This is a genomic window from Cupriavidus sp. 01L415 (genome assembly GCF_056400065.1).
Genome location: NZ_JBFTSP010000017.1, coordinates 55,883 through 110,020, shown reverse-complemented (window position 1 = coordinate 110,020; position 54,138 = coordinate 55,883). Strand labels below are relative to the sequence as shown.

51 protein-coding genes and 1 pseudogene (1 of these 52 running past the window's edge) are annotated in these 54,138 nt (G+C 65.7%); 14 read left to right on the top strand and 38 right to left on the bottom strand.

Annotation, left to right across the window (positions count from 1 at the left end):
• The first annotated feature begins 601 nt into the window (after window positions 1-601).
• On the top strand, window positions 602-1,762 hold the full coding sequence (locus AC1DOX_RS21590) for an IS30 family transposase (RefSeq protein ID WP_477114052.1): 1,161 nt from the start codon (window positions 602-604) through the stop codon (window positions 1,760-1,762).
• 62 nt (window positions 1,763-1,824) lie between these two features.
• On the opposite strand, the gene AC1DOX_RS21585 is transcribed toward AC1DOX_RS21590, so the two are convergent.
• The 12 genes from AC1DOX_RS21585 to flgB form a co-directional block, all read right to left on the bottom strand.
• Window positions 1,825-2,283 carry a RidA family protein gene (locus tag AC1DOX_RS21585; RefSeq protein ID WP_477114051.1) on the bottom strand — a complete coding sequence of 153 codons (459 nt, stop codon included), beginning with the start codon at window positions 2,281-2,283 and terminating at the stop codon, window positions 1,825-1,827.
• 662 nt (window positions 2,284-2,945) lie between these two features.
• Window positions 2,946-4,181 carry a flagellar hook-associated protein FlgL gene (flgL, locus tag AC1DOX_RS21580; protein WP_092140904.1) on the bottom strand — a complete coding sequence of 412 codons (1,236 nt, stop codon included), beginning with the start codon at window positions 4,179-4,181 and terminating at the stop codon, window positions 2,946-2,948.
• A gap of 47 nt (window positions 4,182-4,228) precedes the next feature.
• The gene (flgK, locus tag AC1DOX_RS21575; RefSeq protein ID WP_477101501.1) at window positions 4,229-6,154 is read right to left on the bottom strand and encodes a flagellar hook-associated protein FlgK; all 1,926 of its coding nucleotides are present in this window, start codon (window positions 6,152-6,154) and stop codon (window positions 4,229-4,231) included.
• A gap of 255 nt (window positions 6,155-6,409) precedes the next feature.
• The gene (gene flgJ / locus AC1DOX_RS21570; RefSeq protein ID WP_441623165.1) at window positions 6,410-7,438 is read right to left on the bottom strand and encodes a flagellar assembly peptidoglycan hydrolase FlgJ; all 1,029 of its coding nucleotides are present in this window, start codon (window positions 7,436-7,438) and stop codon (window positions 6,410-6,412) included.
• Window positions 7,438-8,622: a flagellar basal body P-ring protein FlgI gene (locus AC1DOX_RS21565; protein WP_441623163.1), complete on the bottom strand. Its 1,185-nt coding sequence runs from the start codon at window positions 8,620-8,622 to the stop codon at window positions 7,438-7,440. Before AC1DOX_RS21565 ends, flgJ begins: the two co-directional genes overlap by 1 nt.
• A 7-nt stretch (window positions 8,623-8,629) precedes the next feature.
• Window positions 8,630-9,334: a flagellar basal body L-ring protein FlgH gene (gene flgH / locus AC1DOX_RS21560; protein WP_092140984.1), complete on the bottom strand. Its 705-nt coding sequence runs from the start codon at window positions 9,332-9,334 to the stop codon at window positions 8,630-8,632.
• A gap of 5 nt (window positions 9,335-9,339) precedes the next feature.
• Window positions 9,340-10,125 (bottom strand): flagellar basal-body rod protein FlgG, encoded by a 786-nt coding sequence (gene flgG / locus AC1DOX_RS21555; protein ID WP_092140896.1) that lies wholly within the window; start codon window positions 10,123-10,125, stop codon window positions 9,340-9,342.
• A gap of 42 nt (window positions 10,126-10,167) precedes the next feature.
• The gene (gene flgF, locus AC1DOX_RS21550) at window positions 10,168-10,911 is read right to left on the bottom strand and encodes a flagellar basal-body rod protein FlgF (RefSeq protein ID WP_092140894.1); all 744 of its coding nucleotides are present in this window, start codon (window positions 10,909-10,911) and stop codon (window positions 10,168-10,170) included.
• Between the two features lie 26 nt (window positions 10,912-10,937).
• Window positions 10,938-12,161, bottom strand: coding sequence for a flagellar hook protein FlgE (gene flgE, locus AC1DOX_RS21545; RefSeq protein WP_441623160.1), 1,224 nt, complete (start codon window positions 12,159-12,161; stop codon window positions 10,938-10,940).
• Between the two features lie 76 nt (window positions 12,162-12,237).
• Window positions 12,238-12,900: a flagellar hook assembly protein FlgD gene (locus AC1DOX_RS21540; protein ID WP_441623158.1), complete on the bottom strand. Its 663-nt coding sequence runs from the start codon at window positions 12,898-12,900 to the stop codon at window positions 12,238-12,240.
• Window positions 12,901-12,943: 43 nt separating this feature from the next.
• Window positions 12,944-13,351, bottom strand: a complete 408-nt coding sequence (flgC, locus tag AC1DOX_RS21535; RefSeq protein WP_092140888.1) for a flagellar basal body rod protein FlgC — start codon at window positions 13,349-13,351, stop codon at window positions 12,944-12,946.
• Between the two features lie 12 nt (window positions 13,352-13,363).
• Complete coding sequence (gene flgB, locus AC1DOX_RS21530; protein WP_441623156.1) at window positions 13,364-13,768, bottom strand: flagellar basal body rod protein FlgB; 405 nt, start codon at window positions 13,766-13,768, stop codon at window positions 13,364-13,366.
• Between the two features lie 364 nt (window positions 13,769-14,132).
• On the opposite strand from flgB, the gene flgA reads away from it, so the two are divergent.
• The 3 genes from flgA to AC1DOX_RS21515 all read left to right on the top strand — a co-directional run bounded on the left by flgA (window position 14,133) and on the right by AC1DOX_RS21515 (window position 15,846).
• Window positions 14,133-14,870 (top strand): flagellar basal body P-ring formation chaperone FlgA, encoded by a 738-nt coding sequence (gene flgA, locus AC1DOX_RS21525; protein WP_441623154.1) that lies wholly within the window; start codon window positions 14,133-14,135, stop codon window positions 14,868-14,870.
• Window positions 14,871-15,053: 183 nt separating this feature from the next.
• Window positions 15,054-15,371, top strand: a complete 318-nt coding sequence (flgM, locus tag AC1DOX_RS21520; RefSeq protein WP_441623152.1) for a flagellar biosynthesis anti-sigma factor FlgM — start codon at window positions 15,054-15,056, stop codon at window positions 15,369-15,371.
• Window positions 15,372-15,381: 10 nt separating this feature from the next.
• Window positions 15,382-15,846, top strand: a complete 465-nt coding sequence (locus AC1DOX_RS21515; protein ID WP_441623150.1) for a flagella synthesis protein FlgN — start codon at window positions 15,382-15,384, stop codon at window positions 15,844-15,846.
• A 236-nt stretch (window positions 15,847-16,082) separates the two neighbouring features.
• Here the strand turns inward: AC1DOX_RS21515 and AC1DOX_RS21510 are convergent, their stop codons facing one another.
• The gene (locus AC1DOX_RS21510; RefSeq protein WP_441623148.1) at window positions 16,083-17,297 is read right to left on the bottom strand and encodes an RtcB family protein; all 1,215 of its coding nucleotides are present in this window, start codon (window positions 17,295-17,297) and stop codon (window positions 16,083-16,085) included.
• Between the two features lie 212 nt (window positions 17,298-17,509).
• On the opposite strand from AC1DOX_RS21510, the gene AC1DOX_RS21505 reads away from it, so the two are divergent.
• Entirely contained in the window at window positions 17,510-17,680 is a 171-nt protein-coding gene (locus tag AC1DOX_RS21505; protein ID WP_441623146.1) for a hypothetical protein, read from the top strand.
• An 80-nt stretch (window positions 17,681-17,760) separates the two neighbouring features.
• Here AC1DOX_RS21505 and AC1DOX_RS21500 read toward each other — a convergent pair whose 3' ends face one another.
• A complete protein-coding gene (locus AC1DOX_RS21500) occupies window positions 17,761-18,477 on the bottom strand; it encodes an SDR family oxidoreductase (protein ID WP_092140876.1) in 717 nt (238 codons plus the stop codon).
• A 143-nt stretch (window positions 18,478-18,620) separates the two neighbouring features.
• On the opposite strand from AC1DOX_RS21500, the gene AC1DOX_RS21495 reads away from it, so the two are divergent.
• Window positions 18,621-19,649 (top strand): FUSC family protein, encoded by a 1,029-nt coding sequence (locus tag AC1DOX_RS21495; RefSeq protein WP_441623172.1) that lies wholly within the window; start codon window positions 18,621-18,623, stop codon window positions 19,647-19,649.
• Between the two features lie 35 nt (window positions 19,650-19,684).
• Here AC1DOX_RS21495 and AC1DOX_RS21490 read toward each other — a convergent pair whose 3' ends face one another.
• The gene (locus AC1DOX_RS21490) at window positions 19,685-20,317 is read right to left on the bottom strand and encodes a LysE family translocator (protein ID WP_441623143.1); all 633 of its coding nucleotides are present in this window, start codon (window positions 20,315-20,317) and stop codon (window positions 19,685-19,687) included.
• Between the two features lie 180 nt (window positions 20,318-20,497).
• On the opposite strand from AC1DOX_RS21490, the gene AC1DOX_RS21485 reads away from it, so the two are divergent.
• The 4 genes from AC1DOX_RS21485 (at window position 20,498) to AC1DOX_RS21470 (ending at window position 25,283) form a co-directional block, all read left to right on the top strand.
• Window positions 20,498-21,061, top strand: coding sequence for an isochorismatase family protein (locus AC1DOX_RS21485; RefSeq protein WP_441623141.1), 564 nt, complete (start codon window positions 20,498-20,500; stop codon window positions 21,059-21,061).
• A 125-nt stretch (window positions 21,062-21,186) separates the two neighbouring features.
• Window positions 21,187-22,086: a YihY/virulence factor BrkB family protein gene (locus AC1DOX_RS21480; protein WP_441623139.1), complete on the top strand. Its 900-nt coding sequence runs from the start codon at window positions 21,187-21,189 to the stop codon at window positions 22,084-22,086.
• A 319-nt stretch (window positions 22,087-22,405) separates the two neighbouring features.
• Window positions 22,406-24,649, top strand: a complete 2,244-nt coding sequence (locus AC1DOX_RS21475; RefSeq protein WP_441623138.1) for an NADP-dependent isocitrate dehydrogenase — start codon at window positions 22,406-22,408, stop codon at window positions 24,647-24,649.
• 280 nt (window positions 24,650-24,929) lie between these two features.
• Window positions 24,930-25,283 (top strand): DUF1428 domain-containing protein, encoded by a 354-nt coding sequence (locus AC1DOX_RS21470; protein WP_441623136.1) that lies wholly within the window; start codon window positions 24,930-24,932, stop codon window positions 25,281-25,283.
• A 186-nt stretch (window positions 25,284-25,469) separates the two neighbouring features.
• Here the strand turns inward: AC1DOX_RS21470 and AC1DOX_RS21465 are convergent, their stop codons facing one another.
• From AC1DOX_RS21465 to AC1DOX_RS21425, 9 genes are all read right to left on the bottom strand, one after another.
• Entirely contained in the window at window positions 25,470-25,922 is a 453-nt protein-coding gene (locus AC1DOX_RS21465; RefSeq protein ID WP_441623134.1) for a flagellar protein FlhE, read from the bottom strand.
• On the bottom strand, window positions 25,922-26,638 hold the full coding sequence (locus tag AC1DOX_RS21460) for an RNA polymerase sigma factor FliA (protein WP_092140862.1): 717 nt from the start codon (window positions 26,636-26,638) through the stop codon (window positions 25,922-25,924). Before AC1DOX_RS21460 ends, AC1DOX_RS21465 begins: the two co-directional genes overlap by 1 nt.
• 106 nt (window positions 26,639-26,744) lie before the next feature.
• On the bottom strand, window positions 26,745-27,548 hold the full coding sequence (locus tag AC1DOX_RS21455; RefSeq protein WP_441623170.1) for a MinD/ParA family ATP-binding protein: 804 nt from the start codon (window positions 27,546-27,548) through the stop codon (window positions 26,745-26,747).
• A gap of 12 nt (window positions 27,549-27,560) precedes the next feature.
• Entirely contained in the window at window positions 27,561-30,137 is a 2,577-nt protein-coding gene (flhF, locus tag AC1DOX_RS21450) for a flagellar biosynthesis GTPase FlhF (protein WP_441623132.1), read from the bottom strand.
• A 10-nt stretch (window positions 30,138-30,147) separates the two neighbouring features.
• Window positions 30,148-32,235 carry a flagellar biosynthesis protein FlhA gene (flhA, locus tag AC1DOX_RS21445; protein ID WP_092140858.1) on the bottom strand — a complete coding sequence of 696 codons (2,088 nt, stop codon included), beginning with the start codon at window positions 32,233-32,235 and terminating at the stop codon, window positions 30,148-30,150.
• Complete coding sequence (flhB, locus tag AC1DOX_RS21440) at window positions 32,232-33,374, bottom strand: flagellar biosynthesis protein FlhB (RefSeq protein WP_477114050.1); 1,143 nt, start codon at window positions 33,372-33,374, stop codon at window positions 32,232-32,234. The genes flhA and flhB overlap by 4 nt, the downstream gene beginning before the upstream one ends.
• Before the next feature lie 523 nt (window positions 33,375-33,897).
• On the bottom strand, window positions 33,898-34,761 hold the full coding sequence (locus AC1DOX_RS21435) for an oxidoreductase (RefSeq protein WP_092140854.1): 864 nt from the start codon (window positions 34,759-34,761) through the stop codon (window positions 33,898-33,900).
• Window positions 34,762-34,957: 196 nt separating this feature from the next.
• Entirely contained in the window at window positions 34,958-36,739 is a 1,782-nt protein-coding gene (locus AC1DOX_RS21430; protein ID WP_477101500.1) for a sensor histidine kinase, read from the bottom strand.
• A 169-nt stretch (window positions 36,740-36,908) separates the two neighbouring features.
• On the bottom strand, window positions 36,909-37,646 hold the full coding sequence (locus AC1DOX_RS21425; protein WP_441623125.1) for a YceH family protein: 738 nt from the start codon (window positions 37,644-37,646) through the stop codon (window positions 36,909-36,911).
• 204 nt (window positions 37,647-37,850) lie between these two features.
• Here AC1DOX_RS21425 and AC1DOX_RS21420 point away from each other — a divergent pair, with 204 nt between their 5' ends.
• Complete coding sequence (locus tag AC1DOX_RS21420) at window positions 37,851-38,900, top strand: alpha/beta fold hydrolase (protein WP_441623123.1); 1,050 nt, start codon at window positions 37,851-37,853, stop codon at window positions 38,898-38,900.
• 66 nt (window positions 38,901-38,966) lie between these two features.
• Here AC1DOX_RS21420 and AC1DOX_RS21415 read toward each other — a convergent pair whose 3' ends face one another.
• Entirely contained in the window at window positions 38,967-40,292 is a 1,326-nt protein-coding gene (locus AC1DOX_RS21415) for a sensor histidine kinase (RefSeq protein ID WP_441623121.1), read from the bottom strand.
• The gene (locus tag AC1DOX_RS21410) at window positions 40,289-41,032 is read right to left on the bottom strand and encodes a response regulator (RefSeq protein WP_092140846.1); all 744 of its coding nucleotides are present in this window, start codon (window positions 41,030-41,032) and stop codon (window positions 40,289-40,291) included. The genes AC1DOX_RS21415 and AC1DOX_RS21410 overlap by 4 nt, the downstream gene beginning before the upstream one ends.
• Window positions 41,033-41,338: 306 nt before the next feature.
• On the opposite strand from AC1DOX_RS21410, the pseudogene AC1DOX_RS21405 reads away from it, so the two are divergent.
• Window positions 41,339-41,797, top strand: a pseudogene (locus AC1DOX_RS21405) (thioredoxin family protein); the annotation flags it as partial.
• A 61-nt stretch (window positions 41,798-41,858) separates the two neighbouring features.
• Window positions 41,859-42,494, top strand: coding sequence for a maleylacetoacetate isomerase (gene maiA, locus AC1DOX_RS21400; RefSeq protein ID WP_441623119.1), 636 nt, complete (start codon window positions 41,859-41,861; stop codon window positions 42,492-42,494).
• A 142-nt stretch (window positions 42,495-42,636) separates the two neighbouring features.
• Here maiA and AC1DOX_RS21395 read toward each other — a convergent pair whose 3' ends face one another.
• Together AC1DOX_RS21395 and AC1DOX_RS21390 are read right to left on the bottom strand one after the other, a co-directional pair.
• Complete coding sequence (locus AC1DOX_RS21395; protein ID WP_441623117.1) at window positions 42,637-43,128, bottom strand: DUF6691 family protein; 492 nt, start codon at window positions 43,126-43,128, stop codon at window positions 42,637-42,639.
• A 3-nt stretch (window positions 43,129-43,131) separates the two neighbouring features.
• The gene (locus tag AC1DOX_RS21390) at window positions 43,132-43,578 is read right to left on the bottom strand and encodes a YeeE/YedE family protein (RefSeq protein WP_441623115.1); all 447 of its coding nucleotides are present in this window, start codon (window positions 43,576-43,578) and stop codon (window positions 43,132-43,134) included.
• Window positions 43,579-43,761: 183 nt separating this feature from the next.
• On the opposite strand from AC1DOX_RS21390, the gene AC1DOX_RS21385 reads away from it, so the two are divergent.
• Entirely contained in the window at window positions 43,762-44,715 is a 954-nt protein-coding gene (locus tag AC1DOX_RS21385; protein WP_441623113.1) for an ABC transporter substrate-binding protein, read from the top strand.
• Between the two features lie 97 nt (window positions 44,716-44,812).
• Here the strand turns inward: AC1DOX_RS21385 and AC1DOX_RS21380 are convergent, their stop codons facing one another.
• The 10 genes from AC1DOX_RS21380 to motA form a co-directional block, all read right to left on the bottom strand.
• The gene (locus AC1DOX_RS21380) at window positions 44,813-46,159 is read right to left on the bottom strand and encodes a M20/M25/M40 family metallo-hydrolase (protein WP_441623111.1); all 1,347 of its coding nucleotides are present in this window, start codon (window positions 46,157-46,159) and stop codon (window positions 44,813-44,815) included.
• A gap of 342 nt (window positions 46,160-46,501) precedes the next feature.
• Window positions 46,502-47,137 (bottom strand): protein phosphatase CheZ, encoded by a 636-nt coding sequence (cheZ, locus tag AC1DOX_RS21375; RefSeq protein ID WP_092140834.1) that lies wholly within the window; start codon window positions 47,135-47,137, stop codon window positions 46,502-46,504.
• 12 nt (window positions 47,138-47,149) lie between these two features.
• Window positions 47,150-47,536, bottom strand: coding sequence for a chemotaxis response regulator CheY (gene cheY, locus AC1DOX_RS21370; RefSeq protein WP_092140832.1), 387 nt, complete (start codon window positions 47,534-47,536; stop codon window positions 47,150-47,152).
• Between the two features lie 107 nt (window positions 47,537-47,643).
• Window positions 47,644-48,717: a protein-glutamate methylesterase/protein-glutamine glutaminase gene (locus AC1DOX_RS21365; RefSeq protein WP_092140830.1), complete on the bottom strand. Its 1,074-nt coding sequence runs from the start codon at window positions 48,715-48,717 to the stop codon at window positions 47,644-47,646.
• A 22-nt stretch (window positions 48,718-48,739) separates the two neighbouring features.
• A complete protein-coding gene (gene cheD / locus AC1DOX_RS21360) occupies window positions 48,740-49,396 on the bottom strand; it encodes a chemoreceptor glutamine deamidase CheD (protein WP_092140974.1) in 657 nt (218 codons plus the stop codon).
• Complete coding sequence (locus AC1DOX_RS21355) at window positions 49,396-50,313, bottom strand: CheR family methyltransferase (protein WP_441623108.1); 918 nt, start codon at window positions 50,311-50,313, stop codon at window positions 49,396-49,398. Before AC1DOX_RS21355 ends, cheD begins: the two co-directional genes overlap by 1 nt.
• A gap of 72 nt (window positions 50,314-50,385) precedes the next feature.
• Window positions 50,386-50,880 carry a chemotaxis protein CheW gene (locus AC1DOX_RS21350; RefSeq protein WP_092140826.1) on the bottom strand — a complete coding sequence of 165 codons (495 nt, stop codon included), beginning with the start codon at window positions 50,878-50,880 and terminating at the stop codon, window positions 50,386-50,388.
• Between the two features lie 21 nt (window positions 50,881-50,901).
• Window positions 50,902-52,920, bottom strand: coding sequence for a chemotaxis protein CheA (gene cheA / locus AC1DOX_RS21345; protein WP_477101499.1), 2,019 nt, complete (start codon window positions 52,918-52,920; stop codon window positions 50,902-50,904).
• 61 nt (window positions 52,921-52,981) lie between these two features.
• A complete protein-coding gene (gene motB / locus AC1DOX_RS21340; RefSeq protein WP_441622779.1) occupies window positions 52,982-53,959 on the bottom strand; it encodes a flagellar motor protein MotB in 978 nt (325 codons plus the stop codon).
• A 12-nt stretch (window positions 53,960-53,971) separates the two neighbouring features.
• A protein-coding gene (gene motA / locus AC1DOX_RS21335; RefSeq protein WP_441622777.1) for a flagellar motor stator protein MotA crosses the window boundary here: on the bottom strand, window positions 53,972-54,138 show its end. 697 nt of this gene lie beyond the right edge of the window; only the last 167 of its 864 coding nucleotides appear in the window; its start codon lies beyond the right edge, outside the window; the stop codon is at window positions 53,972-53,974.

Below are 54,138 nucleotides of genomic sequence, written 5' to 3'. Positions count from 1 at the left end.
TGGTTCAATCACCACCGGCTGATGGAACCCCTTGGCTATATCCCGCCCGCCGAAGCTGAGGCAAACTACTATCAGCAGCTTCAAATGCCTGCCGCTGAAACGCTATTAACTTAAACCAACCAGCCTCCACGGTACCCGGGGCGGTTCACGGAACCGTTGAGTCGTCCGCCGACGCGGAACTTGAGGAAAGCGCTCCACTGCTCGGCCTGACGCCAGCGGCAATTCTCTACGACATCACAGTACATGGCTATTGCGCACTGGATGTGCCACACAAGAGTGCCGTAGCGCCACCAGCGCGGTCGAGGCTGACGTGGTAGCTCACCGACTCCCGCCGGCGCCAAGGGCTACCGCCACCACCGCTGCGACGGATTTGCTACAGGACCAAGTCGCAGAAGACCTCGGCAAACTGTGAAGCCAAAACTTGGGCTAGCGCACTTGGATACCGAGAACAATCTGATCTAAGGTGCCACGGCAATAAATCAAGAATCAAGGATGTGTCTTTGCGAGTAGGCCCAAACCTGAGCCGTCTGGTGTTACCCTGAGGATTCAACCGGTCGATGCAACACACTGAAGGCTGCGTGAGCAGAGAGGGGTGTTGCAAATGAAGCAAAGGCGGCGTATCTACTACACGGAAAGCCAGAAGGCGCTGATGTGGGAGCGTTGGCAGAAGGGCGAATCTCTTCAGCATATCGCCCAACTGTTCGATCGTAACCATTCATCTGTACAACGGATTCTGGCGGAAACCGGCGGTATTCAACCAGCGCAACGACACCGCTCCAGGTTGGCGTTGACGCTCCCCGAGCGAGAGGAGATATCGCGCTCAATGGTTGCTGGGCTCTCAATCCGTTCAATAGCGGCCCGGCTCGGACGAGCGCCTTCTACCATCAGTCGGGAGCTCGCGCGCAACGGTGGAGGCCAGGGCTATCGGGCGAATCGGGCTGACCAGCTTGCCTGGGAGCGGGCCCGTCGCCCAAAAGTATGTAAGCTGGTCAGGAACCGAGTGCTGGCGCGCGTGGTGTCGGACAAGCTGCGGATGCTGTGGTCTCCTGAGCAGATTGCCGGTTGGCTCAAGCATGCATGCGCGGTCAACAAGGACTACAAGGTGTCACACGAGACTATCTATCGTAGCCTTTACATACAGGCCCGCGGCGCGCTAAAAAAGGAGTTGCTGGAGCACCTGCGGCGCTCACGAGCCATGCGTCGTTCGCGCCATCACACACAAAAGACGGACGACCACGGCAGGATTTGTGACACGGTGTCGATCAGTGAACGGCCTTCCACGGCCGAGGACCGCGCAATTCCCGGTCATTGGGAAGGCGACCTGCTGTGTGGTAGCGGGAGCAGCCAGATCGTGACGCTTGTCGAACGCCAGACGCGCTATCTTATGCTGGTGAAGATTGCCAGCAAGGACAGCGAGACGGTCGTCAATGCACTCATCAAGCATGCGTGTAAATTGCCGCAGGAACTCTACAAATCGCTGACTTGGGATCGGGGATCCGAGATGGCAGAACACAAGCGTTTCACCGTGGCCACGGACATCAAGGTCTACTTCTGCGACCCTCAGCATCCGTGGCAACGCGGCTCAAACGAAAACACAAACGGCCTTCTGAGACAGTACTTCCCCAAAGGGACCGATCTCGCTGTCTATTCGCAAGCCAAGCTCAATGCCGTAGCGAGGCGGCTCAATGAGCGCCCCCGAAAAACACTAGACTTCGATACACCGGCTGAACGATTCCATCAATCCGTTGCGTTGACCGGTTGAACCCTCAAATCACGAGCTGACGCAGACTAGATCGGACGCGCGACTGATATCTGCAAGAACGCCTATACCGTAGGCAGTACCGCCTTGAAGGTGATTTCAATGAGTTGCTCAGGAAAGGCGAGCCTCGATACGCCGATCAGGTTGCTGGCGCACTGAGGTCGCGCAGTTGCGTAGGATTCCTTGCGCACCTTGCCTGCTACCGAAAACGCTTCATCGACATCGAGCACATAGAGAGTCTCTTCCACGACGTGATCAAGGGTTGCTCCAAACTGCGCGAGGAGTTTTTCCGCGTTTGCATAAGTCACCCGCATCTGCGCCTCCATCGTCGAGAAGTCGACTGGCCGGCCTGTTTCATCGAGCGCGGCAGGAGCGATCATGCGCCCTTTGTCGTCGTGGCTGAGCTGGCCGGACACATAGATCGTGTTTCCGATCTTGATCGCCTGTACATAGCCGTAGTCATCTTCTGCCGGCACACCGTGATAGGCGACTTCTTTCCCGTTCGCCGCAGTCGTGATGGTCATATCTGAGCTCCTGATGGTGCGATTGGTCATTTTTGCTTCCGTTCAAGTTGCATGTGTCTTTGCGTGACGCTTTCGTCAGCTGGTCATGAGTTCAACTTTAGACCTACGTGATACCAATTTCGAGGCGACATATGCTCAATAAAATGCCCGAAAGGATCAACACAACGACGCGATCCAACTCAAGTGGAGCGGGCACTGAAGAACGTTGTTAGCCAGAGCGCGCCCAAACCTGCTGCAAGCCATATCAGGCAGTATCCAACCCTCAATTGCTCGTCCAGGCGGTATGGATTGCATACGCGGAATGGCTCAAAGTTTGTCAAAAACATGTCGAGATGACACGCAGATTCACTAGTTCTCACGGCGGGTCGAACGTCGGCTTTTGAGAGTTGCAACGGACCGCTTAGGGTCGGTAGCAGCGTGTTGGGGGAGGTGTGTACCTTCAGTCCTGCATGTCAAAACGGTGGACCTTGTGGTGTGCGCATCCATGGGCCTGCCGCTGAGCAATTAAGTGGGTCAATCTCCCACAATAAAGCGAGGCAGGCTCACATCGAGCAGACGGCGAGTCCTTGCCTAGCGAGGATTTGCCTCAGTTTATTGTGGGAGATTGACCCACTTAATTGCTCAGCGGCACACAGGCGCTAGCCGCCCCTCCACCAATTCCCTTACAGATACTGGAACAGGTTCATGCCCTGGATCTGCATGAACGACTGCTGCGCGCCTTGCAGCGCGGTCTGGCGCTGGTAGTACTCGGTGATCGCGGCGGCGTAGTCCAGGTCCTGCAGGTCGGACAGCGTCTTGGCATTCGACACGTCGCGGTTCTGGCCGATGGTGTCCAGCGCGTCCAGCTCCTGCATGCGCGAGCCTACCGACGAGCGCACGGTCAGCACGTTGTCCAGCGAATTGTCGAACTGGCGCAGGCCAGTGGCGATCACGTTCTGCAGGTTGGCGTCGGCCGCCGGCTGGTTGGTGCCCACGTTGATCGGCGTGCGCAGCGCGTTGATCACGTTCTGCAGGTTCGCAAACATGTCGGCGCCGGCTTGCTGGGCCGGCTGGGCGCTCATCGTGTCGCCGTCGGCCGGAGTGCCCTTGACCGCGAACGTCACGCCCGCCACGTTGATTGCCACGCCATCGGAGTAGTCGGTGGGCGTGCCGACTGCCGTACCGGTGGTGTTGTCCATGATGCTGTATTGCATCTTGCCCGTGCCGACGTTGGTCTGGAACGTCAGCGTCAGCGAATGGCCGTACAGCGGGTCCGCCGGGTCGCTGACGGTGACGGCGCTGTACGTGCCCGTGCCGGTATTGGCCGAGTTGCCCTTCAGCACGTAGCCCGCATTCGCGGTCACGCTCAGGAAGACTTCCGAGCCGTTGTTGCCGGTTTCCATCTGCCGCGACACATCCACTTGCAACAGCTGGTGGCCCGTGTCGCCCTGGTACACGGCGCCGCCGGCGGCGTTCTTGGCGAACGGCACGGTGCCGGATTGCAGGCCGGAGAACAGGTAGTTGCCGTTGCCGTCGTCGGCATTCGCCAGGCCCAGCAACTGGTCGTACTGGCCTTGCAGCGTGGTGGCCAGCGACGCGCGGTCGTTGTCGCTCATCGTGCCGTTACCCGCATTCACCAGCAACGTCTTGATGTTCTGGAGCGTGGTCGTCACGGTCTGGAGCGTGTTTTCCTCCTGACCCAGCGACGAGTTGGCCTGCTTGCGCGAGGTGGTGTACTGGCCGTTGACCGCGCCGGCCTGCGACACGCTCAGCGCGCGCGTGGCGGCCACGGGGTCGTCGGACGGGGTCAGGATGCGGCGGCCGGTGCCCAGCTGCTGCTGCACGTGCAACAGGCTGGACTGCTGGTTGTTCATCGAGGCCAGGCCCTGGTGATACAGGGTAGAGGTAGCAACGCGCATGGCTTGATTCCTTCTTATCCGGTTGATCTGTCTGTGTTGGCCGCTTGTTACCTGCCGATGCCGATCAGCGTGTCGAAGATCGTGCTGGCCGTCTGGATGACCCGGGCGTTTGCCTGGTACAGCTGCTGGAACTTGAGCATGTTGACGGTTTCCTCGTCCATGTTCACGCCCGAGACCGACTGCTGTGCCGTGTAGATCTGGTTGGTGATGCTGTCTTGCGACGTCGACGCGATGCTGGCGGACTTGGCATCGCTGCCGACGTCGTTGACCAGCTGGGCGTAGGCATCGTTGAAGCTCGACGTGCCATTGATGATCTTGGTGGTCTGCAGCTTCGCCAGCGCCAGCGCGTTGCCGTTGTCCGCCACGGCGCCGGTGTTGTTCGCCAGCGTGAACTTGTCGCCGTTCTTCGGCGTGCCGTCGAAGCTGAACGTCAGGCCGTTGAAGGTGAACTCGGTGGCGGTGCCGTTGACCACGGTGCTGGTCGGAGTCACGACCGTGCCGGCGGCATTGGTAAAGACGTACGCGCTGGTGGCGCTGTTGTACGTGGCAGTGATCGGGCCGCCTGCCAGCAGCGCGAAGCCTTGCGCCACGCTCTTGAGCTTGGCGGTGCCCGTGCCCGTGTTCTGCGTGCTCGCGTCGGCGCGGGCCGGCGAGGCGGCAGCGACCTTCGCCGGGTCTGTGATCAGCGTGCCGAAGCCGGCGGCCGCGTTGCGGGTCGGCTGGATCTGGAACGAGTCGTTGGCGTTCATCGCCACGTTGATGCTGACGGAGAAGCCATCGACATTCATGTTCAGCGGGAACGTCGGCGTCGTGGCCACCACGGTGTTGTCCGACATGCGCGTCAGCGTGTAGTTGGTGCCGTCGTACTTCAGCGTGTAGTCGCTGGTGGTCAGGTTGCTGGCGTTGTTGGCGGCGGTGTTGCCGATGGTGACCGTGGCGATGGCGGCCGACGTATTGTTGTTGTTGGCGTAGACCACGGGCGTGCCCAGCGCGAACATGTCCGTGCCGATGGCGCCATTCAGGTCGATACCCAGCTTGTGCTGGTTATTGAAGGTCTGGCCGATCGCCAGCGACAGGCGGCCGATGGCGTTCTGCGCCGCGTCCAGCGACTGGCTGCGGAACTTCAGCATGCCGCCGATGGAACCGCCCGTCACCGTGCCGTCCTGGGCTTCGATCACGTTGCCGTTGGGCAGCGTGAAACCGAGGACCGTGCGGCTCGGATCGGCGGACGAGGCAATTGCCTTCATGTCATACGAATCCGAACCCATCACCAGCGGCTGGCCGTTGCCGACGAAGACGTTGTAGGTACCACCGTCCTGCACCACCACCTTGGCGCCCACCAATTCGGTCAGCTTGGCGACGGCCTGGTCGCGCTGGTCGAGCAGGTCGTTGGGCGGCTGTCCGCCGGACGCGGCGGTCATGCGGGTGATTTCCTTGTTCAGGTTGGCGATCTGCTTGGTGTAGTCGTTGACTTGCGTCACCGACGACTTGATCTGCGTGTTCAGGCCATCCTGAAGCTGCTTGAAGTAGTCGCTCGACGACTTCATCTGGCCGGCCAGCGCCTGCGCGGCGGACAGCATGCCCTGGCGCGCGGCCGGATCGGCCGGCGTGTCCGACACGGCCTGCACGGACGCGAAGAACTTCTGCATCAGCGGAGCCAGGCCGCCCTTCTGGTCGGCCAGCAGGTTGTCGATCTGCGAAATCTGGTCCGAGTAGGTCGCCAGTTGCGCGCTGGCGGACGTGGCGCCGCGCAGCTGGCCGGTCAGGAAGCTGTCGTAGACGCGCTGGACGGTGATCGTGTTGGAGCCCTGGCCGTAGAAGCCCGAGCTGGTGTACTGGCCGCCCGCCGACGCGATGATCGTGTTCTGGCGCGTGTAACCCGCGGTGGCCGCGTTGCTGAAGTTGTGGCCGACCGTCGTGAGCGCGTTCTGCGCAGTGTTCAGGCCCGAAAGACCGATATTAAAGAGAGACATGTGTCTGACCCCGGATCGATTGGCTAGCCTTCGGCATGCGGCCGACGGCGATGGATGTGCAAGATAACGGCAGAACGGCGACGGGACTTTAGCGGCGCATGCGGGTGTTTTCCGATCCGACCCGCGCCTACATAGTGAGCGTTTGCTCGCGTGCCAACACAGGCGGTAAGCGCCAACAGCGCGGCCGGGACCGGGCCGCGCGAGGCAATGGGCATGACATCTGGCGGCGGGTGCGAAGGCATGCCGCCGTCCCCGTCAGGTGGAGACCTTCTTCATGATCTGGACGAGCTTCTCGCCGTAGGCCGGATCGGTGGCGTAGCCCGCGCGCTGCAGGCCGTGCGCGGCCTCGTCGGCGCTGTTCGCCGCGACCACGCCCGCATAGCGCGGATTGGTGGTCAGCAGGCGCGCATAGTCCGTGCATGCCTCGTCGTAGGACCCGTAGGCACGGAAGCGAGCGCGAACTTTCTGCGGCTGGCCGTCGACATACTCGGTCGTCGTGATCTCGGCCACCGGCCCCTTCCAGTTGGCACCGGCCTTGATGCCGAAGACGTTGAACGTGGTCGAACCGTCCGGATTCAGGATCTCGCGGCGTCCCCAGCCGGATTCCAGCGCGGCCTGGCCGACGATCAGCTTCGCCGGCACGCCCGAGGCACGGGATGCCGCCATGGCGGGGGCCGCCATGCGATTGACGAAGTCGCTGATGTGCTGCGGCGAATCGTCCGGCAGTTGCCCCAGATTGTTCTGGCCATTGCCCTGCCAGTCGGCCTGGCCCTGGTACTGGCGCAGGCCGGCGGTGGGGTTCCACGATCCGCCCTGCACGATCGTGCCGATCGGCGGCGGGCCGTCGGCGTCGGTGGCGCCACGGCTGTCGAGCAGCGCGGCCATTTGCGCATCCTGCTGGCGCGCGGCGCCGCTCGCCCCGCCGGCACCAGCCACGCCGGCGTTGTCCGGCAACTGCGTGCCGGTGGCACGCGCCAGCTGGCGAATCATCACATCGGCCAGGCCGATGCCGCGCGACGACAACTGCTGCGACAGCTGCTGGTCCATCATGGACATGTAGAGCTTGGTCTGCTCGTTGTCGAACAAGCCATCCGACGGCGTGGCGTCGCGCATGCTCTTGAGCACCATCTGCGTGAAGACGGCCTCGAACTGCTTGGCCGCCGCCTGGAGCGTGTTCCGGTTGTTGCCGGCGCGCGCCTGGCCCTTCAGCGCCTCGAAGCCCTGCGTGTCGAGCGCAAAGCGCTGCGAGACATCGGCCTGCGAGGAAAGCGTCGAGCCCGCCATCAGATGATCTCCAGTTCGGCGCGCAGCGCGCCGGCGGCACGCATGGCCTCCAAGATGGTCTGCAGGTCGGCCGGCGTGGCGCCCAGCGCGTTCAGGCCCTTGACCACCGCGGCTAGCGACGCCCCGGCCTTCACGATCTGCAACGACCCGCCCTGCTGCTTCAGGTCGATCTGCGATACCGGCGCCACCACGGTCTGGCCCTGGCTGAACGGCGCCGGCTGGCTGATGACCGGCTGCGTATTGATGACGACGGAGAGGTTGCCATGCGCGATGGCGCAATCTTCCACCGTGACCGCCTGGTTCATGACGATGGAACCGGTGCGGGCGTTCAGGATGACCTTGGCGGCGGCCTTGGCCGGCGTCACGTCGATATTCTCGATGCGTGCGAGGAAGCCCACGCGCGCGGTAGGCGTTTGCGGCGCGCGCACCTGCACCACGCGGCCGTCCATCGCCGCGGCCGTACCCGGGCCCAGGTTGCGGTTGATGGCCTCGACCACGCGCTCCGCGGTGCCAAAGTCCGTGTCCTTGAGTTCCAGGTTCATGTAGCCGCCTTCCGGCTGGAAGGCCGGGACGGCGCGTTCCACCACCGCGCCGTTGGCAATGCGGCCGACGGCGAGCTGGTTGATCTGGACCTTGCTGCCGTTGGCCGACGCCCCGGCGCCGCCCACCAGCATGTTGCCCTGCGCGATGGCGTACACCTGGCCATCGGCGCCCTTGAGGGGCGTCATCAGCAGCGTGCCGCCTCGCAGGCTCTTGGCATTGCCCATCGACGACACCACTACGTCAAGCTGGCTGCCCGGCTGCGCGAACGCCGGCAGCGACGTCGTGACCATCACCGCGGCCACGTTCTTCAGCTGCATGTTCTTGCCCGCCGGCAGCGTCACGCCCAGCTGCGAGAGCATGTTCGTCAAGCTCTGCGTGGTAAACGGCGTCTGCATCGTCTGGTCGCCGGTGTTGTCCAGCCCGACCACCAGGCCATAACCCACCAGCGGGTTGTCGCGCACACCCTGGAACGTCGCCAGGTTCTTCAGGCGCTCCGCTTGCGCGGCGCCCGCGCCCGCGCCGAGAAACAGCGCAAGCAGCAGGCAGACAAAAGAGACCGCGCGACCCGAGCGGGAACGAAGGCCGGGCGGGGTGCCCAACAGCGAGCCTGGCTTTTGGAAAGGCTTCGGAGGCAGAAACATGGCGGGATCAGTACGGTAAGACATTGAGGAAGAAGCGCTGCAGCCAGCCCATGTTCTGCACTTCATCGATATACCCCTTGGCGGTGTACTCGATCCGTGCATCCGCCACCTGGGTGGACGGCACTGCGTTGTCGCCGGTGATCGTGCGCGGATTGACCACGCCGGAGAAGCGGATGAACTCCGCCCCCTGGTTGATGGCCATCTGCTTTTCTCCCGACACCACCAGGTTGCCGTTGGGCAGCACTTCCAGCACCGTGACGGTGATGGTGCCGTTGAAGGTATTGGCGGCGGACGCGCCGCCGCTGGCCTTCAGGGCGTTGCTGCCGTTCACGTCGGCATTCTGGCTGGTACTGAACAAGCCACCGAGCGCACGTGGCACCGCATTGAATGCCAATGCGGTGCTGCCCGTGCGGCTGGCGTTGGTGCCGGAGTTCTTGCTGGCGTTGACGTTCTCGCTGATCACGATGGTCAGGATGTCGCCAACATTGCGTGGCCGCCGGTCCTCGAACAGCGGATTGCCCGCGTAGGAGGACGCGAAGATCGAGCCCGTCGGCGCGCCCATCGCGCGCGGCTCGGCGCGCGCCGTGGTCGGCGTCTGCACGAGGGGCTCTTTCGGCATCAGTGCGCAACCGCCGCTGGCCAGCACGGCCAGGCCGGCCATGGCGTACAGGGCAAACGCACCGATGCGGGACAACTTGGCGGCCATGGTCACTCCCATCATCCCATCTGGGTCAGACGCTGCAGCATCTGGTCGGACGTCTGCACTGCCTTGCTGTTGATTTCGTAAGCGCGCTGGGTCTGGATCATGCTGACCAGTTCTTCCACCACGTTCACGTTCGACGCTTCGACGTAGTTGTTCTGCAGCGTGCCGGCGCCGTTCAGGCCGGGCACTGTGGTGTTGGGCGCGCCCGAGGCATCGGTCTGCACGTACAGGTTCTCGCCCAGGCTTTCCAGGCCGGCCGGGTTCGGGAACGTGGCGAGCTGGAGCTGGCCGACGGTGGCGGCATTGGTGGAGCCCGGCTGCATCACCGTGACGGTACCGTCGCGGGCGATGTTCAGCGAGGTGTAGTTGGCCGGCAGCGTGATGGCTGGGTTGATCACGAAGCCGCTGGAGGTCACCAACTGGCCGTTCGGGTCCACCTGGAACGAGCCGTCGCGCGTGTACGAGGTGGTGCCGTCCGGCATCGTCACCTGGAAGAAGCCCTGGCCGATGATGGCCACGTCCTTGGCGTTGCCCGTTTGCTGCGGGTTACCTTGCGTGTGAATGCGTTCCGTGGCCACGGGGCGCACGCCGGTACCCAGCTGCATGCCCGAGGGCAGCACGGTCTGGTCCGACGACAGCGCGCCGGGCTGGCGGATCGTCTGGTACATCAGTTCCTCGAACACGGCGCGGCTGCGCTTGAAGCCCGTGGTGGACACGTTGGCCAGGTTGTTCGAGATCACGTCCATCTGCGTCTGCTGCGCATCGAGGCCGGTCTTGGCAATCCAGAGAGAGCGGATCATGGTTTTCCTTCTTGATTCTGCGTGAGTTCAGCGCCGCGCGCTTCAGTTGTTCGAGAGCAGCGCGTTGGCCCGCTGGTCGTTGCTGTCGGCGCCGGTGATCATCTTCATCTGCATCTCGAAGCGGCGCGCGTTGGCGATCATGTCCACCATGGCTTCCACCGGGTTGACGTTGCTGCCTTCCAGCGCGCCGGAGATCACGCGCACGTTGGGGTCCTGCTGCAGCGGGTCCGCGCCGGGACGCAGGCGGAAGTAGCCGTCGTCACCGCGTGCCAGCGATTCCGGCGGCGGCGTGACGACGCGCAGCTTGCCCACCTGCGCCAGTCCGTTGGCGGCTTCGCCCGGACCGCGCGCCACGACGCTGCCGTCGCCGCCGATCGTGACCGTGGAACCCGGCGGCACCGCGATCGGACCGCCGTCGCCCATCACCGGGCGGCCGGCGGACGTCTGCAGCTGGCCGTCGGCCGACACCTGCAGCGAACCCGCGCGGGTGAAGGCCTCGGAACCGTCCGGCATCTGCACCGCCAGCCAGCCGTTGCCCTGCAGGGCCACGTCGAGGTCGCGGCCCGTGTAGGTCAGCGGACCCGCCTTCATGTCGGCGCCGGGCGTGGAGGCCAGCGTGAAGGCGCGGGTCTGCGTCTCCTGCCCCACCACCGGCACCGCGCGATACATATTGATCTGTGCGCGGAAGGCCGGCGTGGAAGCGTTGGCCAGGTTGTTCGATACCGCGGCCTGCTGGTCGAGTATCTGCTTGGCGCCCGAGAGGGCGGTGTAGATCATGCGGTCCATGGCGGCGCTTTAGCTCGGGCCGTGCGTCAGATGTTCACCAGGGTCTGCAGGACGGTGTCCTGCGCCTTGATGGTCTGCGCGTTGGCCTGATAGTTGCGCTGGGCGACGATCAGATTCACCAGCTGGCCGGAGAGGTCCACGTTGGACTCTTCCACGGCGTTGGACTTCAGCGTGCCCATGCTGCCGCCGGCGACGCCCAGCAGTTCCTGGCCCGATGCGCCCGTGGACGACCACACGTTGTCGCCTTCCGGCTTCAGGCCTTCCACGTTGCCGAACGTGGCCATGGCGATCTGGCCCAGTGCCAGGGTCTGCTCGTTGGAGTACGAACCCAGGATGGTGCCGTCTTCCTGCACCGAGAAGCCCAGCAGGGCGCCCGAGGCGTAGCCGTTCTGGACGATCGACTTCGGATCGTTGTCCGAGCCGAACTGCGTCGTGCCGGCGAGGTTGAGGTTCATGTTCAGCACCGCGGCGCCGTTGGCGGCCGGCAGCGTGACAACCGGGGCCGCCGGGGCGGTCGACTGCATGACGCCGTTGTTGTCGAACGCCAGGCGGACCGGCATGCCGGCCAGCACGTTGCCCGCGGAATCGGTCACGTACATGTTCCAGTCGGTACCGCCGGCCACGGTCGGGGCCGCGGCCGACTTGGCGAAGTACGCGGTGACCTGCTGCTTGTTGCCCAGCGAGTCATAGACGTTCATCGCCGTGCTGTAGTTGAACATGTTCGATGTCGGCAGCGCGCCCGGTGCGCTGGCAAAGGCGGTGGTCGGCACGGTGCTGCGCGAGTCCAGCTGGAACTGCGCCGTGATGGTCGTGGTGGCCTTCGGCGGCATCTGCGCGTTGCTGATGGTGATCGGCTGCGGCTGCACGCCGCCGGCGGTGGTGCCTGCCGGGTAGCCGGTCACTTGCAGGCCGGTGGCATTGACCAGGCGGCCATCGTCCAGGCGCTGCATCTGGCCGTTACGCGAGTAGAACACCGAACCATCGGTATTGGTCAGGCGGAAGAAGCCGTTGCCGTTGCTGATGGCCACGTCCAGGTTGCGGCCCGACGACGCGATGTTGCCGTTGGTGAACGATTGCACGACGGCATTCACGCGCGTGCCCAGGCCGATCTTCGATCCGGCGTAGACGTCCGCGAACTGTGCCGTGGACTGCTTGAAGCCAACCGTGTTGGCGTTGGCGATGTTGTTGCCAATCACGTCCAGGTTGGACGCCGCGGCGTTCAGACCGCTTACCCCTTGACCAAAACCCATGATTTTCCCCTATGTAGGCTGTCGTTCGTAGAATGCCCGCGCGTGTGCCGGACCGGGTGATGCGTGAATAGTTGGATCAGGAAATGCGGCGCACGTCGTCGACGTTGGCCTTCTTGCCGTCGCTCAGTTCGACCAGCACGCCGGTGCTGTCGCCGCTGATGGCCTGCACCTTGCCGTAGACCAGTGCAATCGGACCCACGTCCTTGCCTTCGGCCGTGGCGGTGACCTTGAAGCTGTAGTCGCCGTCCGCCACTGCGTTGCCCTGGTCGTTCTTGCCGTCCCAGGCGATGTCGTGCACGCCGGCCGTCTGGCCCTTCATGTTGATGTTGCGGACCACGTTGCCGTCCTTGTCCAGCACCTGCACGGTCACCGCGTCGGCCGTCGACGGGATGTCCACACCGATCTTGCCGGCCGTACCGCCGGCCACGCTCACGGTGGAACCCGGCACCATCACGGTCTTGCCGATCAGCGCGGCGGAATCCATCGCGCGGCTGGCCGCGGTCTGCTGCAGCAGCGCGGTCATCGTCTCGTTCATGGTCTGCAGGCCGCTCACCGTGCTGATCTGCGCAAGCTGGGAAGTCAGCTGCGAGTTATCCATCGGGTTGGTCGGATCCTGGTTGGTCATCTGCGTGACCAGCATTTTCAGGAAGTTGTTCTGCAGATCTTGGGCGCTGGAGCTGCCGCTCTTGAGCGCGTCATTCACGGAGGAATTGCTGCCGACAGAAGAGGTGGTCGTCATGTTGTGTTCCGGCTAGTCCTGGAGAGATTCAAAAAACGTGGCGTCACTGACCGATCGTCAGCGTCTTCAGCATCATGTTCTTGGCGGTGTTGAGCACCTCCACGTTGGCCTGGTACGAACGCGACGCCGAGATCATGTTGACCATCTCTTCCACCGGGTTCACGTTGGGCATCGTCACGTAGCCGTTGGCATCCGCCAGCGGGTGCGTGGGGTTGTGGATCATGCGCGGCGGCGCCCCGTCTTCCATGACGCCGGCCACCTGCACGCCGCCGACATCGCTCTGGCCCGGCGTGGGCGCCATCTCGAAGATGACCTGCTTGGCGCGGTAAGGCTGGCCGTTGGGCGCCACGGCGCTGTCGGCGTTGGCGAGGTTGGACGCCGTCACGTTCATGCGCTGCGACTGCGCGGCCATGGCGGAGCCGGCCACGTCGAAGATATTCATGGAGGGCATGGCGGGTCCTCGTTAGTTCTGGATCGCGGACAACATCGTCTTGATCTTGGAGCTCATGACCGTGAGGCCAGCCTCGAAGTGCACGGTGTTGTCGGCAAACGCCACGCGCTCGGTATCCATTTCCACGGTGTTGCCGTCCACGCTGGACTGCAGCGGGATGCGGTAATCGAGATCGGCGCTGCCGGAAGTGGGCGCCTGGCCCGGCAGGTGGCGGGTGGACGTGGTCGACAGGGACACGCCTTCGTTGCGCTTGCCGCGCTCCACGGACTGCGCCAGCGTGCTGGCGAAATCGAAATCGCGCGCCTTGTAGCCCGGGGTATCCGCGTGGGCGATGTTCGAGGCAATCACCGATTGCCGCTGGGTGCGAAGGCTCATGGCTTCCTGCTGGAAGCGCAACGCCGCATCGAGTCTGTCCATCGTGTCTGCCTTTCCTACTATGGCTTCATTTCCGGGAGGGAACTGCCGTAGACCGGGTATACGCCCCAGCCGGGCTTCTTCAGGGTTGCCATCTTAGGGGCCGGGTTGTCACGCCAATCGCGCGAATAAGACGGAGAAATCCGCGCAATTCGCCCCGAGCCTTCGCGCGAGGCTGCCTACAATGGCTTCCACTGACCGGCATCGCCGCGCCCGCCATCCGCGCCGCGTGGGGCTTGCCGGACAGCCAGGGGGCGCAGCCATTCACGGTCCGCCGCGCGCCCTGTGCGATCAACTGTTGTGCGGCGGCATCGCCCGGGGTCAACGCCACCGGGGCCGCCTCATCCTCCTTGCAGGGATGACCCCTATGAATATCTATCGCCAGGCCGCCAGGCTGTTGGCACTGGCCGGCATCGCGCTGGCGCAGTCCGTATTGGCCGCACCTGCTCAGGTCACTCCGGTGGCGGCGCCCACGGCCGCCACGCCGTTTGCCGACGATCCCGCGCGCGTGGCCGTCGAACAATTCCTGCAGCGCCAGGCCAACGGCCTGCCGGGCAAGGTCAGCGTGCAGGTCGTGCCGCCGTCGGGCGGCCGCGCCCCCGAGTGCGTCAATCCGGAGCCGTTCCTGCCCCCGGGCGCCGCGCCCTGGGGCCGCGTGGCCGTGGGCGTGCGCTGCGGCGGCGACCGGCCGTGGACTCGCTATATGCAGGCGCGCGTCTCGGTGCTGACTGATTACTATGTGGCCGCGCGCGCCATGGCGCCCGGCGAGACGATCAGCGCCGCCGATCTCGAGGTCCGCCAGGGCGACCTGGCCGCGCTGCCGCGCTCGGTGGTGACGGATCCGGCACAGGTCAACGGCGCGGTGGCAGCCAACCGGATCGCCGCCGGATCGCCGATGCGCACGGATCTGCTCAAGAAGGCCATCGCCGTGAAATCGGGCCAGACCGTGAACGTCACCGTGGAAGGCGACGCCTTCCAGCTCACCAGCGAAGGCAAGGTGCTGGCCGATGCCGCCACCGGCAATACGGTCCAGGTACGGCTGCGCAACGGGCAGGTTGTCAGCGGCCTGGTGCGCAGCGGCGACACGGTGGTGCTTCAGCAGTAAGCATCACTTTGACGTTATAGGAAGTAAGCAGAAGTAAGCGCTGGGAAGCCAGCCGAAACGGGAACAAGCCGAGTATGCGGATGGCCGTGCGAGAATGCCGGCAGCCCGCCGGATCGGCGCAGGAGAGCCTAAAGTTTCGCGCCCGGCATCCGATAAGTCAGAGGAACCCAGCAAGGATTACCCGTGAAGATCAACCAGTCCACCACGTCCCGGCCCGCCGACAACGCGGCCGCCGAAGGCGCCGCCCGACCGGCCGCCAACGGCGCTGCAACGTCATCGGATCCCTCCGCCCTGACCGGCGTGCGCGTCAGCCCGCTGGCTGCACAGGTCCGCGAAATCGGTTCGCGTCTCGTCAATGAGTCTGACGACGACATCGATACCGGCAAGGTCGAGGAAATCCGCCTGGCGATTGCGGAGGGCCGGATCAAGATCGATCCCAGCAAGATCGCCGATGGCTTGCTCGCGTCCCTGCGTGAGCTGAGCCAGGGCGACAGCCAATAACTCACCTGACATGAGCCAAGCAGCCCTGATCCATACCCTCAAGCTTGAAGCTGACGCCATTGCGGCCTTTGGCCGCGCCCTTGCGGATGAGCGCGAAGCCATCAGGCATCAGGATTTCCAGGCACTGAGCGATCTGCTCAGCAAGAAGATGGAACTGGCTCAGGTGCTGGATCGCGCCACCGCGGCACGCGAGGCGCAGATGATCGCGCTGGGTCTGCGCGTGGGCGCTGGTGGCCTGCTGGTGGGCCGCCTGATCGAACCGGCGGTGGCCGAAGCCTGGCGCAAGGTGGTGTTCTTCGCCCACAAGGCCAAGGACGCCAACGAATTGAACGGCGCGATCGTCAGCGCGCACCTGGCCTTCACGCAGGAAGCCATCCAGGTGCTGCGCCAGGGCGGCATGACCCCGAACGAGATGTACGGCCGCGACGGCAAGGCCCAGAACGCCGCCGCAGGCGTGAGCCTGGCCGCCGGCTGAACGGGGCCCGACCGCAAACCCGACCCGGATCGCTCCGACGCCGGCCAGCGACATGGCGGGCTGGCGATCCGCAACGCGCTGATGCCCGTGCGGACTCGCACCTCGCCACTACGTCACGCAAACGAATGAAAACGGCAGAGCACTCGCTCTGCCGTTCTTGTTTCTCGCCGGTGCCTGGATCTCATCGGCCCGCAACGGCCGGTGTCGTCGCCGAGGCGAGCGCGGGTTAGCCTGATCTACCCTTTCACGCAGACCACCTGCCGCAGCGTGTGCACGATCTCCACCAGTTCGTCCTGCGCGCGCATCACGGCGTCGATGTCCTTGTAGGCCATCGGGATCTCGTCGATCACGTCGGCGTCCTTGCGGCATTCGACGTGCGCGGTCGCCCTGACCTGGTCCTCGACCGTGAAGCGCTTGCGTGCCTGTGTCCGGCTCATCGCGCGGCCCGCGCCGTGGCTGCACGAACAGAACGCCTGCTCGTTCCCCAGCCCGCGCACGATGAAGCTGCGTGCGCCCATCGAACCCGGGATGATGCCGAGTTGCCCCTTCTGCGCCGACACCGCCCCTTTGCGCGTCACCAGCACCTCGCGGCCGAAGTGCGTTTCCTTCTGCACGTAGTTGTGGTGGCAGTTCACGGCCTCGACGTCGGCAACGAACGGCTTGGCGATGACCTTGCGCGTCGCCGCGACGATGTTTTGCATCATCACCGCGCGATTGCGGCGCGCGTAGTCCTGGGCCCAGCCAACCGCCTCCACGTAGTCATCGAAGTGCTTGCTGCCTTCCTCGAAATAGGCGAGGTCGCGGTCCGGCAGATTGGCGATGTGCTGGCGCATATCGGCCTGCGCCAGCTCGATGAACAGGTTACCGATGGCGTTACCCACGCCGCGCGACCCCGAGTGCAGCATGAACCAGACATGGCCGGACTCGTCGAGGCAGACTTCGATGAAGTGGTTGCCGCCGCCGAGCGTGCCGAGGTGATTGTGGTGGTTGGTGTTCCGGATGCGCGGGTACTTGTCCGTGATGCGGCGGAAGCCTTCGGTCAGCGCTCCCCACATCGCGTCCACGGCCTCTGGTGGCGAATCCCAGGCGCCCTTGTCTCGCCTGCCTGGCGTGCGGCCGTGCGGCACCGCGGCCTCGATGGCCGAGCGCAGCCGGGACAGGTTGTCTGGCAGGTCGCTGGCCATCAGCGACGTGCGTGCGGCCATCATCCCGCAGCCGATATCCACCCCCACGGCCGCCGGGATGATCGCGCCCAGCGTCGGGATCACGCTGCCAATGGTCGACCCCTTGCCCAGGTGCACATCCGGCATCACGGCGAGGTGCTTGTAGATGAACGGCATGCGCGCGGTGTTCATCAACTGCTGGCGGGCCTCGTCTTCCACGGGCACGCCCTGCGTCCACAGCTTGATCGGCGCGCCGTGCTCCACGGTGATCGTGTCGTACTTTTTCATCCCTGTGCCTTGCGGCGGGATCGCTCACGTTTTCCAGAGCGATCCCTCGTATTCATATTCAGTATGGCAGTGCCCGATGCGCGCGGCCAAGTCAGAACCGGCCTACGCAACTCTCGGCTATCGACCGATCCCGGCGCGGAGGCGTGTTGCCTACATTGACAGTGAGCCGCGCCCACACGGGCGCCAACCCCCAACGTGTGGAGGTGTCTCTTATGTCATTCGCGCTATATATCGTCGGGTTGCTGCTGCTCGTGGGCGGCATTGCATGGGGCCTGACCATTGCCGGCCTCGCGCCCGTGTACATCGGCATCGCCTGCGTGATCGTGCTGGGTATCGGCGTGATGTCAGCCGTGTCCCGCACGCGGACGAAAGACCCGTCCTAGCTGGCACGCTTGCGCCTGCCCCGCCCCATGCCTCGCCCAAGTGGCCGTGCTCGCGGGGCAGCCGTCGTCATGTCAGGCGATCAGCGCCCGCCCAGGCTGCCGCCACCATCCACCCCCAGCACCTGCCCGGTGATGAAGCCGGCGCCATCGGAGAGCAGGAAGCAGATCGCCGCGGCCACCTCCTCCGGCGTGCCGAGCCGTCCCATCGGAATCGACTTCAGCACCTGTTTCTCGCCTTCGCTGCCCGCCGGGCGCGACTTGCGGAACAGCTCGGTCTCGATTGGCCCCGGGGCCACGGCGTTCGATGTGACGCCATAGCTGGCCAGCTCCAGCGCCCAGGTCTTGGTGCAGCCCACCAGCGCGGCCTTGGCTGCGGAGTAGGCCGTGCGGTCGTAGCCGCCGTGGATCGCGCGGCTGCAGACATTGACGATGCGCCCCTCGCGCCGCTGCTTCATGCCTTCCACAAAGAACTGCGTGACCTGGATGGCCGCGCGCACGTTCAGGTCAAACACGTTCTGCAGCACTTCCAGATCCACCGCGCCAAACGGCTGCGGGCTGGCAATGCCGACGTTGTTGACGATGCGCGTGATCTCGAAGGATTCCGCAATGCGGCCCAGCGCGGTCGCCGTCTGCGTCATGCTCGACAGGTCGCATGCCAGCAGCGTGCCCGGAAATCCGATGCCATCGGCCTGGCGCGCCAGGCCGACGACCTGCTGCCCCTGCGCTGCGAGTTGCGCGGCCACGGCGAGGCCGATGCCCTTGGAGGCGCCTGTAATCAATACCGCAGATGGCTTCATGGGGAAATGTCCTGTGCTGGGTTGGCGAGCGATTATGACCCAGGCGCCGGCAGGCAGGCGGCTGTGCTGTCATCGAAACATTGCGGAACATGCGGCGCGGTCTATACACTGGAGACGTTCCGGTCTCCCAAGTGATCGCCGATATGTTCGAGGCCCTGCGAAAATCAACCAGCGCGCTGTTCGACCCCGACCGACGATTCCGCCAGGCTCGCATCTTCCACGCGACGCGGGTGGCGCTGGCGTTGCTGGTGTCGATCGCGCTTACCACCGGCATCCACATTCCCCATGGCGAATGGGCGACGATCACCGTGCTGGTGGTCATCGGCGGGCTGCAGCACCACGGCAATATCCGCCGGCGCGCCGCCGAACGCGGCGCCGGCACGCTGATCGGCGCGTTTATCGGCCTGTTCCTGATCCTGCAGGAAGCCTACTTCGGCTTCCCGATGCTGACCTACCTGCTGCTGGCGCTGGTATGCGGCTACTGCGCATACCACGCGGTCGGCAAGGGCGGGTATATCGCGCTGCTGGCCGCGATCACCGTCGTCATCACGGCGGGTCATGGCGACCAGCATGTCGCCGACGCGATCTGGCGGACTGTCGACGTGCTGATCGGGACGGTCATCGCACTCGTGTTCTCCTTTGCGCTACCCGCGTACGCGTCGTATTCCTGGCGCTTCAGGCTGGCGGGCCTGCTGCGGGCCTGCGCGGCCGTGCACGCCAAGATCGAACGCGGATTCGAAGGCGAAAAGGAGCGGCAGCAGGACATGATGAAGCTGGGGGGATTGCTGGTTCAGCTGCGCAGCCTGATTCCGTCCGTCGCCAAGGAAACGGGCGTGCCGGCGACGGAACTGGAAGAGGTGCAACACAGCGTCCGGGTATGCATCAGCGCCCTGGAGATGCTGGCCGCGATCGACCCCGAGATAAGCGACCCGTGCGGCAACGAGCGCGGCATTCGCGACCTGCTGCTGGAGATGGCCAGCGCGCTGGAGGCCGGCGACGAAACGCTCGTGCGGCAGGGGGTGTCACTGCCGGCACCGCATCCGGACGACCCTTCCATCGGGCACAGCTCGTTTGCGTTCCTGACGTTGCAACTGTCCGCTGAAATCAGCCGCCTGCGCGACCATCTTTCCCAATTGGCCGAGCGCTTTCGCTTTCCCTATAGCGTGCGCTAGCGCACCGCCTTGTTTGCGGTCGTTGGCGCTCCGCCTTACTTCCGGTCGCTCATGGCGATGCGCATCGCCAGCGCGCCGAGCACCGTCCCCATGACATAGCGCTGCGCGCGCAGCCACCCTTCGCTGCGCGACAGGAACGCGGTAATTCCGGACGCGCCCAGCACCAGCATGAGATTGACCGTGCCGCTGACTCCAATCTGTACCGCGCCCAGCTGCAGGCTCTGCCACAGCACCGAGCCGTTCTCCGGATGCAGGAACTGCGGGAAGAACGACAGGTAGAACATCGCTACCTTCGGATTCAGCAGGTTGGTGATGAAGCCCATGCTGAACAGCTTGCGCGGCGGGTCGTCCGGCAGCGCGCGCGCCTGGAACGGAGCAGTGCCGCCGGGACGCACGGCCTGCCACGCCAGCCAGAGCAGGTAGGCCGCGCCAGCCATGCGGATGGCATCGAACGCGAACGGCACGGCCATGAGCAGCGCGGTCAGGCCCAGCGCTGCCGCCATCAGGTGCACCACAAACCCGAGCAGCACGCCGGCCAGCGAGATCAGCCCTGCGGCACGGCCCTGGCACAACGCACGCGACACGCAATAGATCATGTTCGGACCCGGCGTGAGCACCAGGATCAGGGCGGCTAATGCGAAGAAGGCGAGGTCGTGCAGGGTCAGCATGGCGTATTCCTCGTGGGAAGGGGCCGCGGCGGGATGGCTCGCGGGGGGCTCAAGGTGGACCAATCAAGATGGGCCAATTATAGGGAAAGGTGCCACACTGCGTGGCGTGATGCCCGGGCCGCCGCACCGGGCTCGCCAGGCCCTGACAGGTGCCATTCCCCCCCGCCACCGGAGCTCATCATGGCCGTGACGACACTCGACCCCATGACCGCCCTGATCGTGATCGATCTGCAGAAGGGCATCCTGGCCTTGCCCACCGCGCATCCGACGGACGCCATCGTGGCGAATGCCGCCCGGCTGGCCGAAGGCTTCCGCCAGCACGGGCTGCCGGTGGTGCTGGTCAACGTGGCCGGGCGCGCGCCGGGACGTACCGAACAGTCCGCCCGCGGTTCCACGGCGCCGCCCGCGGACTGGACCGAGCTGTCTCCGGCGTTGAACCGGCAGCCAACGGACCACCTGGTGACCAAGCACACCTGGGGTGCCTTCCGTAACACGGAACTCGAATCCCGCCTGAAGGGCCTTGGCGTGACGCAGGTGGTGGTGGTTGGCGTGGCGACCAGCATCGGCGTGGAATCCACCGCGCGGGAGGCCCACAGCCTGGGCCTCCATGTCACGCTGGCCACCGACGCCATGACCGACATGAATCCCGACGCCCATGCCAACAGCATCGCGCACATCTTCCCGCGACTGGGCGAGACCGGCACCACGCAAGCCATCCTCGACCTCCTTGCCGCGCGCCCCTGAAGGCAGGCAGGGCTGGCGCGCCCGGCGGCGGTGCTGTCAGACAAACTCCTCTTGCCGGGAGGGTGGCGATCAGCCACATTGATCGGCAACGCGGCCCGCTCCCGGGCCCGTCCCCTATTGCCGCCATGCCGATATTCGACGCCCGCGTCCGGCTGGTGCTGAAGCACCCCGGTCGCCTCATCCTCACCACGCTCAAGGATTTCCGCGCCAACCAGGGCCTGCTGCTGGCCGGCGCCGTGGCGTACTACGCCTTGCTGTCGATCGTGCCGCTGCTGATCCTGATGCTGATCGGCCTGTCGCACTTCGTGGATCCCGTGCAGCTGCTGGAAACGCTGGAGCGCTATCTGGAATGGCTGCTCCCCGGGCAATCACGCGCATTGGTGGCGGAGCTGGCCCGCTTCATGAACAACCGTGGGGTGATCGGCTGGGTGTTGCTGGTCTCGATGGTGTTCTTCAGCTCGCTAGCCTTCACCGTGCTGGAAAACGCCATGTCGGTGATCTTCGTGCATCGCGTGGCCATCCGGCGCCGGCATTTCCTGGTTTCCGCCATCCTGCCGTACTGCTATATCGGCGTGCTGAGCCTGGGGCTGCTGCTGGTCACCGTCGTCGCCGGGGGGCTGCAGACCATCGGCGCGCGCCACCTAGAGGTGCTCGGCCACGACTGGTCGCTCGACCGCCTGTCCGGCACGCTGCTGTACCTCATCGGGCTGGCCGGGGAGATCCTGCTGCTGACCTCCATCTACCTGGTGATGCCGGTGGGGCGCCTGTCGGTCCGGCACGCGCTGATCGGCGCGCTGATCGCCGGCGTCCTCTGGGAAATCTCGCGCCATGTGCTGGTCTGGTACTTCGCGACGCTGTCCCAGGTGGGCAAGGTCTACGGGTCCCTGACCACCGCGATCGTCGTGCTGCTCAGCCTGGAGATTGCCGCGACGCTGCTGTTGCTCGGCGCGCAGGTGATCGCGGAGTTCGAGCGCGGCGGCGAGCCCGCCCGCCCTGCCACCGACGCCGGCAGCTTCCATACCTGACCGCCCCGACGCAAAGTGCCTAAAAAGTCACACACCACCTCGCTATACCCGACTAGACCACTCCAACTCTTCTATAAGACATAAGAATCCGGAATTTTGCCAAGCCCCAATTCAAACTTAATTCAATGATCTTGAACGCCATTGCCTGACAAAAACGGCACGATATGCAAAGCACCGTTGAATTCAGATGCATACGGCACACAAATTTCACATGAAGGATCACACCTTCGCCATGCAAAATCAGGCAAAATTCGAGACCTGCCTCGCGCCGCGACCCGGACGGGGCATTTCCCAACCCGAATTTGATGCGAGATAAGCGATGAGTAACCAGCAGCCCACCATTATCTACACCCTGACCGACGAAGCTCCGCTGCTGGCAACCAGTGCCTTCCTCCCGATCATCCGCGCATTCACCAGCCCCGCCGGCGTCAACGTCGAGACCAGCGACATCTCCGTGGCCGGCCGTATCCTGGGCGAATTCCCCGAGTTCCTGACCGAAGAACAGCGCGTGCCGGACAACCTGGCCGAACTGGGCAAGCTGACGCAACTGCCGGACACCAACATCATCAAGCTGCCGAACATCAGCGCGTCGGTGTTCCAGCTGGTCAGCGCCATCAAGGAACTGCAGTCGAAGGGCTACAAGATCCCCGACTATCCGGAAGACCCGAAGAACGACGAGGAAAAGGCCATCCAGAAGCGCTACTCGAAGTGCCTGGGCAGCGCCGTGAACCCGGTCCTGCGCGAAGGCAACTCCGACCGCCGCGCGCCGGCCGCCGTCAAGAACTACGCGCGCAAGCACCCGCACAGCATGGGCGAGTGGAGCATGGCATCGCGCACGCACGTGGCCCACATGAAGCACGGCGACTTCTACCACGGCGAAAAGTCGATCACGCTGGACCGCGCGCGTGAAGTGCGCATGGAGCTGGTCACCAAGAGCGGCAAGACCATCGTGCTGAAGCCGAAGGTCGCGCTGCAGGATGGCGAGATCATCGACAGCATGTTCATGAGCAAGAAGGCGCTGCTGGCCTTCTACGAGGAACAGATGGAAGACGCGCGCAAGACCGGCGTCATGCTGTCGCTGCACGTCAAGGCCACGATGATGAAGGTGTCGCACCCCATCGTGTTCGGCCACGCCGTCAAGGTCTTCTACAAGGACGCCTTCGCCAAGCATGCGAAGCTGTTCGACGAACTGGGCGTGAACGTCAACAACGGCCTGGTCGACCTGTACACCAAGATCGAAACGCTGCCGGAATCCAAGCGCGAGGAAGTCATCCGCGACATGCACGCCTGCCACGAGCATCGCCCGGAACTGGCGATGGTGGATTCGGCCAAGGGCATCTCGAACCTGCACGCGCCGAACGACGTGATCGTCGACGCCTCGATGCCGGCCATGATCCGTATCGGCGGCAAGATGTGGGGGGCCGACGGCCGCACGAAGGACACCAAGTGCCTGATCCCGGAATCGACCTTCGCCCGCATCTATCAGGAAATCCTCAACTTCTGCAAGACCAACGGCGCCTTTGATCCGGTAACGATGGGCACGGTGCCGAACGTCGGCCTGATGGCGCAGAAGGCCGAAGAGTACGGCTCGCACGACAAGACGTTCGAGATCGCCGAAGACGGCGAAGCCCGCATCGTCGACAACGCCACCGGCGAAGTGCTGACCGCGCTGACCCAGCAGGTCGAGCAGGGCGACATCTGGCGCATGTGCCAGGTCAAGGACGCCCCGATCCGCGACTGGGTGAAGCTGGCCGTCACGCGCGCCCGCAACTCGGGCATGCCGGCCGTGTTCTGGCTGGACCCGTACCGTCCGCACGAAGCCGAGCTGATCAAGAAGGTCGAGACGTACCTGAAGGATTACGACACCAAGGGCCTGGATATCCAGATCATGTCGCAGGTGCGCGCCATGCGCTACACGCTCGAGCGCGTGATCCGCGGCCTGGACACCATCTCGGTGACCGGCAACATTCTGCGCGACTACCTGACCGACCTGTTCCCGATCATGGAACTGGGCACCAGCGCCAAGATGCTGTCGATCGTGCCGCTGATGGCCGGTGGCGGCATGTACGAAACCGGCGCCGGCGGTTCGGCACCGAAGCACGTGGCACAGTTGGTGGAAGAGAACCACCTGCGCTGGGACTCGCTCGGTGAATTCCTGGCGCTGGCCGTGTCGCTCGAAGAGCTGGGCATCAAGTCGGGCAACATCAAGGCGAAGGTCCTGGCCAAGACGCTGGACGCCGCCACCGGCAAGCTGCTCGACAACGCCAAGAGCCCGTCGCCGAAGACCGGCCAGCTCGACAACCGTGGCAGCCAGTTCTACCTGGCCATGTACTGGGCCCAGGAACTGGCCGCGCAGAAGGACGACGCCGATCTGGCGAAGACCTTCGCGCCGCTGGCCAAGACGCTGACCGACAAGGAAAAGACCATCGTCGGCGAACTGTCGGATGTGCAAGGCAAGCCCGTTGACATCGGCGGCTACTACATGCCGGACGTCGCCAAGCTGGAAGCGGTGATGCGTCCGAGCAAGACGCTGAACGAGGCGCTGGAATCCGTGAAGGGCTAAGGCAGCAACATCCATCCGCCCCGCCACCCCGGTGGCGGATGGCGCAGGATGGCAGGACGGCCGGAGTCACGCACTGTGCGTGGCGCCGGCCGTTTTGTTTTGGGGGGCAGCAATGCCGTGGACGCCACTCGCCCGCCGGCCCCGCGTGCCGCATCCGTCATGCGGGAGCGCGATGCACTATGGTAGGTAGACGCGTGCAGCGCGCCGGCCTCCATGTGTCGCGCTGTCATCTGTCATGCCATCTCAGGGTGGCCAGACTCGATCGACGGGAGCTCCGCAAATGGCTTATATCGATGGATTCGTTATCGCAGTGCCCACGGCCAACCGGGAAACCTACCGCCAGTTCGCCCTGAAGGCATCGGTGGTATTCAAGGAACATGGCGCACTGAAGGTGGTGGAGTGCTGGGGCGACGACGTGCCCGAAGGCAAGGTCACATCGTTCACCATGGCGGTGCAACGCAAGGATGACGAAGCCGTGGTGTTCGCGTGGATCCTCTGGCCCTCGCGCGAAACGCGCGATGCCGGCATGAAGGCGGTGATGGCCGACCCACGGGTGAAGGAAGGCATGGACCCGATGCCATTCGACGGACAACGGATGATCTTCGGCGGTTTCGAAGTCATCGTCGACGCTTAGAGGTCGCTTCAAAACGATCCTGGCGTCGTTGCGCGGCCTTGCCGTACCACTTGTACTGTCTGCGGCCGCGCGTCTAGCCAGGACCGCTTCGCTTCGTTTTGAAGCAACCTCCTGGGGCCGGGGCGCTTCGCTGCCCTGGTGAAGCGCGGCGTTGTCGGGCGCGCTTATCGCGCCCTTGCAACGCACCTACCGGTAGCTCACCGTCACTTCATTGCTCCGCCCCTGCAGCGTGGGCGTCATGCCGCCCTGCCCCTGTACGCGGAACGCGAACACAAAGCCCTTGGTGGCGTCGTCGCCCATGAAGGCGTCGGTTTTTCCTTCGGCCCCGGACAACAGCACGCAGCGATCCGCGTTGCACAGATACGCCTGCAGGTCGATCGGCGGCGTGCGCGTGAAGCTGTAGCGCCAGCGCACCGACGTGATCAGGCCTTCCGATTGCTGCACCGTACCGGCTGGCAGGATCGGCGGCGACACCGCCCGCTGGCCACGGTTCACGATCATCGGCCCCGCTGTGGACGAGGTCCACGCGTGGCGAGAGCCGCCGGTCTCCAGCGTGGTCCGGGTCAAACCCTGCGCACCCGCCAGGGCCGGCACGCACCCACACGCCGCGGCCGCCGCCATTGCCAGGACCGCCCGCATCACAGCAATCCGCGCAGTTGGTTGCGCAGACGGGTAATGGCCTGGCTGCGGATCTGGCAGACGCGCGATTCGGTCACTTCCAGCACCGCGCCGATTTCCCGCAAGTTCAGCTCCTGGTCGTAGCACAGCGACAGCACCAGCTTTTCCCGCTCCGGCAGCTTGTCGATGGCGCGGATCAGCGCTTCACGCATGCCCGATTCCATCAGCACCGTGAGCGGATTGGCATCCTCGGTCGCGCCGAGATGGCGATCCAGGAAATCCTCCTCGCCGGACCGCTCGAAGTCCTCGTAGTGCAGCAGCTGGCAGCCGTACACCTCGTTGAGCAGCTCCTGGTATTCGTCGAGCGGCATCTCAAGCTCTTTGGCCACCTCCGAATCGATCGGCGTGCGCCCGAGCTTCTGCTCCAGGCCGCGCTGCGTGCGTTCGATCTTGCGCGTGAACTGGCGCAGGCTGCGGGACTGCCAGTCGTTGGCGCGCACCTCGTCCAGCATCGCGCCGCGGATGCGTTGGCTCGCGTAGGTCTCGAACCGCGCGCCGTGGTTGTCTTCATAGCGCTTGGCGGCGTCCAGCAGGCCGATCATACCGGCCTGGATCAGGTCGTCGATCTGGACGCTGGCCGGCAGCTTGGCCGCCAGCTGCAACGCAATCCGTCGCACCAGCGATGCGTGTGACTTGACCACGTCTGCCTGTTCGAGCTTTCCCTGAATCGTGTACATGGTGGAATTCTCGGTGAATGCTTTGTTTCGGGGCCAGTGCCGGCAATGCGATGCCGGCTGACTGGCTGGCTGAGTGTCTGGGTCTTGTCGACTTCTTGTTCTTGGCTTATGCAGGAACGGCCACGGCCGCCCCCAGGGGTTGCGCGTCTTCCCGCAACGGCCATGCGCCGATGCTGCTGGCAACATGGCGCAGCGCGCCGGTGGCCGCGGCGGCCGGATACGCCTCCACGACGCAGCGGCCCAGCTGCAATGCCCGCATCACCAGCGGATCGATCGGCAGATAACCAACCAGCCCCGCCTCCACGCCCAGGTACTGGCTCGCCGTGCGGGCCAGGTTGCGCGCGAGCGCCGTCACCGTCGCCTCCGTGGCCGCCATATTGACGATCAGCTGAAAGTGCCGGCAGGCAAACTGGTGATGCAACCGCTTGATGCAGGCATACGCCGCCGTGATCGATGCCGCCTCCGGCCGCATCACGATCACGATGTTGTGCGCCGTGCCCGCCATCGGCGACAGCGCGCCCTCGGCGTCCGCGCGCGCGTCGATCAGCACGGTGCGCATGCCGGGCAGCGACTGGCCATCGAGCTTCGCGCTGGCCGGCACGTTGCCCGACGGCAGCACCGCGACGCCGCTGGCCGGCCGCGTACCCAGTGCGGCTTCCATCGGCATGCGCCCGGCGAGCACATCGGCCAGCGTCGCGGTTGGCGTCGCGCCGGCCAGCCGCGTGGCGCGGGCGCCGTGGCGGTCTTCGTCCGCCAGCAGCACGCGTTCGCCTTGCAGCGCCAACGCGTTGGCCAGCCCCAGCGCCACCGTGGTGGCACCGGCGCCGGGGTCGCTGCCCACCACGGCGATACGCCGGGTGACGCGCGGGGCCAGCATGCGGCGCAGGCTTTCGGCCTGATCGGAGCCCATCAGGTTCAAGGCTTACTCTCCTGCCGATGCCATTTGCGGCATCGCGTCGAACGCTGCCATCGCGTGCATCGCCGCTTCCGGCGCATCGGTGGCATCGATCGCGTGGTCGAGGATCGCGGCGGGCTCGACGGTGCGGCCCGGATAGTTCTCCAGCACGTCCAGCAGCGCCAGCAGGCGGCCCATGCCTTCATTGAGCACGGCGCCCGGCACCGGCGCATTCACGCGGGCCGAAGCGCGCCCGGCCAGGCGCGACAGGAATGCGGAGGCCGTCGGCGTCGGTGTGTGTTGCAGCCGCAGCGCGGTCAGGCCGAGTTGCGCCGACACCAGGGTGCCGCTCACGCTGGCATCCGCATCGGCCTCGCCGTCCTGCGCAAAGTGTCCGATGGCGTGGCGCAGCGTGCGGAACTGCTCGTCCGCGTCCTGCGTCCACTTGTTCCAGCGCGCCACCTGTGCGGCGTCTCCGGCGAGGGCCGTATCGCACAGCACGTAGTCCACGGCCAGCATGTCGCCGGTGTCGCGATCGACCAGCCGGGAGACCACCAGGCAGGCTTCCGAGCCGCCCTCGGCGGCATTGGCGCGCCCCCGCGCGGCGGTGCGCACCTGGCCTTCGGGAATGCGGACCATGCAATGGCCCAGCCAGTGCACGGCGTCGCGGTCACGCCACGTCGTGTCGCCAATGGCGACGAACGTCAGCGTATCGGCGACGGTGTCGAGCTTGTTGGCCATGCCGTCGGCGATCACGCGCGTCGTCTTGCGCGTGCCAGCCACCCAGCGTTCGCCCAGTTGATGCCAGCGCGCCAGCGTCGCGGCGGAAGGCAGCGTGTCGTTCAGGTTGACGACGGTGCGGGCAGCCGCCAGCGTCGCGCGGACGGTGGCTGCCTCGGCATCCACCTCGGCTTCGGTCATCGACAGGCGCGTGCGGCCGGCCGGCACCACCGTGGTCGCCAGCGGCATGCCGTCGCGGTCAGCCAGCCACAGCGTGTGCTGCAGCAGTTGCGGCGCGCGGCGGCCCTGCACCGTCTGCGAGACGGTATTGGTGACGGCCAGCACATAGCGGTCGCAGGCCCGGCTGGCGTCACGGCACATCGTCAGGCGAACCTGCTGGGCCAACTGGCGCAGCGCCGGCGCACCGGCACCGCGCTGCTGCCACAGGGCGCGCGCGAGGTCGAAGCCGTACTGCGCGCCGTTGAGTTCTTCCACGCAGACGCCCACGGCGTTGGCGCTGTCGGTCAGGGACCGCAGCACGTCGTCGGCGCCGGAGCGGTCAGCCTGGCTGGACGGCGATGCCTCCACGGCACCGGCCTGGCGGCGTGCGGCATCGGCGTCAGCGAACAGGGAACCGCGACGCGGCGTCAGGAACGCGCGTTCGACCAGCGCATCGGCCTGTGCCAGCTCCAGGTGTTCCGGCACGCGCTGGCCGGTCGACGCGTAGTACACCGGCAGACGATGACGGATTACCACGTCCAGCACCGAGCCCAGGTGCGTGGCTTCATCCAGCTTGCTGATGATGCAGCCGTCGATGCCGCCGGCGTTGCCGGCTGCGTCGTTGCGATAGGCGTGCACGACTTCATTGAGCGTGTCGCCGTGGCTGGCGCCGTTGAGCAGCAGCACGCGCTGCATCGGCGCCTGCACGCCGGCCAGCATCGAGATCTGGTCGGAAAGGCTGCGGTCCCGCTGGCTCATGCCAACGGTGTCGATGATGACCAGGTGCTTGTCTTTCATGGCCGACAGCGCAAAGCGCAGGTCGGCGGCGTCCTTCACCGCGTGCACGGGCACGCCGAGGATGTCGCCATAGATGCGGAGCTGTTCGTGCGCGCCGATCCGGAAGCGGTCGGTCGTCAGCAGCGCGAGGCGCCCCGGGCCGTGACGCAGCACAAAGCGCGCGGCCAGCTTGGCGGTGGTGGTGGTCTTGCCCACGCCAGTCGGGCCGATCAGCGCCAGCACGCCACCCTGGGCGAACAGCGTGTCCTCATCGGCCAGCACGGGCACTTTTTGCGCGATCTCCTTGCGGATCCACGCCATCGCGGCCGGACGATCCGTGCCGACGGGCAGGCGGGCCAGCAGTGTGCGGGCCAGCTGGCCGGAGAAACCGGCGTTGACCAGCCATTCGAACAGCGATTCGCGCAGCGGATCGCCGGCGGCCACACCGGGGGCCGCGCTGGAGAGCCCGGCAAACTGGCGCTCGAGCATCGTGCGCATCGACGCGAGCTCGCCACGCAGGTCGCCGATCGCGGCGTTGTCCGCGGCTTCGGCGGCCGGATGCATCGAAGCGGCGTGCATCTGCGACATCGACGGCATCGACGGCTTGTTCAGCGCCGGCGGCGTCATGGCGGCCATCGGCGACATGTGCGACATGTGCGACATCGGGCCGATCGCGGGCAGGATCGGCGACGCGGGCGGCGCCTCCGGTGCGGTGTAGGGCAGCGCGCGGGCGCTGACGGCGCCGAGGTCTTCGTCGCGCATCGCCACGATTTCCACGCCACCTTCCACGGCACGGTTGGACAGCACCACGGCGTCCGGGCCCATTGCCTCGCGCACCTTGCGCATCGCCTCGCGGCCGTTGGCCGCTACAAACTTTGCCACGCTCATGTTCGTTCCCTTACGCTGCGCCGCCGATCATCGCGGTGATGCGGATATTGCGGTTGTCCGGCACTTCGGCGTGCGACAACACCTTCAGTTGCGGCAACGTCCGGCGCAGGAAGCGCGCCATCAGCGGCCGCAGCGGCGACGGCACCAGCAGCACCGGATCCATGCCCATTTGTTCCTGACGCACCACCGCGCCCTGCGCCTGCTGCAGCAGCGCGTCGGCCAGGCCGGGCTCGATGCCGCCGCCGTTGGCCAGCGCCTGCGTCAGCACGCGCTCCAGGCCGGCATCCAGGCTGATGACCTGCAGGTCCGCGTTGTTCGGGAACAGCTGCTGCGTGATGGCGCGGCCCAGGGCCACGCGCACCAGCGCCGTGAGTTCGGACGGATCGCTGACCTTCGGCGCGTGCTCGGCCACCACATCCAGGATCGTGCGCATGTCGCGAATCGCCACGCCTTCGTCCAGCAGGTTCTGCAGCACCTTCTGCAGGCCGGTGAGCGAAATGGTCTTCGGCACCAGGTCTTCGGTCAGCTTCGGCGATTCCTTGCCGATGCGGTCCAGCAGCGACTGCACTTCCTGGCGGCCAAGCAGCTCGGAGGCGTGCATCTGGATCACATGATTCAGGTGCGTCGCGACCACCGTGCTGGCGTCCACCACCGTGTAGCCATAGGCCTGCGCCTGCTCCTTGAGCCCCGCATCGATCCACACCGCCGGCAGGCCGAAAGCCGGGTCGCGCGTGGCGGCGCCGGGCAGCGTGCCCGAGACCTGGCCCGGGTTGATCGCCATCCACTGGCCGGGCGTGGCTTCGCCGCTGCCAATCTCCACGCCCTTGAGCGTGATGCGGTAGGCGTTGGGCTTGAGTTCGAGGTTGTCGCGGATGTGCACCACCGGCACCAGGAAGCCGATGTCCTGCGCAATCTTCTTGCGGATGCTCTTGATGCGGCCCAGCAGTTCGCCGTTCTGGCCACGGTCCACCAGCGTGATCAGGCGATACCCGACCTCCATGCCCAGCGGATCGACCATCGTGACGTCTTCCCACGTGGCTTCGGCGGCTTCGGCCGGCACGGCCGGCGTGCGCTCCTCGCGGGTCTTGGTCTGCGCGGCCGTGGCCTCGCGACGCATGATGTAGCGGCCAAACCAGGCCAGCGCGCCGGCCAGCAGCAGGAAGGCAAAGTGCGGCATGCCCGGGATGATGCCCATCATGCCGATGATGGCGGCGGTCAGGAACATCACCCGCGGATTGGAGAACAGCTGGCCGGTCAGCTGCTGGCCCACGTCCTGTTCGTTCGATACGCGCGAGACGATCACACCCGCGGCGGTGGAAATCACCAGCGCCGGAATCTGCGCGACCAGGCCATCGCCGATGGTCAGCAGCGTGTAGTTGCGCACGGCGGTGGAGAAGTCCAGGTCGTGCTGCACCATGCCCACCACCATGCCGGCGGCGACGTTGATGAACATGATCAGCAGGCCGGCGATGGCATCGCCGCGCACGAACTTGGAGGCACCGTCCATGGCGCCGTAGAAGTCCGATTCCTGCGCCACTTCGGTACGGCGCTTGCGGGCGCCTTCCTCATTGATCAGGCCGGCGTTCAGGTCGGCATCGATGGCCATCTGCTTGCCGGGCATCGCGTCCAGCATGAAGCGCGCGCCCACCTCGGCGATCCGGCCCGCACCCTTGGTGATCACCATGAAGTTGATCACCACCAGGATGGCGAACACCACGATACCCACCGCGAAGTTGCCGCCCACCAGGAAGTGGCCGAAGGCCTCGATCACCTTGCCGGCGGCGTCCGGGCCGGTATGGCCTTCCAGCAGCACCACGCGCGTGGAGGCCACGTTCAGCGACAGGCGCAGCAGCGTGGAGAACAGCAGCACCGCCGGGAAGGCCGCGAAGTCCAGCGCCTTCTGCGTGTACATGCCGACCAGCAGCACCATGATCGACAGCGCGATGTTGAACGTGAACAGCAAGTCCAGCACAAACGCGGGCAGCGGCAGGATCATCATGCCGAGGATCATGACGATCAGCAGCGGCCCCGCCAGCGCCTTCATCTGGGCGCCCGAGCGCAGGCCCGGCAGGTTGAAGATATTCGTCAGTGCGTTCATGCGCGGGCTTCCGGTACGGCAAGTTCGTCCGGCACCGCGAGATCCGTCGGCCCGGCGGGCTGGGGACCATCGGCGTAGTGCCAGTGTTTCAGTTGATAGACCCAGGCCAGGATCTCGGCCACGGCCGTATACAGGCCCGCCGGGATTTCCTGGCCCAGTTCGACGTGACGGTGCAGCGCCCGTGCCAGCGGCGGCGCGGACAATACCGGCACACGGTGTTCGGCGGCCAGCTCGCGAATGCGGGCGGCCACTTCCTCGGTCCCCTTGGCCACGAGGCGCGGCGCGCTCATGCGGCCTTCCTCGTAGCGCAGCGCCACGGCGAAGTGGGTCGGGTTGGTGACCACCACGTCCGCCTTGGGCACCTCGGTCATCATCCGGCGGCGCGCCATGGCCCGCTGCTGCTGGCGGATGCGGGCCTTGATGTGCGGATCGCCATCGGTTTCCTTGAACTCCTGCTTGACCTCTTCCTTGGTCATGCGCAGCTTCTTGTAGAAGGTCCACAGCTGCCACGGCACGTCGACCGCGGCCACCAGCAGCAGGGAACCCGCCACCATGCCGCAGACGTAGAGCACCAGCTCCATCATGTGCAGCAGCGCCTCCTGGACCGGCGCGTTCATCAGCGCGACGGCCTCCGGCAGCTTGCGCCAGAGCATCCAGGCGCCGACGCTGCCCACCAGCAAGGACTTGGCAATCGCCTTGGCCAGCTCCACCAGGGACTGCGTGGAGAACATGCGGCCCAGCCCGGAGAGCGGCGACATGCGCGAGAAATTGGGCATCAGCGCCTTGGTGGAGAACATCCAGCCACCCAGCGCCAGCGGGGCCACCAGGGCGGCCACGCCAAACATCAGCAGCAACGGCAGGAACGCCAGCAGGCTGTCCCAGATCGCCATGGCGAACTGCGACAGCATCCGGTTGGTATCGAATGCGGTGGCCGGCTCGAACGCCAGGCTGGTGTGCATGACGGCGTCCAGCTTGCGGCCGATGTTGCCGCCCATGATCGAGAGGCCGAGCACGCCCGTCATCAGCATCACGAACGTGCCGAGCTCGCGCGAGCGCACCACCTGCCCCTCCTCGCGCGCCTTCTCAAGGCGCCGGGGTGAGGCGGGTTCGGTTTTCTCGAGATCGCTTTCCTCGGACATGGATGCTCCAATACGAAGGCGCAGGCGGCTCTTCGTCAGCGAGGATTATCAAATCCCGGCCGGGCAGGCATTAGGAGGAAAAGGGAGGGAAACAGGTGCCTGTTTCAGGAATGAGGGGGGCAGCGGGAATAACGGCTCGGGGTTGGCGATCTTTAGGAGAAGACCGCCTTATGGCGAGGATCTCGCCAGCTTTGGCACTCGACGGGCGGCATCGTGGCACGTTGCGGACGTCGCCTCCCGCAGCGGGAAACTCGCGTTGAGGCGGCCGATTCCGGCTTGGGTTTCCGTCGGGCGGTGCGGGAGGCTCCGGGTTCGGAATGCAATATAGTGCCGATTTAGGCACTTACAGCAAAGCAGCTTCGGACCCCGGCACCCCGCATCGCCGCGCAATGCCCGACGCGATATGAGAAAAGGCGCCGGTCACTTCCGTGCCGGCGCCCTTCGTTGGCGAAGCGGGCAAAGCAGGCGATGCCATACCGCTCATGTCAGCAACGCCGGCCTTGCGCCCATTGCGTCAGGCCACTCACCGCACCACGTCATCGTGGTCGGTCGAAACCGCCAGGTCGCGCCACGCGGCCAGCTCGCCTTCCACGAACTTGTGCTTCTGCTCGATGCGCGCGATGGCATCGGTGCCCAGCGGCAGGCGCACCGGCGGGTTGTCGCTGTCGACCAGCTTCAGGATGGCCGCGGCGAGCTTCTCCGGGTTGCCCGGCTGCTGGTGATTGGCCCCGGCCGCGAAAACGCGCATCTTGCCCACGGTGTCCGCATAGTCGGCAATCTCGGTCTTGGTGGAGACCAGCGAATTGTCGTGGAGGAAGTCCGTACGGAAGAAGCCCGGCTCCACCACCGTCGCGTGGATGCCCAGCGGCGCCAGTTCCTGTGACATCGCTTCCGTCAGCCCTTCCACCGCGAACTTGCTGGCGCCGTACACGCCCCAGCCGTGATAGGCCGAATAGCCGCCCAGCGACGAGATGTTGACCACATGGCCGCTGCGCTGCTTGCGCATCTGCGGCAGCACGGCGCGCGACACCGCCAGCAGGCCGAACACGTTGGTGTCGAAGTTAGCCTTCGCTTCGGCAATGCTGGTTTCCTCCACGGCGCCGAGCACGCCATAGCCGGCGTTGTTCACCAGGATGTCGATGCGGCCGAAACGCTCGACGCCCTGCCGTACCGCCTCGACCGCATCGGCCTCGTTGGTGACGTCCACCTTGACGGCCAGGAGATTCGGCTGATCGCCAAACGTCTCGATGAGGCTCTGCGGATTCCGCGCCGTGGCGATGACGCGGTCGCCACGCTGCAGGGCGTTGCGCACGAACAGCGTGCCGAAACCGCGCGACGCGCCGGTGATGAACCAGACCTTGCTTTGGGATTGGGTGGATGCGGACATGGCTGACTCCTGGGTATTGGATGGGTTGGGACGGCGCCTTTTGCATCGGTGCGTAGGTCGCTGTGCTGCCGGAACCGTTAGGACCCATCGTAGGCAGTCCGCCTTCAGCAAACAATGGTGATGTGGATTGGAGTTATAGCAACCAAAAGTTGCTAATCTGGGCGAGGGTGGGATGGATACCGGCCGGCGACGTGGGCTATACGCCGGCGGAAGCCGTCCGCGCCGCGCGCACGGTTTCGGCGATGGCCTGCCGCAGCGCATCCGCAGCGATCGGCTTGTGCAGCACCCGATAGCCGCTGGTATGCAGCGCCAGGAGCCGGTCCGGTGCGGTGTCGCCGGTCACGATCAGGCCGGGGACGTCGGCATCCAGGTACTCGCGGAGCCAGCCGATTGCCTGGTCGCCGGTGACCTGTCCGGCCAGGCGGTAGTCCGCCAGGATCACGTCGACGGGTGCCGGGCCTTCGATCCTTGCCTGCTGGTGGGCCGCGCAGACGGCCTCCACCGTGGCCCCCGCATACACCGCGTGCCCCCAGAACGCGAGCAGGTCGCCCAGCGCGGCAAGGATCTGCGGATCGTCATCGACCAGCATCACGCCATGACGCGCGTAGCCGTCCTCCTGGCCCTGCGCTTGCGCGTCGGAGGCCGCCGGCCTGTCCGGCACCACATCCTGCGCCAGCGGCACCGTGACCGAGAAATTGCTGCCCCGGCCGGGGTGCGATCGCAGCGTGATGACGTGCCCAAGCAGGCTCGCCAGCCGCTGCACGATGGACAGACCGAGCCCGAGCCCCTGTTCGTCCGGACCGTTGGACAGCTGTGCGAATTCCTCGAACACCAGTGCCTGGTGCGCGGGATCAATGCCGGGGCCGGTGTCGATCACCTGGATCTCCATCGCACCCTTGCGCCGGCGCGCGCCGATGAGGATGCGCGACTTCGGCGCGTAGCGCAGCGCGTTGCTGATCAGGTTGTCGAGGATGCGCCGAAGCAGTTCGGGATCGCTGTCGATCCACGCGTGCGCGGCCACCACGCGCAAGCTGCTGCCGTGCAGCTGCGCCTGACTGGCGTACTCGTCGCGCAACTCCGCCAGCAGCTTGCCCAGCGGCAGCGGCCGGCGTCGCGCGGCCATCAGCCCGGCATCCAGGCGCGACACATTGAGCAGGCCGTCGAGCAGGCCGCCCATGCGCTCAAGCGTACCGTTGAGACGCCGACTGATCTGCATGGCGGCGTCAGGTCGCACATCGCCCCGCTCCGCGATGGCGGCCAGCGATGCCGACAACAGACCCAGCGCATGCACGGGCTGGCGCAAGTCATGGCTGGCGGCGGCCAGGAAGCGTGTCTTGGCCTTGTCGGCCGCCGTGGCGCGGTCACGCTCGCGTTCGAGCTGTCCGATCAGCGCCAGGTTCTCGAAGCGCAGCCTCACACTGGACAGCAGGCTTCGATAGGTGACGCGGCAGAAGAAGATGTTCACGACGACCATGGCGATGCCAAAGGCCGCATACACCTGATAGGTCGGCTCGGGCCGCATCAGGCAGTAGATGATGAACGGCGAGGCCATCAGCGTGACCATGCCGAAATAGATGCGCGGCTGCGCCGACAACGCGGGCACCGCACCGCAGGACATGCCGGCCAGCACGATGCAGGCGAAGGCCGTCCATTCTGGTGCGGGCGGCAGCAACACCGTGGACCCGATCAGCCCCCACAGCACCGCCGATAGCCACGACAGCACCATGAAGCGGCGGGCCCATGCGCGCGGTGTCGCTGCGGATTCATGGCGATGGAATCGCATGGACAACGCCAGCCGCCCCAGCGTCAGCACATAGAGCGCCGCCATCCACGCCAGCAGCGCCCACAGCAGGTCGCTGTCGTGCAGCACGTAGACGATAGCCAGCGGGATGACGAAATTGGCGAACAGGATGCCATGCGACTGCTGGTACAGCAGTCGCACCATGGCGGCCTGAATGTCGCCATCGTTCTGGCTCATGAGGGTTCCGGGCGTGCGGGATGGTTGGGCTGGCACTGCCCACGGACGTGGGCGCTTGTTTATAGCACCGATTGTGCCGGACGTTGCGGCACACCGCCCACGGCTGAACACTCGCCGCAACACCCCACCTCTGCGGGGCGGCGGGCACAGCGGGAATCGCCGTGCCGGGTCATTCCCCCAGGCGGCCGCCCTCGATCGGGATGCCCAGCTGCCCCGCCATCTCCTCCACCAGGGCCTGGAGCCTTGCCACCTTTTCCGTCAGCTCGCGCTGGCTGATACGCAGGGCTTCCAGTTCCGATGGCGATACGCTGTCACCCGCGTCGCCACGCGGCGACACACGCGGCATCATCTCGGCCACATTGACCTCCCCGCACATCAGATGCATCCAGCGGTTCTCGCGCTCGCCGGGGCCACGGGGCAGCCTGATCACTAGGGCGGCGGGAGCCCGCTCGGCCAGCTCGTCAAGAAAACCTTCCACTGACGAGATATCGGCGAACGCATGTAGCCGTGCGGAATTGAGGCGCAGCTCCGCGGCGGTTTGCGGGCCGCGCAGCATCAGCGTCGATAGCAGTGCCGCCGACTGGCTCGGCACGCCGAGCACCTTGGCCATGTTCTGTTCGAAGCGCGGCACGCGGCTGCTGCTGCCTTCGAACACGAGGCTGAGGGATTTCAGGCCATCGATGGCGGTCAGGATCTCGTCCTCGGTCACGCTCATGACCGGCAGCCGCGCGGTCTTCTGGTTGCAGCCGGAAGCCAGCGCGTTCAGCGACAGGGGATAGGTGTCCGGCACCGTGAACTGCTTTTCCAGCAGCACGGCCAGCACGCGACCCTCCAGCGCGGTCAGCGCGCGCAGCGGCGGACGAGCCGGCGATGCAGGGGAATCGGGGGTCGCAGGGGTGGTATTCATCAGGGGGCGTCACGGCGGGATAGGCAAGGCACCCATTGAAGCGCATGCGCCCCGACTATGCAACCTCGCGCGGCGCTTTGTAGCGATATGTGTCCAGGGGCGGTAACGCTACACAAGCATGCAATGGGTACGGTCCGGTGACACATGACGGATACGCGGCAGACGGAGCCTCGGTGGCGGACCTATCACCTGGAGAGAGAAACCATGTCCGAACCCATCAACCCACGTCGACGCCAGTTGTTTGGCGCCGCGGCGGCGACGCTTGCCGCCGCGCCCTTTGGCGCGCTCCGCGCCGCCGGCGTGGAGTCGCCCGGTAAATCGCCAACGCTGCCGGCCATCCAGCCGGGGGCGCATACGTCGTTCGCGAAGATCCGGCAGATCGATGCCGGCGTGCTGAACATCGGCTACGCCGAAGACGGCCCGGCCGACGGCCCCGTCGTGATCCTGCTGCACGGCTGGCCCTACGATATCCATAGCTTCGTCGATGTGGCCCCGCTGCTGGCGTCGGCCGGCTATCGCGTGATCGTGCCGCATCTGCGCGGCCACGGCACGACGCGTTTCCTGTCGGACAAGACGTTCCGCAACGCCCAGCAGTCCGTGGTGGCGCTCGACATCATCGCGCTGATGGACGCCCTGCACATCCAGCGCGCCGTGCTGGCCGGCTATGACTGGGGCGCGCGCACGGCCAACATCATCGCGGCGCTCTGGCCCGAGCGCTGCAAGGCGATGGTGTCCGTCAACGGCTACCTGATCAACAACCTGGAGCGCAACAAGGCGCCGTTGCCGCCCAAGGCGGAATGGGGCTGGTGGTATCAGTTCTACTTCGCCACGGAGCGGGGCCGCGCCGGATACGAAGCCAATCGCAAGGCCTTCGGGAACCTGATCTGGAAGGTCAACTCGCCGAAATGGGCCTTCGACGCAGCCACGTTCGACCGCGCCGCCGCGTCGTTCGACAACCCGGACTACGTCGCCATCGTCATCCACAACTACCGCTGGCGCCTGAGCGTGGCCGCCGGCGATCCGCAGTACGACGCGCTGGAGCAGCGACTGTTTGCCGGCCCGGTCATCAGCGTGCCGACGATCACGCTCGATGGCGACTCGGATGGCGTGACGCCCGCCACGGACGGCAAGGCCTACGCAGGAAAGTTCTCAGGCAAGCGAACGCACCGGATCATCCCGGGCGTCGGCCACAACCTGCCGCAGGAAGCGCCGCAGGCATTTGCCGAGGCAGTGATCGAAGTGGATCGCTACTAAGAGGGACCGCACGGCCGCCGCAAGGCGGCCGTGCGGCACGTATCGCGATTAAAAGGCGGCGGGGACTCAGGGGAGCGTGATTTCCGCAGAGAGCCCGCCGCCTTCGCGATTGCGCAGCTGCATTGACCCGCCCATCGCCAGCACGAGCTGCTGCGCGATGGCGAGCCCAAGCCCCGTGCCACCGGTCTCCCGGCTGCGGGACTGCTCCAGCCGGAAGAACGGCTGCATCACCGCATCGAGCTGATCTTCGGGGATACCGCTGCCACGATCCATCACCTGGATCCGCAGCGATCCGTCCGGGTGGCGTTGCGCGGCAAGCTCCGCCGATCCACCAAACTTCAACGCGTTGTCGATCAGGTTGGTCAGCACGCGGCGCAGCGCGTGCGGCTTGGTGACGACGGCGCCTTCGGGGCGACCGGTCAGCGTCACCGCCTTGCCGGTATCCTGGTAGTCGTAGGCCAGGCTTTCCAGGAAGGAGCCGACGTCGATGCGCGTGGACACCTCCGCATGGCCGTGCACGCTGCGCGCGTAGGCCAGGCCCTCGCGCACCAGGCGTTCGATCTCGGACAGGTCGCTGATCAGCTTGTCTTTCTCGACGGATTCCTCTGCCATTTCCGCACGCAGCTTCATGCGGGTGATCGGCGTCTGCAAGTCGTGCGAGATCGCGGCCAGGATGCGGACGCGCTCCTCGACGAACTGCGCGATGCGGTCGCGCATCGCATTGAACGCCGCTGCCGCGTGGGCCACCTCGCTCGGACCGGCCTCGCTGATCCGCGGCGCAGTCTCATTGGGGTCCAGCGCATCGGCCGCCTCGGCCAGCGTCACCAGCGGGCGAATCGCCACGCGCACGGCCAGCCAGCTGCACAACACCAGCAAGCCAAGTTGCGCGATGAGGACATAGGGCAGCCACTGCGCTAGCGGCATGGACCCCGGATGCACGTCGATGGTGAGCGGGGCGCCATCGCTCAACTTGAAGTGGGCCTGAAGGCGCTTGCCATCGCCTGGAATCATCTCCACGGTGACCGGCACCTGCCGGCCCGCTGCGGACTGGATCGTGTTGGCGATGTCCTCCGCCTGGCTGGAAAGCGTCGGCACGCCGGGCAGGCCGGGGCCCAGAACATAGCGATAGTTGCGGCGGTCCAGCCTGGGCAGCCATGCCGCGCGCTCCGCGGCGGGCAGGCGGTCGAGGATCGAGATCGACGTGGCCACGTCGTTTTCCAGCGTGCCGAGCATGACCGTCTTGGACGTGACGTATCGCTCGAGGAACAGGACGGTGAACGACAGCGCATACGCAATCACCAGGCCGGCCAGCAGGATCAGGAACAGCCGCGCACCGAGCGTGCCCGGCCACAGTCGCGGCGGCGGCCGCGTGACAACGGCAGCCGTGCTCATTCGCGGGCCTCGGTGATTTCGACGGGCACGGCGAACACATACCCTTCGCTGCGCACGGTCTTGATGTAGGCGGGTTCGCGCGCATCGTCGCCGAGCCGTTGCCGCAGCCGGCTGACCAGCAGGTCGATGGAGCGGTCGAACAGTTCGGCTTCCCGGCCCTGGGTGAGGTTGAGCAGCTGGTCCCGGTTCAGCACGCGCTGCGGATGATCGACGAACACCCGCAGCAGGCGATACTCCGCACCGCTCAGCGCCACCACGGTGCCGTCCTTGTCGAGCAGGTGCCGCGCCGTGGTATCGAGGCGCCAGTCGCCGAACGTCAGCAGCTGGCCAGCCTCGGACACCTGCAGGTTGGGCGGCAGCATCCGGGTGCGGCGCAGCACGGCCTTGATGCGCGCCAGCAGTTCCCGCGCGGCAAACGGCTTGGCCAGGTAGTCGTCGGCGCCCATTTCGAGGCCGATGATGCGGTCGGTTTCGTCGCTACGCGCGGTCAGCATCAGGATCGGCGTCGTCTTGTGCTTGCCCGCGCGCAACTCGCGGCAGAGCGTCAGCCCGTCATCGCCCGGCAGCATGATGTCCAGGATGATCAGGTCGACGGCGTTGGCCTCCAGCACGCTGCGCATGTGCCGGCCGTCCGGCGCGATCGTCACACGCAGGCCGTTTTTCTTGAGGTACGTGGAGACCAGTTCGCGGATTTCGCGGTCGTCGTCAACAAGCAGGATGTGATCGATGTGGGTGTCCATCGGCGGCACCTTCGGCAAAAGGGGAAGTGGCGACGGGGCAAGTGTGCCCGGTACCGGCATTGTAGGCACTTCCCTTGTGTATCGCAGTGTATCCACGCCTCGGCGCCGGACACTGCCTTACACATGCGGCCACGGTGGATACATGCGGGACACGGCGCCGGTGTCTGATGCAGGCAGTCCCGCACGTTTCAAGGAATCCATATGCCACTCCCCACTTCCTGGCTGGGCCGCACGCTCGGCGCCGTCCTGCTCAGCAGCCTTGCCGCCATCGGCCTGGGCTTCGTCAACGGTCAGCTGCCCGGCCTCGCCAATGCCAGCGCCGCGCTCACGGAAGGGCCCGCGCCGGCGCTCGACGGGGCGACGACCTGGCTCAACTCGCCGCCCCTCTCGACGGCCCAGTTGCGCGGCAAGGTCGTGCTGATCGATTTCTGGACCTATTCCTGCGTCAACTGCGTCAACACCCTCCCCTACGTCCACGCGTGGGCCAAGAAGTACAAGGATCAGGGGCTCGTGGTGATTGGCGTGCATACGCCCGAGTTCCCGTTCGAGAAGGACATCGGCAACGTGCGCGACGCCATTCGCCACTTCAAGATCGACTACCCGGTGGCGGTGGACAACGACTACAAGATCTGGCGCGCGTTCAGCAACAACTACTGGCCGGCTCTCTATTTCATCGACGCCAACGGACGCATCCGTCACCAGAAGGTGGGGGAAGGCGACTACGAAAAATCCGAGCAGGTCATCCAGGCGCTGTTGCGGGAAGCGAAGGGCGCCACAACGCCGGCGCAGCCGGCGGCGCAGTAAGTCATTTTCATCGGAGACACTCATGAAGCTCTACGTCAACGAGATTTCCTCCGCCGCGTCGCGCGTGCGCATCGCACTCGCCCTGAAGGCGGTAACGGTTGAGACGCAGCCGGTCACGATCCTCGGTGCCGAGGCCGAGAACCGTCAGGCCGACTACCTCAGGGTGAATCCGCAGGGGCTCGTGCCGGCGCTGCTGACGGACAATCACGAACTGATCACGCAGTCGCTGGCCATCGTCGAATATCTCGACGAGTGCTACCCGCTGCCGCCACTGCTGCCCCGGGATGCCGAGGGGCGGGCGTTCGCACGATCGATTGCCCTCGCGATTGCAAGCGAGATTCACGCGCTGGTGCCGCCTCGCGTGGCAGCGCGCCTATCCGGCGAGTTCGGCATCGATGCGCCGGGCGTGTCCGCATGGAACCGCCACTGGATCGTCGAAGGCCTGGCGGCCGTGGAGGCGCGACTGGCCGCTCGGCGCACCGGCGCATACGTGGTGGGCAATGCGCCGACGGTGGCGGACATCTTCCTGTTTCCGCAAGCGATCAATGCGGCGCGCGCGGGGGTCGACCTGAGCCAGTGGCGGAACATTACCGAGATCGTCGACCGGCTGCGCGGCCTGCCGGTGTTTGCGGACAATGCGCCGGCGCCCCGCAAGTAAGGAAAAAGAGGCAATTCCCCGTCGGCCGGGGCGCGGGACCCGGGACGATGTCGCACCTTTGCAGCATGAAACGCATGTGCCACATTTCCCGGCACCCCGGCGGGGCGTAGCGGCCTGACGGGCGCGCAGGCGCATTGCGGGATCACGCCCGCCGCTGCACACCACCCTCACCGCCCTCGCCGGACTTGCCGGACTTGCGCCGCAGCGCCTCGGCCGCTTCGAACACGGCCATGCCGGCGATCATCGCGCCGACGAAGCCCCACGCCTTGGCATACCCCGCGCCCAGCGCAACCAGGGCGGGGCCCGGGCAAAAGCCCGCAAGGCCCCAGCCCACGCCGAACGCCGCGCTACCCAGCACCAGTCTCAGGGTCACGCGTGCCGCCGCCGGGATCTGCATGGGCAGCCCGAGCCACGATCGCGCGCGCCGCCTTGCCACGGCGAACGCCACGACGCCAACCGCCACCGCGCCCGCCATCACGAACGCCAGCGATGGATCCCAGGCGCCCGCAAGATCGAGGAAGCCGAGCACCTTGGCGGGATTGGCCATCCCCGAGATCATCAGTCCCAGGCCGAACAGCAGGCCGGCCGCCAGCGCGACCACGGGCGCCACCACTAACGCGACGAATTGCGGCATCGTTCAGCCCCCGAAGATGTGACGCTGCACGAAGACGGTCAGGAAGCCTGCCGCCATGAACGTGACCGTCGCGACAATGGACCGCACCGATCCGCGAGACATGCCGCACACGCCGTGCCCGCTCGTGCAACCTCCGGCATAGCGCGTGCCGACGCCGACGATAAAGCCGGCGACGAGCGTCTGCGTCCAGCCGGCCTCGATGTCGACCTCGGGCGCCAGGCCGGCCGCGATGGTCAGCAGCGGCGCACCGATCAGGCCGGCGAGGAAGGCGGCTCGCCATGCGCGGTCGCCGCGCGACTGCCCGCGCAGGCCACCTAGCAGGCCGCCCAGGATGCCGCTGATGCCGGCGATCCGGCCATTGCAGAGGACAAGCACCGCGGCCGCGGTGCCGATGATGAGCCCGCCAGCCAGCGCGGGCCCGGGTGTGAAGTGGACGAAGTCGATCGTCATGGCAAGTTCCGTGAAAGGCGGCCGGGGCCGCTACGTGCGGTACTGTACCGCGCGGCCCGGCGGGCCTGGCAGCCATCGGGCCGGGTATGCATATGGAACCACGAAATGATTCGTTCGCTTGCGCCGCCATCGTGCGTAGCGTCTGAGCTTGTTGATCCCATTCATTCTGCTCCGCGCCTCCCGATGACGACCTCCCGCCGCCAGTTCCTGCGCCAGACTGCCACGCTTGCCGCCCCTTCGATACTTTTGCCGACGGCCGCCCTGGCCCAGGCACGCCCGGTTCTCAAGGCAGGCGATCAGAAGGGCGGCCTGCGGGCGCTGCTCGAAGCCGCCGATGCCCTGAAAGGCCTGTCCTACGACATCCAATGGACGGAGTTCCCCGCCGCTGCGCCGCTTGCGGAAGCCTTGAATGCCGGCGCGGTTGATTGCGGACCGATCGGCGATGCGCCCGCCATCTTCACGCTGGCAGCCGGCACGCGCATCAAGCTGATCGGCGCCAACCAGTCGGACCCATATGGCACGGCAGTGCTGGTACGCCCGGACTCGCCCCTGAAGACGGCCGCCGATCTCAAGGGCAAGAGCATTGGCACGAACCGCGGCTCCATCGGCCATTTTGTCGCACTCAAGGCGCTGGAATCGGCCGGCCTGAAGCCCGAGGACGCCAACATCCGCTTCCTGCCGCCGGCAGACACGAAGCTGGCACTGACCAACGGTTCCGTCGATGCCTGGGCGACCTGGGAGCCCTATACGGCTATGGCCGAAACCAGCGGCCATGCACGCGTGCTGGTCAACGGACGCGGGCTCTCGGCGGGGCTCAGCTATCTGGCGGCAACCGATGCCGCCCTGGCCGCGAAGCGAGCGGTCCTGGCCGACTTCCTACAACGCGTGGTGCGCGCGCAGACGTGGTCCTACCAGCATGTATCGGATTTCTCCGCCACGCTGGCACGCATCATCGGCATCGCCCCGGAAGCGGCCCGGCTGCAGTTCGAGAGGCGCCGCACGCAATGGCGAATCATCGATGCCACGCTGATCGCCGAACAGCAGCGGACCGCCGACTTCTACCTCAAGGCGGGATTGCTGAAGCAGCGGCTGGACGTCAGGACGACCTTCGATACCAGCTTTGCCATTGCGGCGTAGCGGCACGCAAGGCCGGCCCGCCGGCCGGCGGGACTAGCCTTGCTTCGAGCCTTACGTCGACGCTGACTTCGACCCTGACTCGACCCTTACTCGACCCTTACTTCGCGGGCCGCTTCGCCAGCAGCGGTGCGCCGACGCCTTCCACGCCGACGAGCCCCAGCACGGTAGTCAGTCCCCACTGCGCCCCTTCGTGCGCATTGGTCGGGTCAAACCACTCGTCGCGCGAGTGGGACCCGCCCGACTTGCCGCCGCTGCCAAGGATGATGGCCGGGATCCCCAGCGACATCGGCACATTGGCGTCGGTGCTGCCGCCGCGCAGGCTCGGTGCTTCCTTGCTGTTGGCCTTGATCACGCGCACGGCCGATTGCACGATGACCGAATCGGTGGGCGTGATGCCCGCCGGCCGGTCGCCAATCTGGCGCGTCTGGAACGAAATCTGATTGCCCTGGCTGGGCGACCAGCGGCGGTTCTCCTCGGAAACGCCGGTCTCGATCGCGGTCATGATCTGCTTCTCGGTCTCGAGCAGCGCCGGCGTGCCGTTGGAGCGGATATCCACGGCCATGCGCGCATCGCCGGCGATCGCGTTGACGGACGTGCCACCGCCCACCGTACCCACCGTAAAGGTCGTCTTGGGATCCGCCGGCGGGCGGACGTCGCTGACCCGGGTGATGGCACGGCCCATTGCGTGGATCGCGCTCGGCAGGCCGAACGCGCCGAAGCTGTGGCCACCGGGCCCGCGGAACAGGACTTCGTAGCGATGGCTGCCGGTACCCTGCGTCAGCACGCGATCACCGGTGCCCGGCTCCAGGCCGACCATGCCGTCGATATCCGGATGATCACGGAACACGGCCTTCATGCCGCGCAGGTTGCCCAGTTCTTCCTCGCCGACGTTGCCGACGAAAACCAGGTCCCCCACGGTGCGAACCTTGTTGTCGTTAAGCACCTTGAGCCAGGACAGCAGCACCGCCAGGCCACGGGTGTCATCGCCAATGCCCGGGGCATACAGCTTGCCGTCGCGGGACTTGACGGTAACGTCGGTGCCCTCCGGGAACACCGTGTCGAGGTGCGCCGAGATCAGCAGCTTCGGTCCGTTGCCCACGCCCTTGCGGATGCCGATCGCGTTGCCTTCCGCATCGATATGCGCATCCGTCAGGCCGAGCGCCTTGAGGCGGGACACGAAGTACTCCGCCCGCGCGCGCTCCTTGAACGGCGGCGCGGGGATCTCCGTCATGGTCTTCAGTTCGGTCAGCGCGCGCGCATCGTCGGCCCGGACGTCCGCCAGCACCTTCTTGAGCAGCGGCGACGCCTCCAGGCGGGTATAGGCGCTGTCAACGGCGGGGGATACCTGCGGAACGGTCAGCGTCTGCGCGCTGGCGGCACCGGGCAGGGCAAGGATGGCGACGGCAACGGCGTGGAGCGCGAGTGCGGGACGGCGGAAATACATGGGGGCGTGATCCTCTGGCAGTAGGACGTCATGGACATCCGGCATGCAGGATCAGGGCCACGACAGCGGCGAGGCAATGTCCATACATCGCCCGCCGTGCGCAACGCTGTACCCGGAAGCCGGGGTGCCCTGGCATTCTGCCAGCGAATGCCCACAATTGCCGACGATTGCCTTCCGCGGTGACACGCGACGTTGGCGTGAGGAGACAGCGGCGGATGAGAGATCCGCGCCATCTGTGGTCAACTAGCGCTTCGGCCAAAAACAAACGGGACGATCACCTGACGCGATCGTCCCGTTTTGTTCTGGCGCGTCCTGCTTCATCCCCACACAACAGCCCCGGACTCAGAATCCCAGGCTTGCCAGCAGATCGTCCACCTGCGACTGGTCCGATACCACATCGGCCTTGCCTTCCGGGTTGATCTGCGGACCGTTCATCAGCGTGGAAGGTGCCTCCACGCGGCGCTCGGCCGGCACGTTATCGATCAGCACCTGCAGCARTTCCTGCTCCAGGCTACGGATCATGTCCATCATCTTCTTGATCACCTGGCCGGTCAGATCCTGGAAATCCTGCGCCATCATGATCTCCAGCAGGTGGCTGCCGGTGGCCTTGGCCTTCTGGGGCACATCCGTCAGGAACTCCCGCGTGTCCAGTACCAGGGCGCGGGCATCGCCCAGCTCCACCGGTTTCTCGAACCACTCGTCCCAACGCTTGTCCAGCGCCGTGGCCTTGGCCTCCAGGTCTTCCTGCAGCGGCTGCGCCAGCTCGACGGCCGTCAGCGTGCGCTCGGCGGCCTGCTCGGTCATGGCGGCGATATAGCTCAGACGGTCGCGAGCATCGGGGATGGCCTGCGCGGCACGCTCGATTTCCTTGTCGAGCCCCAGCTCCCGCATGTTATCGCGCAGCATCCGCGTCAGGTTGCCGATGCGATGGATGATCTGCTCGGCCGATTCATTGCTGATAGTCGGAGTCGTCGACATGTCGGCTACCTCTTATTGACCCAGCTTCTCGAAGATCTTGGTGATCTTCTCGTCCAGCGTTGCCGCGGTGAACGGCTTCACCACGTAGCCGTTGGCGCCGGCCTGCGCGGCAGCGATGATGTTCTCCTTCTTGGCCTCGGCGGTCACCATCAGCACCGGGGTCTTGGCGATCTCGGGAATCGCGCGGATCGATTGCAGCATGGTCAGGCCATCCATGTTCGGCATGTTCCAGTCCGACACCACGAACTGGAAGCTGCCGTCCTTGACCTTGTCCAGGCCGGCGGCGCCGTCCTCGGCTTCCTCGACGTTGGTGAAGCCCAGCTCCTTGAGCAGGTTACGGATAATCCGACGCATGGTCGGGAAGTCGTCGACCACCAGGATCTTGATGTTCTTGTCCACTCTACGGCTCCAAAACAGTTGTGGATGGGAATATGAACCGGCTGCGTTTCGCCGCGCGAATCCCTCGCGCCACGCCCGCCGCCGTTGTCTTTTGTTGCTGCGCGACCTTATACGCGCTGTGCCCGCGCACCAAACGTCGCCAGGTGCGCCATGACGCGCTGGCTCATCTGGTGCAGGGGCACCACTTCATGCACGCCGCCGGCAGCGATGGCTTCCTTCGGCATGCCAAACACGATGCAGGACTGCTCGTCCTGCGACAGGTTGTACGCGCCCGCCTCGCGCATGCGGAGCATGCCACGGGCGCCGTCCTTGCCCATGCCGGTCAGGATCACCCCCGTCACGTTCTTGCCACCGTGCACCGCGGCCGAATCGAACAGCACATCGACCGACGGCCGGTGGCGGTTGACGGGTGCCTCCTGCGACAGGTGCGCCACGTAGTTGGCACCACTACGCGCCAGCAACAGATGCGAGTCGCCGGGGGCGATATACGCGTAGCCCGGCAGCACGCGCTCGCCGTGCTCGGCTTCCTTGACCGTGATGCGGCACAGGCCGTTCAGCCGCTGCGCGAACGACTTCGTGAAGCCGGCCGGCATATGCTGCACGATCATCACGGCCGGACAATCCGGCGGCAGCGGCATCAGGAATTCCTTGATGGCTTCCGTGCCGCCCGTGGACGCGCCCACGATGATCAGCTTTTCCGTCGACAACAGCGGCGTGCGCAGGATCGGTGCGGCAGGGGCGCCTTCCGCCGGGGCTTCCGCCCTCACGCGCACCCGGGCGCGGGATGCCGCGCGGATCTTGTCCGCGATGGTGTCCGTGTACTCGATCAGCCCGTCCCGGATACCGAGCTTGGGCTTGGTGACGAAATCCACCGCGCCCAGTTCCAGCGCGCGCATCGTGATTTCCGATCCGCGCTCGGTCAGCGAGGACACCATCAGCACCGGCATCGGCCGCAGGCGCATCAGGCGCTCCAGGAAATCCAGCCCGTCCATGCGCGGCATTTCCACGTCCAGCGTCAGCACGTCCGGATTCAGGCGCTTGATCAGGTCACGCGCTACCAGCGGATCAGGGGCGGTCCCGACAACCTCCATGTCCGGCTGGCTGTTGATGATCTCCGTCATCAGGCTGCGAATCAGCGCGGAATCGTCCACGCACAGCACCTTGATTTTCGCGGCGGTCATATTCGTCTCTACGTCTCACATTTCAGGCCAGCGGTCTCGCCGTTGCCTGCCGCGTAAATAATTCCACTGCGCCTCGGGTGGGCGCCTTTGTGGATGTGGACAGCGCGCGCGCCAGTGCGCGTTCATCGCGTTCCACGCCTACCGTGTCATCCTGTCGCGTCAGCCGGCGCACCAGCGCCAGGCCGCTCGATGGGAAGTAGCTGACCCGTCGCGCATGCGGCCCGCGCAAATCCTGCGCCGCCACGCGAATCTCTTCGGTCTTCAGATACTTCAATACAAAATCGGCATTCCGGTCCCCAATATTGAGGGTCGTCATGTTGGCCAGGACGGCTCCGCCGCCAAAAACCTTGGCCTCAAGACGCTCGCGCCGGGCGCCCATCTTCAATAGTTCATTGATCAGCACTTCCAGCGCATAGCAGCCGTAGCGCATGGAGGCGGACAGCATGCGGTCCGCGCCGGCATTCTCGTCGTCGGGCAGCATGAAATGGTTCATGCCACCGACGCCGGCCACTTCGTCGCGAATGCATGCGGCCACGCAGGAGCCCAGCACCGTGGTCAGGACCACGTCCTCGCCGCTCACGTAGTACTCGTTGGGCAGCAGCTTGATGGCCTGCTTGCCGAATTCGCGGTCGAAGTATTTGCGCGTGGCGATCGCCTCGGGCATCTGGGGCGTCCGCATCATGCGCCTCCTCCGCTGCCCTTGCCGGCCAGCTCGTAGACGGTTTGTCCACGCAGCTGGAACGCGCGCGTCACGTAGGAGAAGTTCTCCGAATGACCGGCGAACAGCAGGCCGTTTGGCTTGAGCAACGGTGCAAACCGCTCCAGGATGCGGCCCTGGGTGGGCTTGTCGAAATAGATCATCACGTTGCGGCAGAAGATCACGTCGAACTTCTCGCGCAAGCCCCAGTCCGGCGCCAGCAGGTTCAATGGCTCGAACGCGATCGTCGACGCCAGGTCCGGCTTGACCTTGACCGATCCCGCGCGCGCGCCGGTGCCCTTCAGGAAGAAGCGCTTCAGGCGTTCCTGCGACAGCCGCGCGACCTGCTCGCTCGTGTACACGCCGTTGCGCGCCTTGGCCAGCACCTGCGTGTCGATATCGGTGGCCAGCACCGTGCCGGCGCGGTCGCCCAGCGCCTCGGCCAGCGTGATGGCGATGGAGTAAGGCTCTTCGCCCGTCGATGCTGCCGCGCACCAGACGCTGTAGGGCCGGCCAGTCTTCTTGGCGTGCTCGGCCAGCAGCGGGAAGTGGTGCGCCTCGCGGAAGAACGAGGTCAGGTTGGTGGTCAGCGCATTGGTGAAGAACTCCCACTCCTGGGAGCCCTCGTCCGATTCCAGCAAGGACAGGTAGCTGCCGAAGTCGCCCAGCTGCAGCGACCGCAGGCGCCGGGCCAGCCGGCTGTAGACCATTTCGCGCTTATGGCTGCCCAGCGAGATCCCCGCGCGCTTGTGAATCAGCGCGCGGACTTTCTCGAAATCGCGCTCGGTCAGCAGGAAGTCACGCATGTCGTCGCGCAGCGGCGCCAGCACCGGTGTTGCGGGTGCGGCGGCCGCGCCTGGCTTCCCGGTGGCGCTGGAGGAAGAACGGAGCGGCGTCATGGTGTGTTTCTTTCAGGTGCCGATTAACGGCGTAACTGCTTGTTCGGATCGCTGCGGCCCGGGCTGCCCGGATCAGGCGAGCTCGGCCTCGACCAGTTCCATCTCAGAGCTGGTCATCATGCGTTCGATGTCGATCAGGATTAGCATGCGGCCATCCACCGAGCCCAGACCCGTCAGGTGCTCGTTGGATACCGACACGCCAAACTCCGGCGCCGGCTTGATGTCGCCGCCCGTCAGCGTGAGCACGTCCGACACGCCATCCACGACGATGCCGACCACGCGGCCGGCCACGTTCAGGATGATCACCACGGTCTGGTGGTCGTAGCGCACGTTGCCCAGGTTGAACTTCAGGCGCAGGTCCACGATCGGCACGATCACGCCGCGCAGGTTGGTCACGCCCTTGATGAAATCGGGAGCGTTGGCGATGCGGGTCACCGTCTCGTAGCTGCGGATTTCCTGAACCTTGAGGATGTCGATGCCATATTCCTCGGTCCCCAGCGTGAAGACCAGGTATTCCTGGCCAGAGGCTTCGCTGCCCTGGGTATCGATATGTCCGATGCCGGCCATGTCTGTTCTCCTTGCTGTTGATTACTGTGCGACCACGGGGTCCTGGCGGCGCACGCCAGTGCGCTGCAGCGCGCCCACATCCACGATCAGCGCGACGCTGCCGTCGCCGAGGATCGTGGCGGCGGAAATGCACGGCACCTTGCGATAGTTCGTTTCCAGGTTCTTCAGCACCACCTGGTGCTGGCCGATGAGCTGGTCCACCAGCAGCGCAAAGCGCTTGCCCTCGGCGGACAGGATCACGGCGATGCCTTGCGTCGGCTCCTGCAGCGCGCCGGTCACGTTGAAGACCTTGTGCAGCTCCAGCAGCGGCAGGTATTCGCCGCGCACGTTCATCACGCGCTCGCCATTGGCGGCGGTGTGCACGTCTTCGGACTTCGGCTGCAGGGACTCCATCACGCAGTTCAGCGGCAGGATGAAGGTCTCCTCGCCCACGCGGACGGACATGCCGTCCAGGATGGCCAGCGTCAGCGGCAGCACGATGCGGGTGGTGGTTCCCAGGCCCGGACGCGAGCTGATTTCCACGTGACCACCCATTTCCTGGATGTTCCGCTTGACCACATCCATGCCCACGCCACGGCCGGACACGTCGGTCACCACTTCCGCCGTGGAGAAGCCCGGCGCGAAGATCAGTTGCCAGACTTCCTCGTCGCTGATGTTCTCCGATACCGGCAGACCGTTCTGCAGGGCCTTGGCCAGGATGCGGTCGCGGTTCAGGCCGCCACCATCGTCGCTCACTTCGATGACGATGTTGCCGCCCGCGTGCTGTGCGGAGAGGATCAGTTGGCCGGTCGCATCCTTGCCGGCGGCCAGGCGCTTCTCCGGCGTTTCGATGCCGTGGTCCAGGCTGTTGCGGACCAGGTGGGTCAGCGGATCGATGATGCGTTCGATCAGGCTCTTGTCCAGCTCGGTCGCCTTGCCGAACGTGACCAGGTCGATCTGCTTGCCGAGCTTGCTGGCCAGGTCGCGCACCAGACGCGGGAAGCGCGAGAACACGTAGTCCATCGGCATCATGCGGATGGACATCACGGCTTCCTGCAGGTCGCGCGCATTGCGCTCCAGCTGGCCCATGCCCGAGAACAGGCGGTCAAACAGCACCGGGTCCAGCGACGACGCGGTCTGCGCGAGCATCGACTGGGTAATCACCAGCTCGCCCACCAGGTTGATGATCTGGTCGACCTTCTCGGTCGGCACGCGGATCGATCCCGAATCGGCAGCGGCGGCCGCCGGCTTGGCCTTCTCTTTTTCCTTGTCCTTGGCAGCGGCGGCCGGTGCCGCAGGCGCGGCTGCCACGGGTGCCGGCGCAGCCACCGGCGCCGGTGCGGGCGCGGCAGCGGCTGCCGGTGCGGCACCGCCGTCCACCGATTCCACGGCGATCTGCTTCTCGTCGATCACGAAGCAGCAGACCGCGATGATGTCGTCGGCGCTGCACTGGCTGTTCAGCCAGATCGTCAGGTCGCCGTCTTCTTCCTGCTGGCCGGTGATCTCGCCCAGGTTGGCGATCTCTTCGCGCAGCAGTGCCTGGTCGGCCGCCGATACCTTGATCAGGCGGACCTTGAGGTTGCCACCGGACGCGGCGGCTGCAGGCGCGGGCGCGGCGGCCACGGGCGCCGGGGCCGGCGCGGCGGCATGGCCCGCGTCGCCGCCGGCTTCTTCAGCCAGCTGCTGCAGGACGGCGCAGATACGCGCCAGCGTTTCCGGATCGGGTTCGGTGCCGTTGCGGTAGGCGTTGAGCTGATCTTGCAACACGTCCTTGGTTTCCAGAAAGGTGTCGATGATGACCCGCGTGAGGGCCAGTTCCCGCCGACGCGTACGGTCAAGCAGGTTCTCAAAGATGTGCGTGGTCGCGGTCAGAGCCGCGAAGCCGAACGTCGCCGCGCCGCCCTTGATGGAGTGCGCAGCGCGAAAGATCGCGTTGAGCTCTTCCGCATCGGGGGACTCGATGTCCAGCCCGAGCAGCAGCTGCTCCATTTCAACGAGCAGTTCCTCGGCCTCTTCAAAAAAGGTCTGGTAAAACTGCGTGATATCGATATCGACAGACATGCCCGTCCTGACTCGCTAAATTGCTCTGAAAGATGTGCCACCCGTGATAGGGCAGCACGCCTCACTCGATCTTGCCTTTGGGCCCGCTGGCCGGCCTGGCCGCAGGGGTCGATGCCGCTTCCAGCTGCGCCTGCATTTCCTGCCCTGCCTTGCCCTTCTGCGCCTGCACGGAGACTTCCGCCGCGCTGGCGTTTTCCGATTCAAACTGGGCCTGGGCGCGCTTGTTCAGCACCACGATGCTGATGCGGCGGTTGACAGGCGCCAGCAGGTCGTTCTTCTCTAGCGGCATGGTGTCCGCCAGCCCCAGCACGCGCAGCACCTTGCCTTCCTGCATGCCACCGCCGATCAGTTCCTGGCGCGAGGCGTTGGCGCGGTCGGCGGAAAGCTCCCAGTTGCTGTAGGCGCGTTCGCCATTCATGTACGTGGCGGAATCCGTGTGGCCGGACAAGCTGACCTTGTTCGGCATTTCATTGAGCACCGGCCCGATCTCGCGCAGGATGGTGCGCATGTACGGCTCCACCGAGGCACTGCCGGTGCGGAACATCGGACGGTTCTGCGTATCGAGGATCTGGATACGCAGCCCTTCGCTCGTGATGTCCAGCAGCAGCTGCGGTCGGAACTGGCGCAGCATCGGGTTGTTCTCGATGATCTGTTCCAGACGACCCTTGAGCGCGCGCAGGCGCTCGCTGTCCAACTGGTCGCGGCGGCGCTGGGCGTCCGACGGATCGTTGGTCGTCGCACGCATGACCTCGCCGTCCTTGGCCATCGGGTCCTTGCCGCCGCCGGGAATGACGCTCTTGGAGAGGCTGCTCTTGTCGCCACCGGCCACAGCCACCTTGAGCGGTGTCTTGAAATACTCGGCCACGCCGACGAGCGTCTTCGGGGAAGCCGAGCTCAACAGCCACAGCACCAGGAAGAGCGCCATCATGGCCGTCATGAAGTCGGCGTAGGCGATCTTCCAGCTGTGGTTGCCGTGCGGCTTGGTGTGCGACTTCGCCTTCTTGATGACGATCGGACGCAGGTCCTGGGCGCTGCTCATGGCGGATCTCCGTCAGGTCAGGCTCTTGACTTCACGGACGTGGTCGTCGAGCTCAAGGAACGACGGACGTACCGTGGAGTAGAGCACCTTGCGGCCGAATTCCACCGCCACCAGCGGCGCGTAGCCGTTGAGCGAAGCGAGCAGCGTGACCTTGATGCACTCGTACATCTTCACGCTTT

Coding starts and splice junctions, on each gene's coding strand:
- AC1DOX_RS21590 (WP_477114052.1), top strand. CDS start 602: ATGAAGCAAAGGCGGCGTATCTACTACACGGAAAGCCAGAAGGCGCTG.
- AC1DOX_RS21585 (WP_477114051.1), bottom strand. CDS start 2,283: ATGACCATCACGACTGCGGCGAACGGGAAAGAAGTCGCCTATCACGGT.
- flgL (WP_092140904.1), bottom strand. CDS start 4,181: ATGCGCGTTGCTACCTCTACCCTGTATCACCAGGGCCTGGCCTCGATG.
- flgK (WP_477101501.1), bottom strand. CDS start 6,154: ATGTCTCTCTTTAATATCGGTCTTTCGGGCCTGAACACTGCGCAGAAC.
- flgJ (WP_441623165.1), bottom strand. CDS start 7,438: ATGGCGGGCTCGACGCTTTCCTCGCAGGCCGATGTCTCGCAGCGCTTT.
- AC1DOX_RS21565 (WP_441623163.1), bottom strand. CDS start 8,622: ATGTTTCTGCCTCCGAAGCCTTTCCAAAAGCCAGGCTCGCTGTTGGGC.
- flgG (WP_092140896.1), bottom strand. CDS start 10,125: ATGATCCGCTCTCTCTGGATTGCCAAGACCGGCCTCGATGCGCAGCAG.
- flgF (WP_092140894.1), bottom strand. CDS start 10,911: ATGGACCGCATGATCTACACCGCCCTCTCGGGCGCCAAGCAGATACTC.
- flgE (WP_441623160.1), bottom strand. CDS start 12,161: ATGGGTTTTGGTCAAGGGGTAAGCGGTCTGAACGCCGCGGCGTCCAAC.
- AC1DOX_RS21540 (WP_441623158.1), bottom strand. CDS start 12,900: ATGACGACCACCTCTTCTGTCGGCAGCAATTCCTCCGTGAATGACGCG.
- flgC (WP_092140888.1), bottom strand. CDS start 13,351: ATGCCCTCCATGAATATCTTCGACGTGGCCGGCTCCGCCATGGCCGCG.
- flgB (WP_441623156.1), bottom strand. CDS start 13,768: ATGGACAGACTCGATGCGGCGTTGCGCTTCCAGCAGGAAGCCATGAGC.
- flgA (WP_441623154.1), top strand. CDS start 14,133: ATGAATATCTATCGCCAGGCCGCCAGGCTGTTGGCACTGGCCGGCATC.
- AC1DOX_RS21515 (WP_441623150.1), top strand. CDS start 15,382: ATGAGCCAAGCAGCCCTGATCCATACCCTCAAGCTTGAAGCTGACGCC.
- AC1DOX_RS21510 (WP_441623148.1), bottom strand. CDS start 17,297: ATGAAAAAGTACGACACGATCACCGTGGAGCACGGCGCGCCGATCAAG.
- AC1DOX_RS21505 (WP_441623146.1), top strand. CDS start 17,510: ATGTCATTCGCGCTATATATCGTCGGGTTGCTGCTGCTCGTGGGCGGC.
- AC1DOX_RS21500 (WP_092140876.1), bottom strand. CDS start 18,477: ATGAAGCCATCTGCGGTATTGATTACAGGCGCCTCCAAGGGCATCGGC.
- AC1DOX_RS21495 (WP_441623172.1), top strand. CDS start 18,621: ATGTTCGAGGCCCTGCGAAAATCAACCAGCGCGCTGTTCGACCCCGAC.
- AC1DOX_RS21490 (WP_441623143.1), bottom strand. CDS start 20,317: ATGCTGACCCTGCACGACCTCGCCTTCTTCGCATTAGCCGCCCTGATC.
- AC1DOX_RS21485 (WP_441623141.1), top strand. CDS start 20,498: ATGGCCGTGACGACACTCGACCCCATGACCGCCCTGATCGTGATCGAT.
- AC1DOX_RS21480 (WP_441623139.1), top strand. CDS start 21,187: ATGCCGATATTCGACGCCCGCGTCCGGCTGGTGCTGAAGCACCCCGGT.
- AC1DOX_RS21475 (WP_441623138.1), top strand. CDS start 22,406: ATGAGTAACCAGCAGCCCACCATTATCTACACCCTGACCGACGAAGCT.
- AC1DOX_RS21470 (WP_441623136.1), top strand. CDS start 24,930: ATGGCTTATATCGATGGATTCGTTATCGCAGTGCCCACGGCCAACCGG.
- AC1DOX_RS21465 (WP_441623134.1), bottom strand. CDS start 25,922: ATGCGGGCGGTCCTGGCAATGGCGGCGGCCGCGGCGTGTGGGTGCGTG.
- AC1DOX_RS21460 (WP_092140862.1), bottom strand. CDS start 26,638: ATGTACACGATTCAGGGAAAGCTCGAACAGGCAGACGTGGTCAAGTCA.
- AC1DOX_RS21455 (WP_441623170.1), bottom strand. CDS start 27,548: ATGGGCTCCGATCAGGCCGAAAGCCTGCGCCGCATGCTGGCCCCGCGC.
- flhF (WP_441623132.1), bottom strand. CDS start 30,137: ATGAGCGTGGCAAAGTTTGTAGCGGCCAACGGCCGCGAGGCGATGCGC.
- flhA (WP_092140858.1), bottom strand. CDS start 32,235: ATGAACGCACTGACGAATATCTTCAACCTGCCGGGCCTGCGCTCGGGC.
- flhB (WP_477114050.1), bottom strand. CDS start 33,374: ATGTCCGAGGAAAGCGATCTCGAGAAAACCGAACCCGCCTCACCCCGG.
- AC1DOX_RS21435 (WP_092140854.1), bottom strand. CDS start 34,761: ATGTCCGCATCCACCCAATCCCAAAGCAAGGTCTGGTTCATCACCGGC.
- AC1DOX_RS21430 (WP_477101500.1), bottom strand. CDS start 36,739: ATGAGCCAGAACGATGGCGACATTCAGGCCGCCATGGTGCGACTGCTG.
- AC1DOX_RS21425 (WP_441623125.1), bottom strand. CDS start 37,646: ATGAATACCACCCCTGCGACCCCCGATTCCCCTGCATCGCCGGCTCGT.
- AC1DOX_RS21420 (WP_441623123.1), top strand. CDS start 37,851: ATGTCCGAACCCATCAACCCACGTCGACGCCAGTTGTTTGGCGCCGCG.
- AC1DOX_RS21415 (WP_441623121.1), bottom strand. CDS start 40,292: ATGAGCACGGCTGCCGTTGTCACGCGGCCGCCGCCGCGACTGTGGCCG.
- AC1DOX_RS21410 (WP_092140846.1), bottom strand. CDS start 41,032: ATGGACACCCACATCGATCACATCCTGCTTGTTGACGACGACCGCGAA.
- maiA (WP_441623119.1), top strand. CDS start 41,859: ATGAAGCTCTACGTCAACGAGATTTCCTCCGCCGCGTCGCGCGTGCGC.
- AC1DOX_RS21395 (WP_441623117.1), bottom strand. CDS start 43,128: ATGCCGCAATTCGTCGCGTTAGTGGTGGCGCCCGTGGTCGCGCTGGCG.
- AC1DOX_RS21390 (WP_441623115.1), bottom strand. CDS start 43,578: ATGACGATCGACTTCGTCCACTTCACACCCGGGCCCGCGCTGGCTGGC.
- AC1DOX_RS21385 (WP_441623113.1), top strand. CDS start 43,762: ATGACGACCTCCCGCCGCCAGTTCCTGCGCCAGACTGCCACGCTTGCC.
- AC1DOX_RS21380 (WP_441623111.1), bottom strand. CDS start 46,159: ATGTATTTCCGCCGTCCCGCACTCGCGCTCCACGCCGTTGCCGTCGCC.
- AC1DOX_RS21365 (WP_092140830.1), bottom strand. CDS start 48,717: ATGACCGCCGCGAAAATCAAGGTGCTGTGCGTGGACGATTCCGCGCTG.
- cheD (WP_092140974.1), bottom strand. CDS start 49,396: ATGCGGACGCCCCAGATGCCCGAGGCGATCGCCACGCGCAAATACTTC.
- AC1DOX_RS21355 (WP_441623108.1), bottom strand. CDS start 50,313: ATGACGCCGCTCCGTTCTTCCTCCAGCGCCACCGGGAAGCCAGGCGCG.
- AC1DOX_RS21350 (WP_092140826.1), bottom strand. CDS start 50,880: ATGGCCGGCATCGGACATATCGATACCCAGGGCAGCGAAGCCTCTGGC.
- cheA (WP_477101499.1), bottom strand. CDS start 52,920: ATGTCTGTCGATATCGATATCACGCAGTTTTACCAGACCTTTTTTGAA.
- motB (WP_441622779.1), bottom strand. CDS start 53,959: ATGAGCAGCGCCCAGGACCTGCGTCCGATCGTCATCAAGAAGGCGAAG.